The organism is Paraburkholderia sp. BL25I1N1 (genome assembly GCF_003002025.1).
Lineage (GTDB): Bacteria > Pseudomonadota > Gammaproteobacteria > Burkholderiales > Burkholderiaceae > Paraburkholderia.
Genome location: NZ_PVZB01000037.1, coordinates 1 through 57,671, shown reverse-complemented (window position 1 = coordinate 57,671; position 57,671 = coordinate 1). Strand labels below are relative to the sequence as shown.

Below are 57,671 nucleotides of genomic sequence, written 5' to 3'. Positions count from 1 at the left end.
GGTCGAACGGACATGCTAGAAGTAGAGAACCTGAACCAGTACTACGGCGGCAGCCACATTCTGCGCGATGTGAAGCTCACCGTGCCGGATGGCAAACTCACCGTGCTGCTCGGCCGCAACGGCGTGGGCAAGACCACGCTGCTGCGCTGCCTGATGGGCGTCGTGCAAACGAAGAGCGGTTCGATCGCCTGGCGCGGCGCGCCGATCACCAAACTGCCGACTTACTCGCGCGTGGAAAAGGGCCTCGCTTACGTGCCGCAGGGGCGCGATATCTTTCCGCGCTTGACCGTCGAAGAGAATCTGCTGGTGGGGGCCGCCAGCAAGAAGGCGCCCAAGAAGATCCCGGATCGTATCTATGAACTCTTTCCGGTGCTGAAGGATATGCGCAGCCGTCGCGGCGGCGATCTGTCGGGCGGTCAGCAGCAACAGCTCGCGATTGGCCGCGCGTTGATGAGCGATCCGCAATTGCTGATTCTCGACGAACCCACCGAAGGCATTCAGCCGTCGATCATCCAGGATATCGGCCGCACGCTGCGTCAACTGGTCGAGGAAATGGGCATGACGGTACTGCTCGTCGAGCAGTACTACGACTTCGCCAAGGACATCGCCGACCGGTATTGGGTGATGAGCCGTGGCGAGATCATCGCGGGCGGCGAAGGCGCCAATATGGATACGGATGGCGTGCGGGGGTTGATCGCAGTGTGAACGGCGTTGGACGTCGTGCATGCTATTCTCGATGCATCCTGTGTCAGCGCTGTTGAGCGCTGTCTGACGTGCGCAGGCACGCTTTGCTTTTCTTCGTCTGGTCGCACTCCATTCGCATGTCGCTTCACGAAAATCACGTCACACTCGCTACCGCGCAAGACGGCGCGCATTCGCAATGGCGCGCACGTCTGGAACTTGGGTTCGTCAGGGATGGAGAGCGGACCACGCTCAAGCATCGGCTGCATGACGGGCCGTTGCGGGTTCAGCGGCCGCTTTATCCTGAAGGACAAGGCATTTGTCATGCGGTGATCGTGCATCCGCCGGGTGGTGTTGCGGGTGGTGATCGGCTTGCTATTGATGTTGATGTTGGCGCAGATGCGCATGCTGTAATCACCACGCCGGGGGCGACCAAGTGGTACAAGTCCAATGGGCGCGAGGCGCAGCAGCAGATCGCAGTGCGTGTCGGTGAGCGGGCTAAGCTCGATTGGCTGCCGCAGAATAATATTGTTTTTGATCGTGTGAATGCGAAGCTGGATTTTTCGTTGACGCTGGCTCACGATGCCACTGCGATCGGCTGGGATGCGACGCAGCTCGGGCGCCAGGCTGCTGGTGAGCGGTGGTCGGATGGGCGTTTGCGTGCGGTTTCGCGGATTGTTGGGGCTGATGGCGAGTTGCTGTGGTTCGAGCGCGCGAGTTTTGAGGCGAATGATTCGCTACGCGATGCTGCTCAAGGGCTGGCGGGGTTTCCTGCGTATGGGACGCTTTGGGCTGTCGGGGCGGCTTGCGATGATGCGCTTGCTGAGGCGTTGACGGCTGAATTGCCGTTTGATGATTCGGTGCGGATGGCGGCTTCTTGCGTGACTTCTGGAGTGCTCGTCGTGCGGGGGGTTTCGAGGTCGATGGAATTGCTGCAGCGGGCGTTTGTGAAATGCTGGATGCAGTTGCGGCCGGTGGTGCATGGGGTTGGGGGGAGGCCGTTGCGGATTTGGGCGACTTGAGGGGGCTAGCGCGTTGTACGCGAACGTTTCGCGCGTGGGGCCCATCACGTCGTACGTGTCGCTGAGAAAGTCCTGCGACGAGCCGGCCCCTCCGAACTCATGTCCCTTGATCTGCGGCAGGCCGAATTTCGGCATCTTTATTTCTGTCGGCAAAAGCCGTTCCCAAGGCAGGCCGACGCCTGCTCCGCTGTAGTGAAAATCGCGTGGCTGCAGCGCGCGATCCCTGAGCTGGATCCAACCGCCCGAAGCCACAATGAAATCCACTCCCGCACCGGCGGCGGATCCGGTGGAACACCGCCACTGAGTTCGCCTCAGCAACGACATGCTCTACCCTCCTTTCGTTCTCGTCCGTAGCCAACTCAATAAACCGGCAACCAGAAACCCGCCGCCAAGGAGTTCGAGCAAGATCGGACCGAACCAGATCGTGCCGACCTTATCCAGCGTCGCGCTCTGCAATGGTTCATCCTCTGCGTAGCGAACCTGCACGACGTCCCCCACTTTCATATCGAAGATGAGCCCACCCTCGGGATAAGAGAAACGCTCCCCTCTTCGTGTCATAAACGCCACTCTCGGATGACTCCCGCCCGCATTCAGTGCGACCACGCGCCCGGGAACCACAACCGACGACAAAACAAAATGCCGGGTATTCATCGCCGTCAGCGACGCCGCGACGAGAAGCGCTATTCCGATGGCAATGACAGTGAAGGCTCTAAACATCGCGCACCGCGACTACTCCTCGCTATCCCATTGTTCAAGCAACTCCGTGGGAATGGCCTTGACGACATCCACATATCGTTTCCCCACAAACCGTTCCGCGCGCTTCAGCAACACGGGGATCGGACTGCTCGGCTCGTGTTGCTCGAACCAGTATCGAGCTTCCCGGATACGCTCCAAGGCGCCCTCACGACCTGCCGCAGCCACATTGACGCCGAGGCTAACCGGCGCAGCGCAACCGGCCGGCGGCAAAATGTCGTCATGCTCGAAGCAAGTCTCCTCGTTCGACGCTGCCACTGCACCGGTATCGTCGAGCGGCATCGCCTCCACCAATCCGTCAATTGGCGCCGTCGTCACGCGCGGGCGATCTCCCGCCACGCGCCGCAACAACCGCGTGAGCGCAGCGAGGTCCGGTTGGTAGACGCCCAGATACGCCTTGCACCAGGCGTCGATGGACTCCAGGCTCGCGAGCGCGTCATCGAAGCCGCGCAGCATGTCCGGCTGCTGGACGCGCAGATCCTCGAGTTGCCGCGTAACGGATTCGGGCGCGAGCGCATCGCTCGGCCGCGGACGTGCAAACGCGCGCTCGACGTCGCGCATCTGAAGCCGCGTGGCGGTCGAACGCGTCAACGCGATCTCCCGCAGGTCGGACAGCAATCCATCCGAATCCGTCAGCGCCTGCAAAGCGTTCATGCGGATTTCGAGCGCCGCTTCCAGATCGTCGTCTACACCGGGTTGGGGATGGAGCGCGCCGGGAAACGCGGCGAGCCATGCGGCTAACAGCCCCAGCCCTTCCGCCAGTCCCGCCGCTGCCGCGAGCCTCGTGCGGCAGCGCGTGAACAACACCGCGAGACGCATGTCCTTGCTGCGCATCATCAGGCGTCGGCAATCGCGCTCGACCTCGCTCCAGTTCACCGGTTCCGGTATCCCCACGAAGTCGCCGTACTGCGCGTCCACTTTCACGGCCATCTGCGCGGACAGCACGACGAATTCCGGGTCGTATTCGAGGTCGGCCCCGCACGGCGCGGCGGCGTCGACCGGCGACATCCAGTCGTGAGGCAGGGGTGTGACAGCCTTGGCTGCCGACACCTTCGCCGTCGGTTGTCTCTTGCTGCTACTCATCTTGTCCCTTCATTTGCGGCGTGACCCGACGCTTGCCCGCCGCGTCGATACGTTGTTTCGCGAACGTGCCGGCGTAGCGTTCAGGCTCGAAGCGCATGCCGGTAACCGGCTCGCCGCTGAGCGAGCGACTGAGCCATCCTGACCAGCCCAATTGCTGCGGGCCGCCCATCACGGCAGGCGGCGCGCTTTGTGCGCGGATGCGCAACTCCAGCTCCCATTCGCATTCGCGACCGATGAAACTCCGCACCCAATCGGCCAGTTGCGGCAGATCCGCGCCACGAGGCGTGAAGCGCAGGTATTCGTCGATATCGACCGGGCCGATAATGATCCGGAAACGGTGCTGACTATCCGGCACCTGCTCACCGAGCATCGATACGCACATCGGCACCGATGCGGCGCATCAGCGAAAAAAATCCGAAATGCCATGGCTGCGTCTGCAACCGCTCGACCGCATCCGCCGATAGCGCCGTGTCGCGCAGCGTTGACGTGAATAGGGCCCGGTCCATCAAGCCACTCCGCGTGTGCCCATGCGCACGGGCCAGCGCATCAATTGTCCGCGCTGCATTGAGTGAAGCTCGGTCTGCGTGAACGAATTGATAGATACGTGCCGTGCAAGATAGTGCTCGAGAATCAGCCCGAACAGGTAGGGGCTCAAACCGGAAAAGCCAGTTTCATCGACCGTCAACTGACATTCGATGCCGCGACCGAACACCAGCGGGCCGCCGCCGGGCAGCTTCCTCGCGACTGGTCGCGTCTTCACGCCAACGAGGCTTTCCACCTGACGCCGCGGTCCCACGTCGTCGCCGGTGAGGAACAGGCGCAGCATGTCGCGCACACCCTGGCCGCCAGGGCGGTGATCCATATCTTCCAGCGGCAAATAGTTGAAATTCAGTTGCCGGATAAGCCGCCATGCTGTTTCACGCTCGGCAAACGGCGCGCGTGGCGCGCTCGGCGCACGAATCAAGCCGACGCTGGTCGCGGGCACCGAATCAACGGCGTCCAGATCGTTCACGCCGTTGCGCGGCAACAGATTCGGCAAGTCGCGATTGGTCAGCCAGGCGTCGATCGACAGATAGCGCATTCCTTCGTGATAGGGCGCTTCCTGCTGATCGACCAGCGACACGAACACTTCAGTTCCAATGTACGGCGTGCGCGTGCCATAGCGGCGGGCCGAGTCCGATAACAACCGGCGTTCGCGGCGCAGCGAAAAATAGCGCCCGTGGTTGTCTTCGTCATTGTTCAGCGTTTGATACAGCGGCCGGAAGGCGAATTCCGTCGAGTTCTTGCCGACTTGCGCCCAGAGTGCTTCGACCGAATAGACTTCGTAATCGAGCGGCGCGCTGCGCTTCGGAACCAGATGGAATTCCGTGCTGGCCTGATTCAATTCGATGCGCTGCGCTTTGCGCGGAAACAGATTGATCACGGGCGTGCAAAACAGCGCGAAACGCGAGGCGTCGACAAGGCCGATCAGCCGGTCCGGCGACTGATCGAGCAGCACGACAATCTCGACTTCACGGCCTCTCGCCTTGCTCAGCCCTTCGCGCAGTCCGGTCAGCGTGAAAAAATAAAAGCGACTCGGACAGGCGAAATATTCGTGCAGAAGATTGTGACCATGGAATTTCGCCCAGCTAAGCGGCAGCAACCCCTGATCGATGCCAAGCCCCTCGTGTGCGACCGCGCCATGCGTGACCACACAGAACGCGCGCGCCGCGTCGCCGAAACACCCAGGCTCGCCCGTGATCGACGCAACGCCTGCCGCGTGAAGCAGTTCGAACAGATGCGACGCAACCTGCTCATCTCCCGCGAGATAGACCGGCAGTCGGTCCAGTCCGCACAGCTCGGCGATTTTGGCCTCGCCCGTGGCACGCAACCGCAGCCGCAACGCGCCACGCACTTGCGTATGGGGCGGTACATAGCGGTCGAGCATGGGAATGTCCGGCGGAATCCCCGTCAGTTGTGCGTGGGTAATCTCAAGGGGATAGAGTGCGACATCCTGGCCCGTGCGGAATTCGCACACTGTGTCCTCCCCTGCCGACTTGCGGCCCGTGAGCATGCTGCCACGCGGCACACGGAAGCCTTCGACGAGGTTGCCTTCGCTGGGACTCGGATAGAAACGCGCGACCGACATGGACGGCGTGGGCGCTACGTAGGTCGGGTAGATCACCTCCAGCAGACGTCCCGTGAAGCGCGGGAACTCCGCGTCGAGCTTGAGCTGCATGCGCGCCGCCATGAAGCTGAACGACTCGATCAGCCGTTCGACGTACGGATCGGTCATCTCGCCGGCCTGCATGCCGAGCCGGCGTGCGATCTTCGGATGCAGTTGCGCGAACTCGCCAGCCAGTTCGCGTACATACATCAGTTCCTGGTTGTAGTAATCGAGCAGTCGCGGATCCATAACAATGTCCTGTGGTCAACGAGCGGCTGCGTGCAGGCGGCTCGTTTCCAGGTCGAGCGAGCTTTGCACCATGAACTCGAGCGGATAGGGGTCCATGCGGATCATTCCGCGAATCTCGAACGCGAGGTGGTTGTAGCGACTCTGGCTATCGACATCCGTGAGGGGCACGACCTGCACCGTATGTGCAATCAGGCGTGGCTCGAAGTCGCGTATGGCGCCCCGTATCACCTGTTCGATCTTCGCCCATTTGTGCGACGCCATGAACGCGCCTGCGAGCGGCGGCACGCCAAAGTTGATGGTCGATGCGGCCGCGTATGAATGCCGCTTCCGATCGATCAGGTCTTCGATGCTGGTTGCGTTGAGCAGAAACGCAAGATCGCGCTGGATGATGTCGCGCATCTGCGCCCGGCTGACCGCATACTCGCCGGGGGCCTCGGTCTGCCGGTGCGGCGCGTCATCGCGCAGTCGATCGAATAAGGTGGGCAGCAGTTGTGCATCGGCCTGGCGCGGCGCGGACGCCGTTCGGTCCGGTTCATGACGTTGGCGGCTCATCGCTGCACTCCTGCCGCCGCACTGGAGCACGCGGCGCCGTCCACTGCGACGGGACCAAACGAACAGTCAGCCAATTCGAACAGATCAAAATCGGCCACGCTTGTAGTCCACGTCTTACGCCCGGATGCAATGACGGCGGTGCGCCCCGACTCATGCCAAACGGTCTCATGCCCGAGTTGCAGCGTTTCGCGCAGGACAGGAGGCTCGTGGGCGGCGAGCGGGTAACGTGCCGGCATGAAGCCGCGCACCACCGCGCCGTCGATCAGCGACAGCGTGCACGGCGCCCACACGAGGTCGAGTAGTGTCGAGGGCCTTTCGATCCGCCAACTGGCGAGATCCGCCAGCGAAAGCCAGCGATAGCGCCCCGCGGTAATTACCTCACAAGCCGGGCCCAGCCGCGAATCGCTGTCGCCGATCCACTCAAAGCGCTGATTCGAGGTGTGCCCGGGGACCAGCGGAGCGAGATCTAACGCGCGCTCCCGGGCGTCATCCGACGCTTCCTGTTGTCCCTGTGCGGACAGTTTGAGGGCATTGAGCATCCCATGTATCCACGCGGGCGCGTCGCCGAGTACCAACCCCGGCTCCTGCTGCCCGGCCATGACTTTTGCGCGCCAGTGTTCCGCGCGAACCAGATCTCGACAGGCTTGCGCGACGGACGCCTGGGACGGCTCCAGTTGGGCAAAAACCTGGAGTTGCTGGATGGCCCGCGTCCACTGGTAGGTGATACATAGCCACTGGAACAGCATCCAGCGATGCGCGGCCAACGTCGGCTGACTACGAATGTTCGCTTCGACCATTTCGATCTGCGCTGCCGGCGAGCACTGGCGTTCCCGGCTCGCGACATCATGTCGCGGTTGGACGGTCATTCGTTGGACTCGTGGTGAATGTGAGTGTTCAGAGCGGCTAGCGGGCTGTCTATCGCAAGCGTGTGATGGTCCCGCCGCGCGACTGGCGGCGGCGCCATTCCCACGCGGCGCGCCGTCGACGCGCGATATTCGGCTGGTGCGAACAGGCGAAGGATCTCCGGCACTGCGTCCTGTACGGCCAGATCCGTCACGCCGATTTCGTGCAACGCATCGAAGGCTTCCTCGAGCACGTCGATGTCGGATAGCAGAGTGTGGATTGAACTTGAATCATCCTCGGCGTGGGCTCGTTCACCCATCGCCTCTTTGCCCAATCCGGGTATCCCTGTTGCAAACGACCCGACCCATTCCGAGTTGGGCAGGAAGTACGGCGATTCGAGCGCCTGGTAATACTGTTCATTGAGCGTGGCCAGAAGATCGTCCCGATCGGTATGTGTCGACGCGTCCGGCCGCTCGAATGCCGACGCGTCATACGCAGCGTTCGCCGACGAACCCAGCAACTCGAAGATAGCCTCGCTCGACTCCGGTGAGCAGTCGCTGCGATCCGACCCAGCCAGCCCCTGGCGTTGCATACGTGATTGCCCCTGAACCTGCCCCCGCAAACCCATGTGCATCCAGGACGGGTCGCGATGCAGAGCACTCCGATCGGCGGTTGCGCGCGACGGCCTGCCAAGAACTTTGCGGAGGTAAGTATGAAATGTCATTGCGTGACGTCAAGCAGGTCTATGCCGACCGTGAATCCGTTATGCCGAACAAAACGGAATTAACGCATGACAACACGATTGATGTCCACCGCCAATTTCCGCAGCGATGTTTAAAAATTGAGATTTAATTCGAGATAAATTAAACGACATTCCGAAATACAAATACTCCGACATATATCCAGCAACAACATGCCAGATTTTTCCTACGCAGAGGGAATCTTCAACTCAATGCGCGGAAATCTCTCAACGCCAAAACAAATTAAATTCCCACACTAAACACTATTATTTTCAATGGTTTAACCTATATTTTTATCTTAACAACTCACAGAACAGGCTAAGTCTACATTTGTTGCCGATCAAAAAATTCACGTATTACCGAAAAATAAAAATCACCTGCACACATTGACTGATCCAAACTTGAAGTCCGATAATTCAGAAAACTCCATTAAACGGAGACAGGTTCGAAAAGTGCCGAATTACATAACGAAAGCGAAGCGTTTGACCGTATAAGACAATTCTCTTAAATAGCTTCCATTTTCACTTGTGCAGGCTCAATTCCAATCAGTCATCCTAATAAATCACACGCGACTAGTTCATGACGATTTCCCGCCAGGCACTCTTCGGCAAGCTCGGGGCCACACTCTTCCGCAGCATCGAATCCGCTACCGCGTTTTGCAAGCTGCGTGGCAACCCGTATGTGGAGCTTGTCCACTGGCTGCATCAATTGTTCCAATTGCCGGACAGCGACATGCACCGCATTGCTCGGCATGCGGGAATCGAACGTGAAACACTGGAACGCGATCTCGCACGGGCGCTCGCTGCCTTGCCCGCGGGCGCCAGTTCGATCAGCGACATCTCGCACCATATTGAACTGGCCGTCGAGCGAGCATGGGTGCTTGCCACGCTCGATTTCGGCGACCGCCGGATACGCGGCGCGTGGTTGCTTGCGGCACTGCTTGGCACGCCGGAACTGCGTCGGGTATTGCTTTCGGCTTCGCCCGCATTCGCACGCATCCCGGCCGATATGCCACGCGACGAACTGATTGCATGGATCGACGGCTCGCCCGAGTCTTCCGACGCACCGTACGACAACACGGACTTCTCCGCCGCGGTGCCGGGCGAAGCTTCGCAGGCATTGCCCGCAGGTTCGAAGAGCTCGCGAATCGAGCAGTACTGCAGCGACCTGAGCGCGCGAGCTCGCGCAGGTGAAATCGACATCGTGACAGGACGCGAGCAGGAGATTCGCACAATCATCGATATCCTGCTGCGCCGCCGTCAGAACAACCCGCTGCTCACAGGTGAGGCCGGCGTCGGCAAGACCGCTGTCGTCGAAGGGCTCGCACTGGCCATCGCTAACGGCGACGTACCACCCGCGTTGGCCGACGTGCGGCTCATGACGCTCGATGTCGGTGCATTGCTGGCTGGTGCGAGTATGAAAGGGGAATTCGAGTCGCGGCTCAAAGGCGTGCTCGAAGCCGCGTTACGGTCCACGACACCCATCATTCTGTTCGTCGACGAAATCCACACGCTCGTTGGCGCGGGCGGTCAGGCCGGCACCGGCGACGCCGCCAACCTTCTCAAGCCGGCCCTCGCGCGAGGCACAGTGCGCATGATCGGAGCGACGACCTGGTCGGAGTACAAGCGGCACGTCGAGAAAGATCCCGCTCTCACTCGGCGCTTTCAGGTGCTGCAGGTCGCCGAGCCGCGGGAAGCCGCAGCCATCGACATGGTGCGAGGACTGGCCGACACGTTTTCGAAGCACCACGGCGTGATTGTCCGAGACGAAGCGATCCGTGCCGCCGTTACGTTGTCCCACCGTTATATTCCTTCGCGCCAGTTGCCCGACAAGGCGATCAGTCTGCTCGACACCGCATGCGCACGCGTGGCGCTCTCACAGCACGCGCCGCCGCGCGAACTGCAAAGCGTGCGTCAACGACTTCGGGCGGCGCGCGTCGAATGTAGCCTGCTCGAACAGGAGGCGCGTATCGGACTCCAGGCGGCGGAGGCGCTGTGTGCCGCCAGGGCGCGCATCGGTACGCTCTGTACGGAGGAAAGCGCAATCGACGCACATTGGCAGGCCCAGCTCGCAGCCGCACAGGCGTTAGCCAGCGCCCGCAACGCCATCCTTACCCAGCCCGATCCGGATCACGCCGATGTTGTGCCGTCCCTCGCGACACTCGGCCAGCTGAAGCACCGCCTCCGTGACCTTCAGGGTGAGACGCCACTCGTGTTCCCGGAAGTAGACGAAACGATCATCGCGGAAATCGTCTCGGACTGGACCGGCATTCCCGTCGGCCGCATGGTAACGAATGAAGTTGCGGCTGTGCGCACCTTGCCCGAAACACTCGCCGCCCGCGTGATCGGGCAAAGCGATGCCTTGCGTCAGATCGGTGAGCGAGTGCAGACGGCGCGCGCGGGTCTTGGCGATCCACGCAAACCACTCGGCGTGTTTCTGCTGGCGGGGCCGTCCGGCGTCGGCAAGACGGAAACGGCGCTCGCACTGGCCGAAGCCCTGTATGGCGGCGAGCAGAACCTGATCACGATCAACATGAGCGAGTATCAGGAGGCGCACACGGTCTCCGGACTCAAGGGCGCACCGCCCGGATACGTCGGCTACGGTGAAGGCGGCGTGCTGACAGAAGCCGTCCGTCGGCGCCCGTATGCGGTTGTTCTGCTCGACGAGATCGAAAAGGCCCATCACGACGTACATGAAATATTCTTCCAGGTCTTCGACAAAGGCTACATGGAAGACGGCGATGGACGCTACATCGACTTCCGCAATACCACGATCCTTTTGACCAGCAATGTCGGTTCCGAGTTGACAGCGAGCCTATGCGCGGACGCCACACTCGCACCCGATCAGGATGCCCTGTGTGAAGCCTTAGGCCTGGAGTTGCTGAAAGTATTTCCCGCAGCCTTCCTCGGACGCGTGACCGTCGTGCCGTATCGCCCGCTGGTCCACGCCTCGCTCGCCAGCATCGTGCGTCTGCATATGAACCGTGTCGTGCGGCGTATGGCCGACAGTCATGGCATTGCGCTGCATTACAACGAGCAGGTCATCGACTACATCGTCAGCCGCTGCCTCGTGCAGGAGACCGGCGCTCGGGTGTTGATCGGGTTTATCGAACAACACGTTCTGCCGAGACTGTCCGCTCTCTGGCTCGACGCTTTCTCGTCGAAGCGAGTCCTCTCGAGCATCGAAATCCACGTCGGCGACAGCAACGCCGCGCCCGATGCCGCATTCGTCTTTGCATCAGCCAACAAGACGGCGGTCGCCGAGAGCATTTCCCCGGTTTCTGTCGGCGAGACTCATTAACTGTCCGCGAGACTCATTAAACCTGCCGGCCATTTCCCACGCTTACGGAGTCATGCATGTCCGTTTCAAACAGTTCGCAGAAGTTCATCGCGCGCAACCGCGCGCCGCGCGTCCAGATCGAGTATGACGTCGAGATCTATGGTTCCGAGAAAAAGGTGGAACTGCCATTCGTGATGGGCGTGCTCGCCGATCTGTCCGGCAAGCCGGTCGAACCGCTGCCGGCTGTCGCCGATCGCCGCTTCCTCGACATCGATATCGACAACTTCGACGAGCGCATGAAAGCGCTCAAGCCACGCGTCGCATTTGCAGTGCCGAATACGCTCACGGGCGAAGGCCAGCTGATGGTCGACATGGCATTCGAAAGCATGGAGGACTTCTCGCCGGCCGCCGTCGCCAGCAAGGTCGAGCCCTTGCATCGCCTGCTCGACGCGCGCACGCAACTGGCCAATTTGCAGACCTATATGGACGGCAAATCCGGCGCTGAAGCGCTCGTCAACAAGCTGCTGGCTGATCCGGCCTTGCTGAAAGCGCTCGCCGCCGTGCCGAAGCCGAAGGTTATCGATGAGACAGAACACAGCCATACCGACAAGGCGCCGAACTGACCGCCGCTGCTGGCGAAGGCACACCGGCAAGAACGACTCAAGAACCACAGAGACACACCATGACAACACAGCAGGTAAAGGCGACGGCAACCGCAACTGCCACCCATTCACAAACCGACTTTTCGCAGTTGCTCGCGCAGGAGTTTCGCCCCAAGACCGCCGCGGCTCGCGACGCCGTCGAATATGCGGTTCAAACTCTCGCCGAGCAGGCGCTGCAGCAGTCGATCATCATTAGCGACGACGCCTACAAGAGCATCGAAGCGATCATCGCGCAAATCGATCACAAGCTGTCGGAGCAGATCAACCTGATTCTCCACCACAACGATTTCCAGAAGCTGGAATCGGCGTGGCGCGGGCTGCACCATCTGGTGTCGAACACCGAGACGGACGAGCGGCTGAAGATCCGCTTCATGGACGTTTCGAAGGAAGAACTGCGTCGCACGATGAAGCGATACAAGGGTCTCGCATGGGATCAGAGTCCGCTTTTCAAGCAGATTTACGAAGAGGAATATGGCCAACTCGGCGGCGAACCGTACGGCTGCCTCGTCGCTGACTATTACTTCGACCACACACCGTCCGACGTCGACCTGCTCGGCTCGATTGCAAAAATCTCCGCAGCCGCGCATACGCCGTTCATCTCGGGGGCCTCGCCCTCGGTGCTGCAGATGGAATCGTGGCAGGAACTCGCCAACCCGCGCGATCTGACGAAAATCTTCGCGCAAAATCTCGAGTACGCACCGTGGAATTCCCTGCGCAATACGGAAGATGCGCGCTATATCGGGCTCGCAATGCCGCGCTTCCTGTCGCGTCTGCCGTACGGTGCGCAGACGAACCCGGTCGATGAATTCGACTTCGAGGAAGACACCAACGGTCCCGATCACCGCAACTATGCGTGGGCCAACGCGGCGTACGCCATGGGCGTGAACATCAACCGGTCGTTCAAGCTGTATGGCTGGTGCTCGCTGATTCGCGGTGTCGAATCGGGCGGCACGGTCGAGAGCTTGCCGTGCCACACGTTCCCGACCGACGACGGCGGAATCGACATGAAGTGCCCGACGGAAATCGCAATCTCGGACCGTCGCGAGGCGGAACTGTCGAAGAACGGTTTTATTCCGCTCGTGCACCGTAAAAACACCGACCACGCGACCTTCATCGGTGCCCAGTCGGTGCAGAAGCCCGCCGAATACCACGATCCGGACGCGACTGCCAATGCCAATCTGTCGGCGCGTCTACCGTATCTGTTCGCCTGCTCGCGATTCGCGCACTACCTGAAGTGCATTGTGCGCGACAAGATCGGGACGTTCCGCGAGCGTGAGGATATGCAGCGCTGGCTTAACGAATGGATCATGAACTACGTCGACGCGGACCCGGCGAATTCATCGCAGGAAACCAAGGCGCGTCGCCCACTGGCGGCGGCCGAAGTGGTCGTCGAGGATGTCGAAGGCAACCCCGGCTACTACCAGGCGAAGTTCTTCCTGCGCCCGCACTTCCAGCTCGAGGGACTCACGGTGTCGCTGCGTCTCGTTGCCCGGCTGCCTACCGTGAAGGAAGCGGCCTGATCGATCGCAGCCAGAACGCCGCCGGCCGCCGCGTAATCCGGCCGGGGCCCCGTTGGTCATTCCCAATGCATCGGCCATAAACAAAAAGGAAGTCTCTCAGATGTCTTCGCTACGGTTTGATGGGCGTACACACCAGATTGCGCTGGTTGATTCTGGTGGTAATACGACTGGCACCTGGGCTGCGTACAACAACGTCGACAGTCATGCCACGATTCGTCATATTCAGAACGGCGTCTATACAGTCCAGGACAGGGTGATACCTCACCCTCACGCTGCGTCCGCCAATGGCGCCTATGGACTACATGGCATTGTTCGCTTCAACGTGCCCGGTCATCCTGGCATCGGCGTCCATTCGGGACGGGCTAACGCGGCTCATTTGGCGGGTCCGCAACATCCGACCATGGGTTGCATCCGAACGACGGACGACGCAATGAACGCCGTCAGCAATCTGATGAGAACGGACGCGCTGACCACCGTCGAAGTTGTCGGCAACGACAGCATGGGCGCGCACGCCGCGTCCCGGCGCAACCGTCACGCCAGCCTTCATGGGCGTAGTCATGGCTAGGCTTCCAATTCGTGGCGCTATGTCTTGGCCGATCGCATGTCTCGTTGCGGTGCTCGGTTGCCTGTCAATGTCATTGGCCTACGGTAAGGCTTGCACCGAGCATGACGCGGTGGGTGCGGACGCGATGGTCGACAGGATCACCACCTGGAACGCTGCGAGCGTCGCGTTCACGAAGTACGGACAGTGCGATGACGGCGACATCGGCGAGGGGTACTCGGAGGCAATTGCGCGACTACTGGTGGATCGGTGGAATACATTGCCGCGACTTGGTCAATTGATCAAGCGCAATCCATCGCTCAAAGGCTTCGTGCTGCGCCATATCGACAGCACGCTGGATACGGCCGACCTCGACAAAATCAAAGGGCTTTCCACGTCATCCTGTCCGTCGGGCATGGAAACGTTCTGCAAGGCGCTGACCCACGCCGTCTTGCAGACCGAACAGCCAACGAAATGAAGTAATGCGCCCGCCGCACCGTAGCCAACGCCACAGCCATCGCGGTGCGCGCGTGCACGCGTACGTCCGCACGCGGTAAGCGCCTCGTCTGCGTAAAAAAAACGGTAGGCAGCCGAAGCGCCGCCAATACGCGGCGACATCCAGTGGCAAAGAGCATCGCTCATACGACGCGGCAGTCCCGCAACAAAGAGCAGTCTGTTTTTTCACTCACGGAGTTTTTAAATGGCACAGGACATTTTTATCAAGATCAACGGCATCGACGGCGAATCGCAGGATTCGGCGCACAAGAATGAAATCGAAGTGGCGAGCTGGGGCTGGCAAATCCTGCAGCAGTCGAACACGCACATGGGTTCGGGCGGCGGCGCGGGTAGGGCAACTGTCGAAGATCTGGCGTTCGAACACCTGGTCGATCGTGCAAGCCCGAACCTGATGAAGTATTGCCTGACCGGCAAGCACATTGACCAAGCCGTGCTGACCGTGCGCAAGGCAGGCGGCAATCCGCTCGAATACCTGAAGATCACGATGAACGACGTCATCGTTACGCAGGTTCATCCGTCGGGCAGCAATGCTGACAATGGCATCCGTGAACATGTGCGCCTGTCGTTCGCGAAGGTCAAGCAGGAATACGTCGTGCAGAACGCCCAGGGCGGCAGTGGTGGCGCCGTGACGGCAGGCTACGACATCAAACTCAACAAGGAAGCGTAAGCGCTCTTGTCTTGCGAGGTCCGGCGTGCGCGCCGGACCTTATAACGCCCCACTTCCCCTGTTCACTGCCGATGCGCCCGTCCACTCACGTCGTCGCACTTATCTGCGCGCTCGGACTCACCGCATGCGCGAGCAACGATCCCAAAGCCGTTCATGAACCCGTGAAGCTCGAGCTGTCGATAACCGCCTCATCGAGCGTCAATCCCGATGATCAGAAACGCGCCGCGCCGATCGTGGTGCGCATTTACGAATTGAAAAACGCCGACGCGTTCACTGCCGCCGACTTTTTCTCGCTGCAGGACAAGGACAAGACCGTGCTCGCCGACGACCTCGTCGCGCGCGAGCAGTTTCAGCTTCGCCCGGGAGAAAACAGGACTATCCAGCGCAACGCCGATCAGGCCACGACCGCACTAGGTGTCGTCGCGGCCTACCGCGATCTGCCGAACTCCGTGTGGCGCGCCACCTGGACACTGCCGTCATCACCACCGGCCGCGTGGTACCGGATCGCGCCGAAACTGAAGCTGACGATCAATCTCGATACCAGTGCGATCCGGATCACCGACGCACAAAAACAAAACAAGTAATGGACCACACGCATGAGTTGGTATAACAAGGTCACCTGGAGTGAAGGTCTGTTCCTGCGCCCTCAGCTTTTCCAGCAGCAGGAACGCTACCTCGAACATTTCGCTCACAAGCGCGCGGCGCCACTTTCGCCCTTTTTCTTCGGCTTCTCTCACTACGCAATCGACAATGAAGCGCTCGCGCTCGGCAAAGTAATCCTGAAGTCCGCCAACGGCGTATTCGCCGACGGCACGCCCTTCGATTCGCCAGGCAACACGCCGCCGCCCGCACCGCTGACGGTACGCCCGGAGCATCTGGACCAGGTCATCCATCTTGCCGTGTCGATTCGCGTGCCCAACGCGGAAGAAACCAGCTTCGACGAGTCCTCCCATTCGCTCGCCCGCTATGCCGTGTTCGACACGGACTTGCGCGATACGAACTCGATCGGACAGGGTCCGAAAGCCGTTCAACTATCCAACCTGCGGCTGCGACTGGTGCCGCAGAAAGAGATGACCGACGCGTGGATCGGTCTACCGCTGACGCGAGTCAAGACGCTTCGCGCTGACGGTAGCATCGAACTCGACGATACGCTAGTCCCGCCGGTGTCGGGCTATGGCGCCAACGCGCTGCTCACGAGCTGGCTGGCGAAGGTCCACGCCCTCACGCGCCTGCGTGCGGATGCGCTCGCCAAACGGCTGACCGGGAGCGACGGCCAGGCCGGCACGGTTGCGGAGGTCTCGGATTATCTGCTGCTGCAAACGCTCAACCGCTACGAACCGCTGTTGCAACACCTGCGCCGGGTTCCAACCACCTCCCCCGTCGATCTCTACGCGCTCCTGCTCAGCATGGCTGGAGAACTCTCGACCTACGTGCGTCCGCAGACGCGCCGGCCACTCGAGAGCCATCCGCCGTATCAGCACATCGAGCCGCATCTGTGCCTGAAGCCCGTGGTCGACGACACACACTGGCTGCTCAACGCGGTCCTCGTACGCAGTGCGCAAAGCATTCCGTTTACCGACGCGGGATACGGCATGCGCAACGCGGTGGTCGATCCGGCGGAGATTCGCAGTTTCAGTTCGCTGGTCCTCGCCGTGTCGGCCCAGATGCCGCCGGACACGCTGGTCCAGCAATTCGCCATGCAGGCCAAGATGGGACCGTCCGAACGTCTGCCGGATCTGGTGCGCTCGCACCTGCCGGGCATTGCGCTTCAGGCACTGCCCGTGCCGCCGCGGCAGATTCCATTCAACGCTGGCTATGTGTACTACGAACTCGCGCGTACGGGCTCGCTGTGGGAGACCGTTGCGCAGCATGGCGGCATTGCGCTGCATGTGGCGGGTGATTTCCCCGCACTCAGGCTGGAACTGTGGGGCGTGCGCTGATAAGCCGTGACTCACCGGAAAAGAGGAGCGCTTCCGTAGAAGCGCCCGTTCATCATCGCATCAGGGAAACACAGTGAATCCAGACCGAGGACTGCCTTCTTTCGGTACAGCGTTCGCGCCCGACGGCCGCGCTACGTCCGCCGGCATGGAGAAAAAAGCTGGCGACTCCGCGTCCGGCGCGAGGCCCGAACTGCCGGCCACGTTGCTCGCCAGCATCCCCGCCGGTGAACCGCAGGCCACCCGCCTGCAGGCCGTGAAGGACGCGATCAATCCGCTGTTGGAGGCGGCGCGCCCGTTGCTGCGCGCGCTTGCCGACATGCCCAACAATCTGGATCTGACGGCCATCGATCAGCTTCACCTGCTGCTCAAACAGGAAGTGCGCATCTTCCAGCGACTGTGCGAGCAAGCGAATATCAGGCGTGATCACATGATCGGCGCGCGTTACTGTCTGGCCACGGCGCTCGACGAGGCCGCCGGAAAGACCGTTTGGGGTCAACGCGAAACCGGCGTCGAATGGCTTCGCAAAGGCTTAGCCACCGAATTCCACGAGGACCGTCAAGGCGGCGACAAGGTCTATCTGCTGATCGGACGGCTGATGAGCGAGCCGCGCGAGCATCTCGACCTGCTCGAAGTCGTCTATCGGATTCTGAGCCTCGGCTTCATGGGCCGCTATCGCCATGAAGCCGACGGCGCCCGCAAGCATGATGCCGTGCGCCAACGGCTCTACAACGAGATCCAGACGCAGCGGGGGGGCGTGCCGATCGCGCTGTCGCCGCGAGTGCAATCCGACGCCCGTGGACGGCGCCTGTCCGTCTACGACTTTCCGGTCTGGATTACGTTTGCCGTACTCGGGTTGGTCCTGCTCGGACTATTCGGCTGGTTCAAATACCATCTGCTCAACCACAGCGCGGATGTCGAAAAGCAGATTATCGATATCGGCCATCTGACACCGCCGCCGGCCCCACGGCTGCCGCATCTCAAGGAACTGTTGAAGGACGAGATCGCGGCCGGCACAGTCAGCGTCGATGAAGACACACGCCACAGTTCGGTGACATTCCGCGGTGACTCGATGTTCGCGCCAGGCGGCGCCAACGTCAACGCGTCGATGGGGCCGCTGATCGCGAAGATCGCGAGCGAAATCGGCAAGGTGCCCGGTAAGGTCTCCGTCACCGGCCACACCGACAACCTGCCGATCAGAAGCCGCCAGTTCGCATCGAACGATGCGCTCTCCGAAGAACGCGCAACCCAGGTCATGCAGATGTTGCAAGCATCGGGTGTGGCTGCGGCGCGCCTTGAGGCGATCGGCGGCGGCGAGGCGAATCCCATTGGCGACAACGCAACGGCACAAGGCCGTGCGCAGAACCGCCGCGTAGAAATCACGGTCACGCCGTGATCAATAACATGCCCATCGAGACTCAAGGATGAAGAAGTTGTCGTTTCTGGTATCGCGCTGGTTCCTCGCGTTCCTCGCGCTGTTGGTCCTCGGACTGGTGATCTGGTTTTTGGGGCCGTTCGTCGCGTTCGGCGGCCTCAAGCCTCTTGTTAGCGTCGGCATGCGCGTCCTCGTGATCGCGCTGCTGCTCGTGAGCGCACTGCTTTGGCTCAAGGGCTGGTCGACCGGCGTGGTGTTCGGAGCGCTGCTGTGCCTGCTGGTCTGGTACGCAGGGCCGCTGTTGAGCTTCGGGCGTGCCGCGCCGCTGACATCTATCGCGGCGCGCGTGATCGCGATTGCCGTCGTGCTGGCGTTTTTTGCCGCGTTCGGTCTGTACTGGCTCTGGCAGAAAATGCGCAGCGACGAAGCGTTCCTAAAAAAGGCGCTGACGTTCGGCGGCAAGAAGGAGGAGCCGCCGGCCGCTGGCAGACTCAAAGAGGTCGAAGCTCGCATCAACGCCGCGCTCGCGCGGCTGAAGTCCATGCGCACGGGCGCGAGAGGCGTGGGACGGCTCTTCCAGGGCACGCGTTATCTGTACGAGCTGCCCTGGTTCATCGCGCTCGGCTCGACCTCCTCCGGCAAGACGAGTGCATTGCTGAACGCCGGGCTGGCGTTTCCGATTGGCGGAGCGACGCCGCGAACGGCCGGCGCATCCGTCGGCACGAAGAACATCGACTGGTGGATGTCGAACGATGCCGTTCTGATCGATACCGCCGGCTACTACACGCGACATGGCGCATCGACCCAGTCATTGCCCGCGCTCGCGGACAAACGCGCGCAGAGCAAAGACAACAACGCTGGCCGCGACATGGCCGCAACCCAGGGAGCAGACGCCGCGGTGGGCGATGCCGACTGGCGTCGGCGTGTCGACGAAGACGAATGGCATGGCTTTCTCGACCTGCTTCGCCGTCACCGCCCGCGCGCGCCGATCAACGGCGCCGTGCTCGCAATAAGCCTCGACATACTGACGGCCTCCGACCCCACGGTGCGCGCGACCGAAGCCGACCTGCTGCGCGAACGGCTGGCCGATTTGCGCACCCGGCTGGGTATCCGCTTTCCGGTGTACCTGATGATTACGCAAATGGACCGCTTGTCCGGGTTCGCCGATTATTTCGGATCGCTGACCGAGGAACATCGCGCGCAAATGTGGGGATTCACGCTCCCGGTCAGTGGCCAATCGGCCCGGAGCAACCTCGCCGTTGCCTGCAACGGAGAACTCAGGCAGCTTGTCACGCGTCTCGCCGGCGGCGTGAACACACGGCTGGAAGACGAGTACGACATCGAGCGCCGCCGGCGGCTCGCGGCGCTGCCGGAAGCCTTCGCCGCGCTCAGCGCTCCGCTTGCCGATCTGCTGGGGCAACTGTTCATCGATTCGCGTTATGACGATACGCAAAATCACACGATGCTGCGAGGCGTCTATTTCACGAGTGCGTTGCAGGCAGGGCAAACAGTCACTGCTGAACCGCTCACGGTCGTGCAGCGTCTGATGGCGGGGCGCAGTCGCCTGTTCTCGGCGGACGCGGCGCGGCCCGCCGCGAACCATAGCTACTTTTTGCACGATCTGTTCACGAAGGTCGTCTTTCCCGAAGCGCATCTGGTGCGTCCCAATCTGCGCTGGGAGTACCGTTTCCGCCTGTTACGGCTGCTCGGGCATACGCTCGGCCTCGTATTGTTCGTCTGGCTCGCAATGGGCATGCGTGTGAGCTTCGGCAACAACACCGACTATCTGGATGCGATCGCGCGCAAGACCCAGGCACTCGCGGCCAAGGTCACGCAGCTTTACCGCGAGCCCAAACCGGAAGCCGTGCCGGACACGTTGAGCGAGGCGCGCTACCTGCCGACCTGGACAGGACTGGATCTGTCGGACCCTGACAGCCGCTTTCGCTATGGCCTCTACAGCGCGCCGGGTGTCGTCGAGGCGAGCCGCGACACGTATCGTGCGCTCGAGGACAATCTGCTGCTGCCGTCCATTGTTCATCGTCTGGAAGACGTCGTTGCTCAGTCGATGGCGAACAAGGATGCCAAAGCAACCTACGACGCGTTGCGCGTCTACTTGATGCTGTATGACAAGGCCAGGTTCAACTCGACCGACATCAGGGCCTGGGTACTCGACGACTGGGCAAAAAATGACAGCGCGTCGATCTTCGGCGGACGGGCTTCGATGATCGAACACGTCGAGCAGTTATTTTCCGGTGAGCGTATCGTTCAGTCGCCGCTGATCCGCAACGACGGCATGATCCAGCAAGCCCGCGCATTTCTCGACGGCAGCAATGCCACGCAGCGGCTCTACGAGCGCGCGAAGGCGGACGTGCAGAAGGAGGCGCCCGACGAGTTCGCGCTGCTTCGCGCGGTCGGACCGCAGGCCGGCACGGTGTTCACGCGTGCCAGCGGCGCGCCGCTCTCGCGCGGCGTGCCGGGCCTCTTCACATTCGACGGCTACCGGAACCTGTTCGACAAGCGGCTGCCGGAGTTCGTCCAGGCAGCACGCGACGATGACGCCTGGGTCATGGGACGTTCGTATCTCGGCGAGGCTCAAAAAAAAACGGCTGAAATCGTGAGCACGGTAATGAGCGCCGACGATCCGCTGACGGAAGCCATTCGCCGGCTCTATCTGACCGAATACGCGCAGCAGTGGGACGCTTTCCTCGGCGATATCCGCACGGTCGCCGGTACGAGCCTCGCCTTCAATCTGCAGGTGCTGCGCCAGTTCGCAGCACCCGATTCGCCGCTGGCGCGCCTTGCTCGCGCATCCGTGCATGAAACGACGCTCACCCAGTCGATCGCGGCCGCCAATGGTTCTCTGCTGCAGAAAACGTCCGACCAGTTCAGTCAGAAAGCGGATAAGGCGCTGGGCATCCGCGCGGAGGAACGCGTCGAGCGCGAACTGGTGGACGGCCATTTCGCCGCGCTGCGCGAGATGGTCACAGGCAGCGCCGACACTTCGGCCGCCGATGCGCCGGCAACCGCCCAGGCCGGCAAGACAGGTCTCGACGGCGTAACGAGCCTGCTCAACGATTACTACACCACACTGACGGTGGCGGATAACGCGATCGCAAATAACAGCATGCCGCCCGCCAGCGATGCCGCGGCGAAACTGAAAATGGCAGCCAACACCATGCCGGCGCCATTTCGCGAGGTGTTGCTCGGCCTCTCGGTACAGGGCTCGCGCGAAGTCAATCTGGGCATCGGCCAACTGCTTTCGCGGCAGATGCAGGCCGTGGTCAGCGATACCTGCCGAATGACCGTGGAGGGCAACTATCCTTTTGCGCCAGACAGTCCGCGCGACGTGAGTGTCGACGACTTCACACGCGTATTCGCACAGGGCGGCGTGATCGACGACTTCTTCACGAAGAACCTCGCACCGTTCGTCGATACCTCGGCGAAGCCGTGGCGCTACAGAACGCTACCGGGCGCCACGGAGCCCGTACAGGGCCCCGACCTCGAACCATTCCGGCATGCGAGGCAAATCCGCGACGTGTTCTTCGGCGACCAGGGCAAGCAACTTCTTTGGAAAACCGAAATCCGCGTGCCCGAACTCGATCCGACCGTGACGACACTGGCGATCGACATAGATGGTCAAAGCATGTTGTATCAGCACGGGCCCGTCGCACCATTTGCGGTGAGCTGGCCCGGGCCGCGCGGCGGGGTGCACGCCGAAATGACCGCGAGTCCGCGCATTCGCCCCGAAACTTCGACGATCGCGGCGGACGGCCCCTGGGCGCTCATGCGACTGTTGCGCAAGGGGCAGATCGTCCAAACGGCTACGCCCGGGCGCACGCGCGTCGAATTCGATTTCGACGGACGCAAGGCGGTGCTCGATATCACCGGTGCGGGGAGCGTCGCCAACCCGCTGACCAGCGATGTGCTCACCGCGTTCCGTTGCCCGAACTCAATGTCCATGTTCAGCCTGCCTGACAGCGGGCCGCCGCCGGGCTTGCCCTCGGCGACGCCGGTTCCCGCTGCGGCGGATGGCGGTCGCATTCCTCGTTGATATCTACGCGAGCCGTCGGCACACCCAGGAATACGCCCGGCCAGTCATGCATATTCGCAAAGCCAAGCCGAAGGCCATTCGAAACGCGCAGGTCGCACGCAACGCATTCACGTCATTCATCCAGTCGTCCGGCGCAGCTCAACGAGGAGAAGGACCCGGTGCGTTTCGTGTGTCTCGCGCCGGAGTCAGTCACCCGCGCAAAACCAGCAACGCACCAATCCGGCGCATTGCAATGCATCAAGTCTGTGCATCGCGATTGCGCACGCCTTGCCAGCCCAAGCCCGACCGCTTTGGCATGCACCTTGCTCTGCTCCTTCCCACGATACTGCCGCGTCCCGACGGCAGCCGACCGCTCGTCGCCACCACCGCTCACAGAACATGACCCGATCGACTCTTCGCCCCGCGCGTCGCGCCTGGCTCGCCGCACTGTTGCTCTCGCCCGTCCTCGCCGTCACCGCGCCCGCCGCTCTCGCGGACACGCTCGATAACATCGCCAAAGCCGGTGTGCTCAAAGTCGCCGTGCCGGAAGACTATCCGCCGTTCGGTTCGGTCGGCGCGGACATGAAGCCGCAGGGCTACGACATCGACACCGCCGCCCTGCTCGCGAAGTCGATGAACGTGAAGCTCGAACTCGTGCCGGTCAATAGCGCCAACCGCATTCCGTATCTGCAAACGGGCAAGGTCGACCTGGTGATCTCGTCGCTCGGCAAGACGCCGGATCGCGAGAAGGTGATCGACTTCTCGACCGCCTATGCGCCGTACTACCAGGGCGTGTTCGGTCCCGCTGACATCAAGGTCAGCGGCCCCACCGATCTGACCGGCAAGACGGTCGGCGCGACCCGCGGCGCGCTCGAGGAAATCGGTCTTACGCAAATGGCGCCGAACGCGACCATCAAGCGCTTCGAGGACAACAACGCGACCATCGCCGCGTTTCTGTCGGGCCAGGTGCAGTTGATCGCCGCGGGCAACATCGTCGCGGCCGCGATCCTCGCGAAGAATCCGCCGCGCCGCCCGGAGCCAAAGTTCGTCATCAAGAATTCGCCGTGCTTCGTCGGTATGAACAAGAACGAACCACGCCTGCAGCAGAAAGTGAACGCCGCCATCGCGCAGGCGAAGCAGGACGGCACGCTCAACACGATGTCGAAGAAGTGGTTCAGCGCGCCGCTGCCGGCCGATCTGTAAGCGCGCCGTTAGCCGAACTTGATACCGTGACCGGCTTATCCGGCATTGCACTCGTCATGGACGCATCCCGTGCGGCGCACGCGATCCCGGCCATGACACGCAGCGCCTATCATTGTCGCGGCCGGTCCCGCTCCGGATCGTCGCAACGAACGTCACAACCCTACGCACTCATTCGATGAAGCTGACACCTCGCGAGAAGGACAAGCTGCTGATCTTCACCGCCGCGCTGCTTGCCGAACGGCGCCGCGCGCGCGGCCTCAAACTGAACTATCCGGAAGCGATCGCCTTCATCACCGCCGCGCTGATGGAAGCGGCCCGCGACGGCAAGACCGTCGCCGAAGTGATGCACTACGGCACCACGCTGCTCACCCGCAACGACGTCATGGAAGGCGTGGCGGAGATGATTCCCGACATTCAGGTCGAAGCCACGTTCCCCGACGGCACCAAACTCGTCACCGTTCATCACCCGATCCCCTGATCACTGCAATCACATAAGGCAGGCTAGATGATTCCCGGCGAACTCCTCATCGACGACGGCGAACACGAACTGAACGCGGGCCGCGCCACCGTCACGGTGGTCGTGTCGAATACCGGCGACCGTCCGGTGCAGATCGGCTCGCATTATCACTTCTACGAAGTGAACGAGGCGCTCTCGTTCGATCGGGACGTCGCGCGCGGCTTCCGGCTGAACATCGCGGCGGGCACCGCCGTGCGCTTCGAGCCCGGCCAGGAACGCACCGTCGAGCTGGTCGAACTGGCGGGCGATCGCGTCGTCTACGGCTTCAACGGCAAGGTGATGGGCAAGCTGTGAGGCCGCTCGGCCTCTTTGCACGCGCCCAGATCACCCTGTTCATTTCCGGACCCACACCATGACCTTACGCATTGGCCGCCGCGCATACGCGGAAATGTTCGGCCCCACCGCCGGCGACCGCGTGCGCCTCGCCGACACCGAATTGCTGATCGAAGTCGAGCGCGACTTCACCACCTACGGCGAAGAAGTGAAATTCGGCGGCGGCAAAGTGATTCGCGACGGCATGGGCCAGTCGCAGCGCGTGCATGCCGAGGTGGTCGATACCGTCGTCACGAACGCGGTGATTCTCGATCACTGGGGCATCGTCAAAGCTGACATCGGCATCAAGGACGGTCGCATCGCCGCAATCGGCAAAGCGGGCAATCCCGACATCCAGCCGAACGTGACGATTGCGATCGGCGCCTCCACCGAAGTGATCGCGGGCGAAGGCCTGATCGTGACGGCCGGCGGCATCGACACGCATATTCACTTCATCAGCCCGCAGCAGATCGAAGAGGCGCTCGCGAGCGGCGTGACCACGATGCTCGGTGGCGGCACCGGTCCGGCCACGGGCACCAACGCGACCACTTGCACGCCGGGTCCGTGGCATCTCGAACGCATGCTGCAAGCGGCGGACGGTTATCCGATGAATCTCGGCTTTCTCGGCAAGGGCAATGTGAGTCTGCCGCAGCCGGCACTGGAGCAGATCGCCGCGGGTGCGATCGGTTTGAAGCTGCACGAGGACTGGGGCACGACGCCGGCCGCGATCGACAACTGCCTCTCAGTCGCCGACGATACCGACACGCAGGTCGCGATTCACACGGATACGCTGAACGAAGCGGGTTTCGTCGAAGCGACCGTGGCCGCGTTCAAGGGCCGCACGATTCACACGTATCACACGGAAGGCGCGGGCGGTGGCCACGCACCGGACATCATCAAGGTATGCGGCGAAGCGAACGTGCTACCCTCTTCGACCAATCCGACGCGCCCGTACACCGTCAACACGCTCGAAGAGCATCTCGACATGCTGATGGTGTGCCACCACCTGGACCCGTCGATTGCGGAAGACATCGCGTTCGCCGAATCGCGCATTCGCCGCGAGACCATTGCCGCCGAAGACATCCTGCACGACCTCGGCGCGCTGTCGATGCTGTCGTCGGACTCGCAGGCCATGGGACGTGTGGGCGAAGTGATCATCCGCACGTGGCAGACGGCGCACAAAATGAAGGTGCAACGCGGCGCGCTGCCTGAAGACAACGCGCGCCACGACAACTTCCGTGCGAAGCGCTACGTCGCCAAGTACACGATCAACCCGGCGATCACGCACGGCATCGCGCATGAAGTCGGCTCGATCGAGCCGGGAAAGTGGGCCGACCTGGTGTTCTGGGAGCCTGCATTTTTCGGCATCAAGCCGTCGCTGATCCTCAAGGGCGGGATGATCGCCATGGCGCAAATGGGCGACCCCAACGCGTCGATTCCAACGCCGCAGCCGGTGCACTATCGCGAGATGTTCGCCACACGCGGCGGCGCCCTGGGACGCACGTCGCTGACTTTCGTCTCGCAGATGGCCGCCGATGCGGGCGTCGGCGAACGCTACGGCCTGAACAAGCGTATCGTTGCGGTCAGGAACTGCCGCAACATTTCGAAGGCAGACATGATCCACAATGCGTGGCGTCCGGCGATCAGTGTCGATCCGGAAACCTATCAGGTGATTGCCGACGGTCAGTTGCTGACCTGCGAACCGGCCACCGTGCTGCCGATGGCGCAACGCTACTTCCTGTTCTAGCCCATGCGCACCATCGACAAACTCATCGCGCCGCATCTGAAGCTCGCGCCCGTGCTGGTCAAGCGCGCGCCGACGCTGACGCTGGCGTTCGACGATCGCCGCAAGAGCCGGCTCGCCGCCACGCTGGATAACGGCGAAGAAGTCGCGCTGCTGTTGCCGCGCGGCACCGTGCTGCGCGACGGCGACGTACTGGTCGCCGACGACGGCGGCCTCGTACGCGTCGTCGCCGCACCGGAAACGGTGCTCTACGTGCGCGCGAAAGACGCGTTGACTTTGACTCGCGCCGCTTATCACCTCGGCAACCGCCACACGCCAGTGGAGGTCGGCGCCGATTACCTGAAGCTCGAATACGATCCGGTGCTGGCCGACATGCTCAAGCGCATCGGCGCGAGCGTCGATCAGGTTTCGATGCCGTTCCAGCCGGAGTCCGGCGCGTACGGTGGCGGCCATAAGCATGGTCATGACGAAACCTTCGCCGAAGACTATGCGCTGGCGCAACAGGTGTTCGGCGAGCATCATGGACATGAGCATGGTCACGACCATGAGCATAGCCACGCGGCGCACGGTCATTCGCATTCGCACGATCATGACCACGGCCGTGAGCATGCGCACGACCACGACCACGACCACGATCACGATCACGGTGATCACGTCCACGACGAATCGTGCGGCCATGGGCATCACCCCCATCATGCGCATCGCTGAACTGACGGCGCTGCTGCATCTTGCGTCGCCGGCGCTGCCGATCGGCGCATTCAGCTATTCGCAGGGTCTGGAAGCCGCCATCGAAGCGCAACTGATCACCGACGCCGACTCCGCCGGCGACTGGATCGCCAGCGGCTTGACCGACGTGCTCGCGCACGGCGAACTGCCGTTCCTCGCGCATCAGATGGAACGCTGGCGCACGCATGACGCTTCGGCCCTCGCGCAGGCCAACAGCGAATTCCTGGCGAGCCGCGAATCCGCGGAACTGCGCCGGGAAACGGAGCAGATGGGCTGGTCGTTGCGGCAGTTGTGCGTATCGCTCGAATGGGGCGACGCCGAGCGGCGCACGACGCTTGCCTCGCTAACGCCGCTCGCTCAACCCACCGCGTTCGCCTTCGCCGCCTACGCGCACGACGCCGCCGTCGATGCCGCGCTCGCCGCCTACGCCTTCAGCTGGGTGGAAAACCAGGCCGCCGCCGCGTTGAAGGCCGTGCCGTTGGGACAGCTCGCCGGTCAACGCATCATCGTCGCGCTGCGCGAGCCGATCGATGCCGCCGTCACGCGCGCCATGACCACGTCGCCCGAGAACATCAACACTTTCGCGCCGCAACTCGGCATTCTTTCGGCGCGTCACGAGTCGCAGTATTCGCGGCTCTTTCGCTCATAAAACGATCCATCATGAACGCACTTCATCAGCCCGCCCACTCGTCCGTCCGCACGAAAAAACTGCCGCCGCTGCGCGTGGGCGTCGGCGGCCCGGTCGGCTCGGGCAAGACCACGCTCCTCGAAATGCTCTGCAAGGCGATGCGCGAACAGTATGACCTCGTCGCCATCACCAACGACATCTATACGAAAGAAGATCAGCGTCTGCTGACCGTGGCGGGCGCGTTGCCGGCCGAACGGATCATGGGCGTCGAGACGGGCGGCTGTCCGCACACGGCGATTCGCGAGGATGCCTCGATCAATCTGGAAGCGGTCGACCGCATGCTGACGCGTTTTCCCGATGCGGATATCGTGTTCATCGAATCGGGCGGCGACAACCTCGCCGCGACGTTCAGTCCGGAACTGTCGGATTTGACGATCTACGTGATCGATGTGGCCGGCGGCGAAAAGATTCCGCGTAAAGGCGGCCCCGGCATTACGAAGTCCGATCTGCTGGTGATCAACAAAACGGACCTCGCGCCGATGGTCGGCGCGAACCTCGAGGTGATGGCGTCGGACGCGAAGAAGATGCGCGGCGAACGGCCCTTCGTGATGTGCAATCTGAAGGCGCTCGACGGGTTGGAGGTGGTGGTGAGGTTTATTGAAGAGAAGGGGTTGTTGAAGGTTTGAGGCGGGCGAGCGAGCACGACACGGTTCGCCTCTCCCCTCATTCTTCCGGCAACAACGCCATCAACACATCCACGGTACGCGCCGTCGCGCCACGATGGCGCGCGGCGAATGCCGACGCTGCGCCGCCCATGGCCAGCCTTCTGGCCTTATCACCAAACAACTCGCGCAACGCCCGCCCAAGATCCGCAGGATCCTTAACCTGCACCGCGGCGCCCGCCGCCACCGCATCCGCGGTGGCCTGCGTGAAATTGAACACATGCGGTCCGATCAGCACCGGCACACCGACCGCGCACGCCTCGATCAGATTCTGCCCACCCAACGGCAACAAACTACCGCCGATGAACGCCAGATCCGACGCGGCATAGTAAGCACCCAACTCACCCATCGAATCGCCCAGCAGCACGTTCACGCCCGCAGGCAACGGCGGCACTGCACCACTCGTTGCCGCCGACGCCACCTTGGCATCCGGCGCCCACACCGACCGTCGCGCAATCCGCAGCCCGGCCTTCTCGACCAGCCCGACCACTTCGTTGAAACGTTGCGGATGACGCGGCACCAGAATCAGCAGTGCGTTATCAATGCCTAGCGCCGCGAACGCCTGCAGCACCAGCTCCTCTTCACCCTCGCGCGTACTCGCCGCGACCCACACCGGACGCGCGCCGATCGCCGCGCGCCACGCATGCCCGCGCGCCGCCAGTTCTGGCGGCGTGCTCATGTCGAATTTCAGATTGCCGAGCACGGCCACGTTGCGCGCGCCGAGCGCGGTCAGCCGCTCGGCATCCGATGGACTCTGGGCCAGCACACGCGCAAAGCCGCCGAACACGTCCTTGGTCGCGCTGCCGAACTTCGCCGCGCGCTTATACGAGCGCGCCGACATCCGCGCATTAGTCAACACCAGCGGCACGTCCGCGCGACGGCACTCGTCGATCAGCGTGGGCCACACTTCGGTTTCCATCACCAGACCGAGCGAAGGCCGCCATGCCCGCAAAAACCGCTGCACGGCGTGCGGCATGTCGTACGGCAGATAGCTGCGCAAGACCCGGTCGCCGAAAATCTCCTCGCCGGTGGCGCGCCCGCTGGGCGTCATGTGCGTCAACAGAATGCGCGCGTCGGGACGCGCCTTGATCAGCGCGTCGATCAGCGGTTGCGCGGCGCGCGTCTCGCCCACCGACACCGCGTGCACCCAGATTAGCGGCGCAGTGTCTTCGGGCAACCGGCCGCGCGAATAACCAAAGCGCTCACCGATATGCTCGCGATAGCCGCGCTCCTTGCGCGAGCGGATCAACAGGCGCAACACAGCCAGCGGCGCGATGATCCACCAGAGCGCGCGATAGATCGCCCTCAGCATCGGCGCTCCGCCTGCCTGAGGCGAGCCAATCCATCGAGCGAACCCGGCAAATGGGACGCGGCGCTCAAACCAGCGCCCTGCCCTTCAGGCGCTCGAGAATTCCGAGTGGCGCGCATTCCGGCTGCGCCATCGCCTTGACTGGCAGAAAGAAAGTCTGCTCCAGCATGAACTGGCCGGACATCACCGCGTGCGAAGTCTGATCCGAGAAACACACCCAGACGCTGCCGGGCGGAAACGGCATGGTCTCCTGCGGGCTCGACTTCTGATAGTCGAGATCGGCCTTCATGCCGTCGTGCAGATGCAGCATCAAATGGTCGTACTCGCTGCGCGGCGATTTGGTCACGTGCAGCAGGTTCAGCAGCCATGCGGCGCCCGGCATTTGCGGCTTGATGCGCGGCAGGAAACGTTTGGCCATGTCCTCGAACGGTTCGCCGACGCGCCACACTCGCGGCGCGCCGTGCGGATTGACGTTGGTGAACACGCGCAGAATACGCTCGCCGTAGTTCGGCCGGGAGGGAAAAGCGTCCACATGCAGACGGCTATCGTCTTTGCGCCATGACGTCTCGCGCGTTTCCACCTGATGCAGCCGCAGGCTGGTCGGCGCCACGCGCAACCTGCCGTTGTATTCGGGAAAGAGTCCGTCGACCAGCGTGCGCGCATTGGTCTGATAACGCGCGATCAACGCACGCACGGCGGATTGCGTGACGGCGTCGCCGGCCACGCCGTGCAGCGCGCCGCCATTGGGTTCGAGGCTGATGTTCTTGCGGTTCGGATCGGCGAGCGCGGGATCGAGCAGCGCCTGTTCGCCGCCTTCGATCGCGAAGCGCAGATTCGGGAAATACAGCACTTTGCCGCGTTCGACGCCGGCAAGCAGCGTCTCGCGCGGCACGGACAGGTTGCGCCCGTGCCAGTCGGCGTTCGCTACTTCGATGATCTGGGTTTCGTTCATGGTCGCCCTTGAAAACGGTTGGAGCGCAAGGCGGAGCGCCCCGGACGGGTCATAGCAGGCCGAAGCCCGCGAGTGCCGACTTCACCTGTTGCAGCGTGGGCGGCTGTCCGGCCGTGCCGAGATTGACGACGTTCGGCGACCAGTAGCCGCCAGTACGCCACGCAGTGGCGAAATTGTACAACTCGACCGTCGGTCGCTTCAGCGCCGCGGCGATGTGAACCAGACCTGTGTCAACACCGACGGTGGCGGCCGCGCCTTCGATCAGGCCGACCACCGCGGGCAACGAGAGCCTGGGCGGCACGATGGCCGCGGCGCCGAACTCTTTCGCCAGACGCTCGCTGGTCGCGCGCTCCTCTTCGCTGCCCCACGGCAGCACGATCGACGCGCCGCGCCGCACGAGAGACTGCCCCAACTCGATCCATGCCGTGTCGGGCCACTGCTTGTCGGCGCGCGAAGTGGCGTGCACGAACACGACGTACGGAACCGGCAAGTTCAGATTCGCCTCCGACAGGGCCAGCGCCGCGCGCCCGGTGTCGATGCCGAAGTCGATGTCGTCGGTGGGCTGCGGCGGCGGGTCGTTCAGCGCGGCTGCGACCAGTTGGCGCGTACGCTCGACCACGTGGGTGCGCGGTTCGATCGGCACGCGCTTGTCGTAGAAGAACCGCACCGGCCATTCGAAGCCCGCGCCATCGGTGCGGTTCGCGAGACCGACCAGCGTGCCGCGCGCCATGCTCGCGACCCACGCGGTCTTGATGAGCCCCTGGCAGTCGATCACGAGGTCGTAGTGTTCGGCGGCGAGCGCGCGGCGAAATGCGCCGATCTCGCGCCAGTTGTCGACCGACAGAATGCGCTTGCGCCAGCGCCGCAGCGACACGGGAATCGCCCGGTGCACGCCGCTCACGAGTTGCACGAGCCCGACGAAGCTTTCTTCGACGAGCCAGTCGATCTGGGCCTCGGGATGGCGGCGTCGGATATCGGCGATCACCGGCATGTTGTGAACGACGTCGCCCAGCGACGACACCCTCACGATCAGTATCTTTTGCACGCTCAAGAGTGGGAAAACCGGCTATCCGGCCCGAAGATGCGTTGAGAGAGCCCCAAGGGGCATGAGAAAACCTGAAACACACGGCCGTTTCTCATGAGGACGGCAATTCTAGCGCGTTGCATGCACACCGCATGAAAAAACGCGGCGCGGTAAGAGAAACCCGCGCCGCGTTCGACGGCCACCGCGGTTCGAACCGAACCTCGGCGCCGCTCATGCGTTTAGAACGGCAGCTTCGCGTCCGGCTTTTCCGCCATGATCACGCGGCGGAAGTCTTCCTGGATGCGCCTGAGCGCCGCGTCGTTATCGGCTTCGAAGCGCATCACCACGACCGGCGTGGTGTTCGACGAGCGAGCGAGACCGAAACCGTCCGGATACTCGACGCGCAGGCCGTCGATCTTCACGACGTCGTCCGCGCCGGTGAATTGTGCGTTTTTCTGCAGACGCGCGATGAGTTCGAAGTTTTCGCCTTCTTCGAGCTTCAGTTGCAGTTCCGGCGTGGAGTTCGAGTTCGGCAGCGAGTTCAGCAGCTTGCTCGGGTCTTCTACCCGCGTGAGGATTTCGAGCAGACGCGCTCCCGTGTACAGGCCGTCGTCGAAACCGTACCAGCGGTCCTTGAAGAACACGTGGCCGCTCATTTCGCCGGCCAGCGGGGCGCCGGTTTCGCGCAGCTTCGCTTTGACCAGCGAGTGGCCGGTCTTCCACATGAGCGGCTCGCCGCCCTTGTCCTTGACCCACTTGGCGAGATTGCGCGTGCACTTAACGTCGTAAATGATCTGTGCACCCTTGTTGCGCGACAGCACTTCTTCGGCGAACAGCATGAGCTGACGGTCCGGATAGATGATCTGGCCGTCTTTGGTGACCACGCCGAGGCGGTCGCCGTCGCCGTCGAACGCGAAGCCGATTTCGGCGTCCGTTTCCTTCAGCGCGCGGATCACGTCCTGCAGGTTTTCCGGGTGAGCCGGGTCCGGGTGATGGTTCGGGAAGTTGCCGTCGATTTCGGTGAACAGTTCGACCAGTTCACAGCCGAGCTTCTTGAACAATTTGGGCGCAAGGCCGCCGGCCACGCCGTTGCCGGTATCGACCACGATCTTCATGGGACGCGCGAGCTTGATGTCGCTCGTGATGCGATCCAGATAGGCGTCGGCGATGTCGTACTCGGTGTACGTGCCGCTGCCTGCGGAGAAGTTCTCGTCGACGATGCGCTGATGCAGCGCGAGAATCTGCTCGCCATAAATCGCCGCGCCGCGCAGGACCATCTTGAAGCCGTTGTAGTCCGGCGGGTTGTGGCTACCCGTCACGACGATGCACGAATCGACGCGGCGCTCGCCGCCGTCGAGCTGCAACGGCACGCTGGCCGCGAAGTAGCCGACCGGTGTGGGCACCATGCCCACATTGACCACATCGACGCCGGCTTCACGCAGGCCGTCCGACAAAGCCTGGACCAACTCGGGACCCGACAGGCGCCCGTCACGCGCGACCACGACGGCGTCGCCGCCCTGGGCCCGCACTTCGCTGCCGAACGCGCGGCCGATCGAACGTGCTGCATCGGCGTCGAGCGTCTTGCCGATTACACCGCGAATGTCATACGCCTTGAAAATAGATTTGGAGATCATGTTGGCTCACTTGCGTGCAATGGAGAAATTTGACCGGCGCACCGCCGATGAATCGGTAAAACACAGCGATGCGCCCTTGCCGGAAGCGATCCGGTTCCAACTTATAATTGCGCCTTTCGGACCAGCCTTATAGCACCATTCTAATGCTTAGACGCCCTCCAAATGTAAAGTTGCCGCGACCGTCGGCGGGTTGGGCAAACGCGCGCACTGTGCCGCACGGGTCATGCGCGCCGCGCGTGCTCGCGGTGCCGCGGGCATGGTCGGCACGCTCAGCGCAAGCGGACTGGCGAGCGGCCAGCGGATGCTGACGCTCAAGCGCTTCGCCAATCCGGACGTCACGCGCGCCTTCACGAATATCGTCTGGCTCGGGCTGGAGCGGCTCACGCAGATCGGCGTGGCGATCGTGATCAGCGGCATGCTGGCGCGCTACTTCGGGCCGGACACGTTCGGCAAATGGCAATACGCGAACACGCTGCTGCTGGTGCTCTCGCCCATTACCTGGGTATGCGGCGCGGAGATTCTGGTGCCTACCATCGTCAATCGCCCGCCGGCGCAGCTCGGCACGGTGCTCGGCAGCGCCTTCGCGCTGCGCATTTCCGTGTCGGTGGCCGCTTTGCTGCTGACCTGGCTCGGCATCGCCTTGCATTTCTTCGAACCGCTGGTCGGCGCCATGCTCGCCGGCCTTGCCGTCACCATGCTGTTTCGCGAACCATTCGTCGGCGTGGTCAACGCGTGGCTGCAGAGCATGACCTATAGCAAGCCGCAATTGCTCACCAGCATGAGCACCGCGGTGCTGAAGGCCGCGCTGGTCTATCTGCTGGTGCGCGCCGCGGCCGCGCCCGCGCGCTTCGGCTGGCTGTGGGCGCTCGAATCGGCCGCCATCGGCGCGGTCCTACTGGTCTATTACGTGCGCCGGCATGGCGGCAAGCTCGGCTGGCGTCTCGACCGTTCGCTCTTCAGGCACTTCGCGAGCGCCGGCACGGTGTTCTGGCTCGGCCTGATCGGTATGTACCTGTTCCTGAAACTGGACCGGCTCATGCTCGAACGGACAATTTCCTTCGCCGATCTCGGGCGCTATTCCGCCGCCCAGCAGTTGAACGAAAACTGGATCACGCTCGCGCTGATGCTCGCGCAGACCATAGCGCCCGCCTTCGTCTACCGCGTGCAGGAAGCCGCCCAATTGCGCCGCAATATGTGGCGGCTCACGGCCATGACCGCCGTGCTGATGGTGAGTGGCGCGATCGTGCTGGATCTGCTGGCCGGGCTGATCATCCGCCGCGTGTTCGGGCCGCAGTTCGAAGGCGCGATCGAGATCTTCCGCTGGGCCGTGTGGCTGTCGGTACCCGCCGGCATCGAGGCGATCGGCAATCTCATCGTGTTGAAATATCAGGCCAAGTTCGTCCTGCTCGCCAAGTGGCTGCTGGCGCTGGCCGTTGCGTTCGTGGTCAATCTGCTGGCCATTCCGCGCTTTGGCGCCTATGGCGCGCTCATGGGCCTCGCCGCCGGATACCTGGCTGCCGCCTCGGTTAATCTTTATTACATTCGTTTCAAATTGCGCCCATGACGAACTCACCCGCCACCGCGCAAATGACCCTCGACGATGTCGCGGTGCTGATTCCCGCTTATAACGGCCAGGCCGATGTCGACCTCACGCTGGCGTCGTTCAGTGAAAGCGCGCCGGTGCACGTGCTGATCGTCGACGACGGCAGCACGCCGCCGATCGTCGCGCCGGCCATCGCCAATATGACGATCGAAGTGTTGCGCATGGCGCAGAACGGCGGGATCGAACGCGCGTTGCAAACCGGCATCGACGCGCTTGCCCAGCGCGGCTTTCGCTACGCGGCGCGCATCGATGCGGGCGACCGCAGCGTGCCGCAGCGGCTCGCCAAACAGCGCAGGTTCATGGAATCGCATCCGCGCGTGGCAGGGCTCGGCATGTGGACGCAAGTCGTCACGCGCGAAGGCAAGCCGCTCTTCATGCTGACGCCGCCTGCCGAACCGAACGCGATCCGCCGCCTGCGCTTCTTCCGCTCATGCCTTGCGCATCCTTCGATGATGCTGCGCATCGACGCCGTGCGCGCAGTCGGCAACTACCGCGCCGAGTACCGTTCCGCCGAAGATCTCGATCTGTTCGCACGTCTGATGGAGCGTTACGACTGCGCGAACCTGCCCGAGCTCGGGCTCTACTACGAACTGAACGAAGGCGGCATCAGCGCGACCAAACGGCGCCGCCAGGTGAGTTCGACGCTGCGCCTGCAATTGCGCTACTTCAACGCCGCCAATCTGTACGACTGGCTGGGCCTCGCCAAAAATCTGCTGCATCTGGTGACACCCTACAGCGCACTGCAGCGGATCAAGCGCAGCCTGCTCACACCGCGCGCGAGCCATTAAATCATTCACCATCCCATTCACCGCCGAGCTCGTTCCCGCATGAAGCCTGCCTTGAAGTCGACGCCCGCGTTGCGCATTACACTCGTCTGTAACACCGCCTGGGCAATCTATACCTATCGGCAAGGGCTGATCCGTATGCTGGTGGGACGCGGCGTCGACGTGACGATCGTCGCGCCGCGCGACCGCACGTTCGAACTGCTCACCGCCATGGGCTGCCGCTGCATCGACTTGCCGGTCGCCTCGAAAAGCACCAGTCCACGCGACGACCTGCGCACGCTGTACGCGCTCTACCGGCACTACCGGTCGATCCGTCCGCACGTGGTGTTCCACTACACGATCAAGCCGAATATCTACGGTTCGATCGCCGCGAAGCTGGCGGGCGTGCAGTCGGTTGCGGTCACAACGGGACTAGGCTACGTGTTCATCCAGCATAGCCGCGCCGCTCAGGTGGCCAAAAAGCTGTATCGTTTTGCGTTCCGTTTCCCGCGCGAAATATGGTTTTTGAATCGCGACGATCAAGCGGCGTTTGTCGAACAGAATTTGTTAGTGCATCCTGAGCGTGCGCGGCTCTTGCATGGCGAAGGCGTCGACCTCGTGCAGTTCGCCTTTACGCCGCTGCCCGAGCGCACCGATTACCGCTTCGTGCTGATCGGGCGGCTGCTGTGGGACAAGGGCGTGGGTGAATATGTCGAAGCCGCGCGGCGCTTGCGTGAACGTTACCCGCACGCGCGGTTCCAGTTGCTCGGCCCGGTCGGCGTCGACAATCCCAGCGCGATCACGCGCGAGGAAGTGGCGGCGTGGGAGCGGGAAGGCATCATCGAGTATCTTGGCGAGGCGCACGACGTGCGGCCTTTGATCGCCGAGGCGGATTGCGTGGTCCTGCCGTCGTATCGCGAAGGCGTGCCGCGTACGCTGATGGAAGCCTCGGCGATAGGCCGGCCGATCGTCGCCACCGACGTGCCCGGCTGCCGCGAGGTGGTGGCGGACGGCGTCAACGGATTGCTGTGCGAAGTGCGCAATGCAGAAAGCCTTGCGGCCGCGCTGGCACGCATGCTCGACATGAGCAGCGCGGAGCGGCGGGCTATGGCTGAACGCGGCCGGAAGAAAGTCGCGGAAGAATTCGACGAACGGGTGGTCGTCGAAACGTATAAGGACCTGGTGCAGAAAATGACGGGCGTTTTACTTTAACGGAGCAACAGCATGACCACGAAGGGCACGATTCTGGTAACGGGCGGCGCGGGTTTTATCGGCTCGCACACCTGTGTCGAACTGTTGAATGGCGGTTACGACGTCGTGGTAATCGACAATCTCGTGAACAGCAACCGCGAATCGCTGCGGCGCGTGGAAAAGATCACCGGCAAGGCGGTGACCTTCTACGAAGCCGATGCACGCGACGAAGCTGCGCTCAACCGTATTTTCGACGCGCATCCGATTACGGGCGCGATTCATTTTGCCGCGCTGAAGGCGGTGGGCGAGTCCGTGGCCAAGCCGATCGAGTACTACAGCAACAACGTAGGCAGCCTGCTGACCTTGCTCGGAGTGATGCGCGACCGTAACGTCAAGCAGTTCGTGTTCAGTTCGTCGGCGACGGTGTACGGCGTGCCGAAGAGCTCGCCGATCGACGAGTCGTTCCCGCTGTCGGCCACCAATCCCTACGGCCAGTCGAAGCTGATCGCCGAGCAGGTGTTGCGCGATCTGGAACTGGCCGATCCGTCCTGGCGCATTGCCACGCTGCGTTACTTCAATCCGGTCGGCGCGCACGAGAGCGGCCTGATCGGCGAAGATCCCGCCGGCATTCCGAACAACCTGATGCCGTATGTCGCGCAAGTGGCGGTCGGCAAGCTCGAGAAGCTGCGCGTGTTCGGCGGCGACTACGAGACGCCTGACGGCACCGGCGTGCGCGACTATATCCACGTTGTCGATCTGGCGCGCGGACATCTGGCCGCGCTCGATGCGCTAGTCAAGCGCGATGCGAGTTTCGTCGTGAACCTCGGCACCGGTCAGGGCTACAGCGTGATCGACGTGGTCAAGGCGTTCGAGAAGGCCGCCGGCCGACCGGTGCCATATGAAATCGTGGCACGCCGCCCCGGCGACGTCGCCTCGTGTTTCGCCGATCCGGCGGCCGCCGAGAAGATCATTGGCTGGCGCGCGCAGTTCGGTATCGAGCGCATGTGCGCGGATCACTGGCGCTGGCAATCGACGAATCCGCAAGGGTTCGCGTGAGCTGAGCGAAAGTCCACGGCGCGACGACGGGTGCGGTACTCGGGCTCAACGCGTTCGCGGTGGCGTTCATCGGCGGGCTGTCGAGCGGTTTGGGTATGGTGGTCGGCGGCGCGATTCTCGACACCGCCAAGACCTGGAGGGAAGTCACTGAGGCGAGCACCGGTTTCCGCGGATAGCCCGTTTATCGAACTCACAGACTCGCGAGACCGCGATCGAGCTCCTCCGCCACGAACTGCACGTTAGGTTCGACGATCAGATCGGCGTGGCCGCAGGGGACTTCCGTCACCACCAGCCCGGCTCGCGCGATGCGCCGCCAAAGTAGCACTGAGTCGCCGTGTCCATTCTGCGCAACCGCTCCGCGGACATAAATGATCGGGCTCGCGCCGTAGGGCTTGGGCCGATAGGCCGCCATCGCAACCCGCGTCGTTTCGCGCATACGCCGCAGCAGCGGCGGCATCGCAGGGCTATAGCTTTGGGGTCGCCGCGCCATAAGTCCCACGCGCATCCGCAGGTGATCCATCACGCTCGCGAAGCGGTCGTTCAGATAGCCGGGAAGCCGCGCCACGGGAAGCGTGCGCACGGCTCGCCAGTGTGAACGGGCAGAGTTCGCACGCTGCCGCACACGCGCCATCCAAGGCAGGTAATGTTGGTCCACGTGGGTGTCGAGCATGAAAAGCAAGTCGATCCGCTCGCCGGCGCGCCGCAACTGTTGCGCGACCTCGAACGCCAACAGGCCCCCGAATGAATAGCCCGCCAATGCGTACGGCCCTTTTGGTTGCACCGTGCGCATCTGTTCAATGTAGCTCGACGCCATGTCTTCGACGCGCAACTGTGCCGGCTGCTCACCGTCGAGCCCGCGCGCCAGAAGGCCATATACCGGGCGCGGATTATTCAGCGCGCCGATCAGCGCAAGGCATTCCATCACTGAGCCGCTCGCGCTGTGCATGAGGAAAAGCGGCAGGCCGGTGCCGGCCCGCACCGGCACGAGCGTCGGCGAAGACGGCGGTAGCGCGTCCTCGCAAATGAGCGCAGCGAGCCGCGCAATGGTCGGCGCAATCATTAGCATGTTGAACGGGATCGCGCGCCCGGTCGACTGGCGGACTTCGGCGAGCAGACGCGTTGCCAGCAGCGAATGACCGCCGAGATCGAAAAAGTTGTCATCGCGACCGATCGGTGCGACGCCGAACAGCTTCTCCCATTGCGCCTGCAAATGCGCCTCAAGTTGCTCGCGACTTTCCCCCGCAGGCGGCAATTCACGCGTGGTCAGATTCAGCGCCGGATGACGCCGGATCGCCTCGAGGCACTCGGGATTGCGCAATGCTGCCGCATTGCCGATCGGCAGGCCATTGACCGCGTTGCGCGCAGCGACTTCGGAAAGCTTGCCGTTGTGAGTTGCGGGCAACGCATCGACTGCGATGATGCGGTCCGGCACGTGCGCGGGCGACGCGCGGCGCGCAAGGTCGCGGCGCACGCGGGCGGCAAGCGAGCCATTCAACACGGCGCCGTCGGTCAGCACCAGCAGCAGCACGACGCGCGGCTCGAAATCGTCGGGGATCGCTTGATTGCTGGACGTATCTCGCACTCGCTGCTCGACAACCAAGGCCTCGCGGATCTCAGGAATATCGTTCAAAACCCGGTAGATCTCAGCTGGACCGACATTGATGCCGCGCACGTTCAGCACGCCGTCGGAGCGGCCATGCATCCGTACGCCGCCGGCCGGCGAAAACGAGATCAGATCGCCGTGCGTCCAGACACCCGGATTACCGGCGAAATAAGCCATGTGAAAGGCCGTCCCGTCGGTGTCGCCGAAAAACCCGAGAGGACGCGATGGAAACGGATTGACACAAACGAGCTGGCCAACGCCATCGGTGCGCGCCCCGTGCTCCCACGCCTGGACGTCTAGCGCAAGGCTCTTGCATTGGGCCTCGCCGGCGTAGACAGGCAGATTCGGATTGCCGAGCACAAAGCAGCCTAGAATGTCCGTGCCGCCCGAGATGGACTGCAGTTGCAGCGCCTTCACGTGAGCGCGCACCCATTCGAATTGCGCGTCGAACAGTACGGCTCCGGTCGATAACATCGCGCGCAACGCGCCGAGGTCGAACTGTTTACCGCATTCCAGACCCGCTTCCTCGCACATTTTCAGGTAAGCGGGACTCGTGCCGAACACGGTAACGCGTTCTTCGGCTACGAGGCGCCATAGCGTCTCGACCGTCGAGATCGGACCATCGTATGTCACGATCTCGACGCCGGAAGCCAATGCAGACAGTTGCCAGTTCCACATCATCCAGGCACAACTTGTGTGGAAATACAGTCGGTCGCCTGGCCGCAGGTCCGTATGCAGACGATGCTCCTTCAGGTGCTCGAGCAGCGTGCCCCCCGCACCATGAACGATGCACTTCGGCTTGCCGGTGGTTCCAGACGAAAACATGATGAACAGCGGATGATTGAATGGGAACCGCCGCCACTCGAAGCGGTCGGCATCGCCAGCGTCGATCAGTTCGGTGAGAGAATGGACCGGCTGCGCCACCGTACTCGGCAAAGTCCCTTCGTCGAGACACACGACATTTTGCAGCGATGGCAGTGCAGCGGCGAGATCCGAAATTTTGCTTGCAACCGACGCTCCAGTGTCAAACGTCCGCGCGGCGGTGTGCGCGATCAGCATGCGTGGCGCGAGCGGCATGAAGCGATCGCAGATCGCGTCGACGCCCATCTCCGGCGCCGCAGTCGACAAAGTGGCGCCGAGGGCCACGACGGCCAATGCGGCAATGATCGCATCCGCGTCGTTGCGCAGGACGCCGACCACGCGGTCACCCTCAGCTAGTCCCAACTCCGACAGCGCCTGCGCAAGGCGCGCCACACGCTCGCGCAGTTCCGCGCGATTGAGACGGATACGGCGACCATCGGCGTGGCACGCAGTCAATGCGGGTGCGTCGGCCTGCGACGCTGACAGCGCCAGCAGATTGTCCGCGTAATTCAACCGCATCCGAGGAAAGAAGCTCGCGTGTTCACAGTCGTCGCCCAGACAAACCGGCTCCACGTCACCCGACCATTCGAGTCCGGAAGACCACTGAACGAAGCAACGCCAGAAAGTCCGGAACTCTCGCACGGAGAAATCGTGGAGCGCTTCGTCATCGCAAAAGGAGCAGCCTGTGTGGGTCCGCAGGAAAGTGCTGAACGCGGTTATCTGCGATGCATCTACTTGCTCAACCGTATTCGCGTAAACAGGTGTGTGCACCGTCAAGCCGTCAAGCGCAAACGATCGGTTAGGTAGGTCGACTCGATTCATGGAGGCTCCACTTATGTCATGCGACGCCGCTTGCCAACGACCACGCATCGGAGGCGACACGCGCACCGACTGCAGCTCTGCGTTTCCTGATCGCGACCCTGATGGGGACTTCGGAGACAGTCAACCTCGCATTTCGGCTGCACACATTAGCTGATCGATTTAGCGTATTCCGTACGAAATCGAACACTCGCCTGCAGACTTTGATCGCACACTTCATACAATGAAATTTTCGTTACGGTCCGACTGTAGTCTGACAAGGAACCTGCTACGCAGTGCGCTGACTTGCCACGGTCATCCCAGCAAGCCCGGCCGTCTGCGCGTAAGCCGCTTTCATCATACACATCGAGGCGGCGGTCGAGGCGCGCAGCAACCGAGGTTTATGTGCTGTACCGAACGGAGTAGCGGCATTCGTACAGATACTCTACGGCTACAGATACTCGATCAACCACGGAACAGACGCGTATTTATCGCGTTGATCGACATCATGGATCAATACGGAATTGCTGAGCGGCGGCCTGCCGGGTGAACTGGTTTATCTGTCGAATCCGGCTGCGGCCGTCACAATCGGAATACTGATAACGATCAACATTTTCGTAGTGCCAGCGGTCGCCGTCTGATGTATCGCGACACCGACTGACATATCTTTCTGAGTCGGCCAAGACATCGGCAATTTACGACTTGTCCGCGCACGGACGCCAAATTGCATAGCTATACTTTCTACTGAAATAATTAGGATTTAAGTTGCCGGGGAATGCGACGCTACGCATGCTGGTGGCGCGCGTCCCCGATTTTCATTAAATAGTTTCTATTCATTTCTCTTGAGTCGGCCTCATTAATTTTCTGTAATTTCTATAGCAATTTAATTGCTATATCCCTGCAGTCCGATCGCGAGTCGTCAGCCGCATTCGTCTGTCGGCATATTTTGCCTCAACGATTGAAACAACCGGCACGACTTGCACTGCCGAAACACTGATGTATTCGTCAACGAACTTCGAACCGGGGGCAGCAATGGCTTTAGTCGGCAAGGTATCGGAATCAGTGTCAAAGGACGTCAATCCTTTCGATACCCGCTACGAAAGTCGTTCGCACGCCGATCATCCTGAATTGGGCGCCCGCGGCTTTTCAGCTTCGCATATGGACAGCCCGGCGGAATTGAATCGCGCCGACGAGTCGTATGCTGCGGACGTGTCGGCGGATGCCGCTGCAGGCCCCGTGCCTCGCCGTGTGTTGCCGGCTGCCAATGACCCGGACATTCCCTCAAGAAAAGGCGACTTCACAAAACGTGTTTTCGACATTTTCGGCGCATCGGCGCTGCTCCTTGCGCTGCTGCCGATTTTTCTAGTTATAGGTTGCTTCGTGCTGAGCGACGGCGGTTCGGCTTTCTTCGGCCATCCGCGTGTTGGACGAGGCGGACGAACATTTCGTTGCCTGAAATTCCGCTCCATGGTGCCGAAGGCCGATGTCGTTCTCGCCGAACTCCTTGCCACCAACGCCGCCGCGCGCGAGGAATGGAATCGCGATTTCAAGCTTAAGAACGACGTACGCATTACCGCAGTCGGCCGGATTCTACGCAAGACGAGCCTTGATGAACTGCCTCAACTCTGGAATGTTCTTCGGGGCGACATGAGTCTCGTCGGCCCTCGCCCCATCGTCTCGAAGGAGCTGGAACGGTATGGCCCCGACGCCCACTATTACCTGTCGGTCAGGCCCGGCGTGACGGGATTGTGGCAGGTTAGCGGCCGGAACAACGTTGACTATGCAACGAGAGTGGCGCTGGATGTCTCGTACGTGAAGGAACGCTCGACACTGCTCGACATCAGCATTCTGCTGAGAACATTTAAAGTGGTCTTCGAAGGAAGCGGGGCGTATTGAACAGCACTCGGTCAGGTGCATAGCCAGGTACCGGTACGAAACGCTTATGAACATTGTTCACGCCGTCCAATCGGCCTCTACAGGTACGCTCGCGTTGGCTCGCATGAGCCTAGAGCGTCTCGGCGGTGAAGCTCACGAGATTTACCTTGAATCCTCGCGGCGTGGCGAAACCGCCGCCATTCCAACTTTTCTGTCCCCGAACGTCCAGTTGCGGCAATTTCACATGAAAAGCCGAGCGGTGAACGTTTGTGCCAGCTGACAGCGGCTTGTCGATGCTTGCATCGGCCGGCATACAGGAACGATATCTGATGAAACAGTTAGCGGAGCGGTCCGACGTGCGCCAGGAAGATACCCCCGTTCAGTCTGCGTCCCCAGTCGGCGCCAGTTCGACGCGCCAATCTCGATGGCAGGGGCCCTCTGCCGGGTTTGCAATCAATGGCAAGTTCGCGTCTCAACGCATAACAGGCGTGCAACGTGTCGGCTATGAACTGGCGATGGCGTTCCAACGTCTGTTTCCTGACGAAACCGACCTGCCCTTGCTGATTCCTGCGAACGCACGAAGCGACGCTGTCTTGCCGAAAGCAAAGAAGATCGGCCGGTGGTTGAAGGGTTCGCTGTGGGAGCAATTGCTGCTGCCATTCGCCATTCGCGGCCGAACGCTGCTCAGCCTTTGCAATATGGGCCCTCTGTTCGTTCGTCGACAGGTCGTCATGATGCATGACGTTGCAATCTACGATCTGCCGGAAAATTACTCGTGGAAGTACAGGCTCTGGTATCGCGTCGCGTTCTCTCTGCTCAAACGCAACGCCAGCCACATTGTGACGGTGTCGGAGTTCTCCAAGATACGCATCATGAAGCGCCTTGGCGTCGACGCGTCGCGCATTTCGGTGGTCTTGAACGGTGTGGACCACTTTGAAAAGATCGCACCGGACCCGGCAATTTTGTCGCGGTTGAATCTGCAGAACGATGGTTACGTACTCGCCGTCGGAAATCTTTCGGTGGGAAAGAACCTTCCGCGCATCGTTGCCGCGATGGAGCGCCTGAGCGATCGCCATGATCTCAAGTTCGTCGTGGTTGGCGGATGCGATTTGCGGGTCTTCAGCTCACAGGCGAAAGTGGGTTACGACTTGTCGAAAAATATCATCCCCGCAGGCTTCGTATCGGACGGCGAATTAAGAGCGCTGTATGAGAACGCAGCCTGCTTCCTGTTTCCTTCGTTGTACGAGGGCTTCGGACTGCCGCCGCTTGAAGCGATGTCTTGTGGATGTCCTGTCATCGTGTCGCGTGAAGCATCGCTTCCCGAGGTATGCGGCGATGCTGCGATGTACTGCGACGCGTATTCGGTCGACGACATCGTCGACAAGGTAACGCAGATGATGGATGACGCCGCGGTGCGCGAAACGTGGCGTGAACGCGGAAGACACCATGCACGTGGTTTCCGGTGGGAGCGGTCCGCACATCAATTGCTCGATGTTCTGGAGCGCGAATTCGCGGGCGGGGCGGCTCGCCCGGCTCACGCGCAATCCGCGCCATCGCGCGTTTAGCGTGGATCGCAGCAGCGTGCGTATGGCGCCCGCTAGTATGCGAGATTCTTCGAGTGTGCTGTTCAGGTGTAATGCGACAGAACCTTTCCACGCCCTTATCGAAGGAGATTCGCAACATGAACACGCCCGCCTCCACGATCGCCCTTGCCGCCACGCTACGAGATCACTTCACGCGGGTCGTCCTGCCGATCTGGCGTGGGCCGGGCTTCAATAGCACGATGCATCTGCCCTACGAGGCCGTCAACGCTGACGTGGGCCACCTTCCGATGCCGGTTGAACGCTATCGCGCCATGGCGTGCGCGCGGCAGTTGTTTGTCTTCTCGCAGGCCGGCGAAGCAGCTCATGCCCATGTGCTGTTCGAATCTCTGTTGCACTACTTCCAGGACAAGGAGCGCGGCGGCTGGTTCTATAGCGTCGACGGGCAAGGTATGCCACTCGATACGACGAAAGATCTCTATACGCACGCATTCCTGGTTTTCGCGTGCGCTGAATATGCCGCAAGGTTCGACAATCGCGACGCACTCGACGTCGTCCACAGTACCTCGGGGCTGATCGAAATGCGCTTCGCCGCGCAACATGGATTGTTCAACGCCGCGCTCGATGCGGATTTTTCAACCGTGACCGGCACGCCGGTGCAAAACCCGTTGATGCATCTCACCGAAGCCTGGCTCGCCGCACGCGATATAACCCATGACAGTGCGTTCGATTCCGCGTTGCGCAACCTGGCCGACGCCATCGAACGCACGTTCGTGCATGCGCCGACCGGTTGCATTGCCGAACTGCCGTTAGGTATCGATGACAACCGTCTGGAGCCCGGCCACCAGTTCGAATGGTTCTGGCTAATCAGGCAAGCGGGCGAGCTACTGAACGGATCGGGACTCGACGACGCGCTCACGCGCGCGTTTGAGTTTGCGCAGCAGCATGGCGTGGATCCGGTCACAGGCGGCGTGTGCGCGTCGCTCGACGAAGCCGGCCGGATAAAGGACGCCACACAGCGGATCTGGGCGCAAAGCGAATATCTGCGTGCACTCGCGACCCGCGATGACGACGCAGCGCGCACCGTGCTGCCGGGGCAGATGGAACGTTTCCGCCAGCGGTTTCTGCATGCGCAAGGCTGGTTCGAGTGCAAGACCGCCGCGGGCGACGTGTCGCGCGACGACATGCCGTCGACAACACCCTATCATCTCGCCACCGCTTACGCGGCGCTGCCCATTCAGGCTTCCCGCGCTCGCACTACCGCCGCGGCTTGATTGCCGCCTGCGAAGGACGAGGTCCGCGCAATCGAATTCGTTCGGTCTGCGGCCCTGAACTCGTTCGTTGCATGCCGGCATTCCGATCAATCTGAACTGAAGACGGAACCGGCAGCCGGCAAATTGAGTCCGCACCGTGCCGGCTTTTTGAATTTCAGCTGAACCAACCAATGTGTCAGGTGCCCACACTATTCGGCTTTTCAGAGCGGGGCTTGGGTCGCCAGGGTAACAGGGAAATCCGCGCGAGAATATTGCCTCGACGGGCGGAGTGCAAGTCATGCTGCAGTGCCTGCTGGAGTTCGGGACGACGGACCGTCGCCGTTCCCAATTTAGCCACGACGATGCCGGCCGCGACATTGGAAAGCACGACCGCTTCGTCCAGCGGCATGCCGGCGCCGAGCGCGGCACTCAGCGTGGCAACGACAGTGTCCCCGGCCCCGGTCACATCGAACACTTCGCGCGCGCGCGTCGGCAAATGCAAAGGGGCGTGGCCGCGAGCAATCAAGGTCATGCCTTTCTCGCTGCGTGTGACGAGCGCCGCTTCGAATTCAAAGGCATCACAGAGGGCGGCACCCTTGTGCTCGATCGTTGCATCACTGTCGCAACGCCCAACGACAGCCTCGAATTCGGACAGGTTCGGCGTAATGATGGTGGCGCCGCGATAACGCTCGAAATCCGTTCCTTTCGGATCGACGATGACGGGCTTTCCAGCGCGGCGAGCGGCGGAGATCAGATTCTTTGAATCGTGCAGTGAGCCTTTGGCGTAGTCGGATAAGACCACGGCATCGATTTCGTGCAACTGGCGCTCAAAGCTGAAGATCAACTCATCTCCATTGCGCTCGGGAAAGTGGTCCTCAAAGTCCGCTCTGATCATCTGCTGGTGGCGGGAGAGAATGCGGAGCTTCGTGATCGTCTTGCTGCCCGCGACGCGTTGGAGATCGCAGTCAACCCCGCCTTCGCGCAGCAACTCTTCAATCCGGTCGGCGTGCGCATCCTGCCCGGCCAGGCCAAGAAGACGAACGCGAGCTCCAAGTGCCGCCGCGTTCAGCGCAACGTTTCCCGCCCCACCCACACGCGTCTCTTCAGCCTGCACGTGGACGACGGGAACGGGCGCCTCCGGCGAGATCCGCGAGGTCGAACCATGCCAGTACCAATCGAGCATGACGTCGCCAACGACCATCAATTGAGCGCAATCGAAATCAGGAGGCGAAAGCTTCACCGGCGGGTTTCTTGTCATGGCGGCCTAAATTGATCGAATAAACTTCACTCAGAACGTCGACGACAGAAGCGACGCTTATTTTTTCCATCACGTACTTAGCATTTCTGGGATATTCAAATCCGAGGCTCAGGAAACTGCCTCCATCTCGCTTCGACACAGCAAGGACTCCGCGCTCCTTGCTGACAGGACCCCATCGAAACGGATTGGTGGGGCCATGCAGACTGATCATCGGCGTATCCAGCATCGCGGACAAATGCATGATTCCGGTGTTCACACAGACTATGCATTCTGCTCGCCTGACTATTCCGACCACTTCAGTCAGGCTTACCTTGGCTGCCACGCTCACGACCGTCTGGCTGCCGATCAGCTCGACCAATCGTTGAGCCCGTGTGGCATCTTCGGGGCCGCCCGTTATGACAATGGCGTACCCGTTATCAATCAACATATGTGCCAGATCGCGCCAGCACTCCATCGGCCATTCGCGCATGGCGAAATTCGTTCCAGAGGCCCACGGGTGAAAGACAACATATTTGCCGTCAACGACGAACGGCAAACTGGGAGGGCGAATAGCTTTGGTGATCTTCGGGTATTCCGTCGACTCGATGCCTAGAGGACGCAATAGCCTTCTGAAATTTTCCAGTTCATGAAGGCTGTCGCAATGCTCTACGCTGGCGTCATAAGCATAATGGCGGAATTGATTCCTGGTCTTGAAACCGATCGTAAATTTCGACTTCGTAAAAGCTGCCAATATGGCCGAAATTCTCGGCCACTGCGAAGTATCGATTAAGACATCGACCTCGTATTTCTTGATTTCCTTGAGCGCATTCAACGGGCTGGTCAAAGGGACGACGACAATGTCGTCGAGCCCGTCGAACAGATCATAGATGCGCGCGTTGCTTCGCGACGCAAATACCACCACTCTGGACATCTTCTTGACTTTCTTCAACTCAGAAATAATGATCGACGACAAGATTGAGTCACCGATTGCAGCGAAGGCAAAAATGCCCGCCGTCGTGCATTCAGTCGGTAGACGCCGCTTTTTGCGAAGCGCCCCTAACAGGTACAGGAGAGTGCCGCCGACAATAAGGTCGACGCGCTTCAGAAGGTTCTGGCCGCGCTCATTTTTCATTTCAAGTCCGGCAACATCGAGTTGAACGTCGAACTGGCACCAGAGCGGTTGCGCACCTGCGCCGGCCCGGGCGCCTGGGCCAATAGCCCGCGCATGCCGCCGCGCGCGTCTCGCAACATGTCTTCACGTTGTCGCACTGTTCGAGCAATGTCGCCAATTCCGCCTCGGTCGTCTGCTGGATGATTTGACAGCCAGTGCGCTGGATCAGGTCGTCCAGGCTGCCCCACGTGTCGCTGAACCGTTGTTCGCTTATCCCGTCAATCATGCATTGACGGTGGAATCCCGTTAGCTGGTTGTGACTTTCGACAGGCACCGTGTTCGGCTTACCGCCGCTGCCTTCCGAACGCCTCGCGTCGGTCCAGCCAACGGGTCCGACGATACCTTTGAGAGGCTCACACTCCGGAGCACAAGGTCACTCATTACAGTCAGCGGCATCGAGCGCCGAAAGTCTGCAATGGCCGATGAAGCAACTGCATGATCCGTGCTGGAACGTGCGGTGTCTGTGCGGCGCCGAACGTTGGAACGTCCGACTGAATGTGGGCGCCCATTCCGAAAAGGGTTTGTCGTCAAAACGACTCGCGTAGGAAGGTCGATCGACAGACCCAGTACTGCTTATATTTCCGGTGCATACGATGCGATTGTTCCGCGGCGGACACGTTGGTCGCGCGAGCACACTGATCTGCCTTTTGCCGCCGATGACCGCGACACCACTTGAACCCGCATCGATCAAAGGTCTGCACGGTCGGGAGATTGCCACTTCAGCGTTTCTGCAGGCCTTCGTGGTCGATGCCGGGCAAAACTTCATAACGCCTATTAATGCAACTGTAATCGATCCTGCCACACCACTATTTCCGAAAAAAATAGTTTGCCCGCCTGTTGGCCATCCCCCCCGCCTCAACCGAATTGGTGTATCTGAACGTGCGCTAAACCACAGACTCCGAATTGGCAAAGGAGGTATTCCTATCGCACTTGCCCAAAGTCGCGACGGACGCGACGAAGCTGTCGCTCCATCGAGAAGCTTACTACCCCGAATCCTGGAAATGACGCCTTTGAACACGGATATTTTCAGTTTCAGATCATCTCGTGCAGGCTGCTGGCATTGATCGCCATTGCGACGTTCGCGGCCTCTACTATTTCTTGCGGCGCCTGATCGGCCAATCCGTTAGAACTTTGGACCATACACGACTTCACCAAAGTCGTTGATCAACTGAGCGAGCAGTTCGATTCATACCCGTCGACGCTCCGCGTCGTCTGATCTATGAGCCGGTCACGCAGTCCACCCGCACCATCCATGAGACGGGCGAAGTATCACGCTACAGAACAATCTTCAGTGGAGATTTAAAGCAAGGGACTTCGCGCAACTTGCTCCTTGAAACACCTGGCGAGTTCGCCGGAAAGCGGGGCCTTGAAGCTGGGCAGCTTTGAGATCCAATAATGTGTCGCAGCGAGAACTCATTCTCGATCATGTTGGGGTGAACTATTCATGAGCCGATCTACGCCGCAAATTGGAATCGAGGTAAACGAGCATCGTATTCCATTCAATACGCCCGCCATGGCGGGTAATGAACTGAAGTACGTCGCAGAAGCTCACTTCAGTAAAAAGCTCGCCGGCGACGGCTCCTTCACGCGGCGCTGCAACGAGTGGTTGCAGGAAAGAAGCGGTGCCTGCAAGGCATTGCTGACTCACTCCTGCACAGCCGCGCTTGAAATGGCGGTTCTGTTGCTGGACATCCAGCCCGGCGACGAAATCATCATGCCGTCATACACGTTCGTCTCGACGGCGAACGCATTCGTCCTGCGCGGTGGCGTGCCTGTCTTCGTGGATGTCCGTGAGGACACCATGAATCTCGACGAGCGATTGATCGAAGCAGCGATCACGCCACGAACTCGCGCGATCGTCCCGGTGCACTACGCCGGCGTGGCATGCGAAATGGACACTATCTTATCCATCGCCGAACGCCACGGACTCAAAGTCGTCGAAGACGCGGCGCAGGGCGTCATGGCAACCTATAAGGGCCGCGGTCTCGGCTCCATTGGCCACCTCGGCGCTTACAGCTTTCACGAAACAAAAAATATCATTTCGGGCGAGGGTGGCGCTTTGCTGGTGAATGATCCCGCCCTCACGAGGCGCGCGGAAATAATCCGCGAGAAAGGCACTGATCGCACCCGCTTTCTCCGCGGAGAAGTCGACAAATACACCTGGCAGGAAGTCGGCTCTTCATTCTTACCGAGCGAGCTGATCGCGGCTTATTTGTGGGCCCAACTGGAAGGCGCTGAAAATATTACGCAGGCACGCCTCGCGCAATGGGAGCGATATCATGCGCTTCTCGAGCCATACGAGAACAAAGGCGCGCTTCGTCGTCCGATCGTGCCGGAGGAATGCCAGCATAACGGGCATATGTACTACGTTCTGGTCGAAGATGAACACGCGCGCCAGCGCCTACTCGATGAATATAAAAGGCAGGAAATAGGCTCGGTATTTCACTATGTTCCGCTTCATTCATCTCCTGGCGGCCAACGTTACGGCAAACCTGGCGGCCCGTTGGACGTTACCAACAACCAGTCAAAACGCCTGATCCGCCTTCCCCTGTGGGTCGGCCTGACGGAGACGCAACAGATGCGCGTGGTCGACATCTTCGGCGCGCTGGTGAAATAGGTCCGGCCGATTCAGGACGGGCATGCGCGAATCGCATCCGGGCGCGTTGCCGAGAAATCTTCGGCAGCGGTCCGGACTTCGTTTATGTCTGCTTGCCGCACCGGAAGGTGCGGCAAGCAGCACTCCAATGCAATAGACCCGATGCCGCAAGCCGCGCTATGCAACAGCTTGCAATGGCTCAGATGCGGCTGGGCAATTGTGGCCGCGCGCCGTCGGAGTAACGACGCGCTGCCAACCGGTCCCTGAACGAGGTCAATGTTCGGCGACCTGCAGTGAGAAGCCCGCTCTGAGTCCTTTGAACACGCTCGATCTGGCCGCTGGCGAAAACCTCACGCATTTGACCGTCAACGTCACGATCGCATAAGCAATCGCAATGGCACGGTGCGCAGGTGCGAGGTGCTTGCGGCTGAAATAAACGCGATTGCGCGCTGTATAGAACAGACTGAAGGGACTTTCGTTGCCGCCGGTGGACACCGCCACCTTGTGACCGACGCTCGACGTCGGTACGTACAACAGGCCAATATCGGCGCTTTTCATGCGCCAGACGAAATCACTGTCGTCGTAATAGACGAAGTATTTCTCATCCATCATGCCGATCGTCTGGAAGATGCTTTTGTGCAGCAGCATAAAGCAGGTCGGCGCGTACTCTGTAAACATTTCTTCGTCGAACTGCCCGCGATCTTCCTTCCGATCGCCTACGTGCGGTGTAGTGGCGGTAAGCGGCGAGAATCTTCCGCCTGCGCACCATATGCGGTTGGTGCCGTGATAGATGATCTTGGGTACCGAGGCCAGCGCGCCTGCCTCCTCCGTGTGCCGCACAAGTCCCGCGAGCACGTCGGGATCCGGAAAGTCGGTGTCGTTGTTGGCCAGCAGAACGTACTCGCATCCGTCCGCAAGCGCCATTTCTATGCCCTGGTTGTTGCCGCGAGCGACGCCGACATTGTCGTTATTGAACACGATATCGGCGTGAATGTCGTTGAGGGCCGCAAGCTCGCGCGATATCGCACACCCCGTATCCTTTTCGCTGTTGTCGATTACGTACAACTTGAAATTCGCATCGCGCTGGGCGGCGAGACTCTTGAAAAAATCGGGAAGCACGGAATCGGAGCGATACAGTACGGTGACAATCCCGATCAGCGGCGAACCATATCTCGTTGACATATTGCGTCCTTCGAATGAGTTGCGGAGGCGACCGTCGCGGCGCCTCCGTCATGGCGTGAGCGCATTACCGACAATGTCATGCGGCGCGTTCGCAGCCCTTGTATAAACCCTTCTCCCGCATTTCGGCGATGCTCTTCTCGTAGGTATCCGCCATCACCTCTTGCTGGTCGACCCACCCAGCAAACCGCGCGATACCTTCGCTAAACGACACCTTCGGCTCGAATCCGAGCATGTCCCTTGCCTTGGTCAAATCGGCATAAACATGGCGGACATCGCCCAGGCGGAATGCGCCTGTTACGCTGACGCCGACATCGCTGGCATAAACCTCGCACAAGGTCCTGGCGACATCCATGACCGAAGTGCGCACGCCCGAGCCAATGCCGAATACGTTGTCCGCGGCGTTAGCGTGTGTGAGCGCTGCGTAGGTCGCATCCACTACGTCATCGATATAGACGAAGTCACGGCTTTCCAGTCCGTCCTCGAAAATATTGATTGGATTGCCGTTTTTGATGCGCGTCGAAAAAATCGAGAGAATGCCCGTATAAGGGTTGGATAACGACTGACCCGGGCCGTAGACATTCTGATAACGCAACGCCGACGCGTCGATGCCGATGGAACGGCAGGTCGTCATCACCATCTGCTCCTGAGTCTGCTTGGTAATGCCATACAGCGAGGTCGGATGTATTTTCGATTCTTCATCGGTCGGCACGCATTCCATCGCTTCGCCGCTGATCGGGCAGAGATGCTCGAACTGGCCTTCGAGCATGTCTTTTTCCTTGCGCGGACCGGGATACAGAATGCCGGCGGCCGGAGAACGATACTTGCCTTCGCCGTATATCGCGCGCGACGAAGCAACGACCACTTTGCGCACGGAATTGCGGCTATTCTTCACCAGTATGTCCAGAATCAGGGCAGTGCCATGCACGTTCACGTCGACATAGCGGTCGACCTCGTACATCGACTGGCCCGTACCCGTCTCGGCCGCGAGATGAACGATCGCGTCCTGGCCCTGCATGACGCGTTCGAGCATGGCCCGATCGGTCACCGACCCCTTCACGAAGTGCACGTTTTCCGGCAACGACGCGAAAATCGCAGACGTGACGCTGGGATTCTCTCCATGAATCTGCGGGGAGAGGTTATCGAGGACCGTGACTTCCGCATTGTTGGCGCAGAGCTTGCGCGCCAGACTCGAGCCGATAAAGCCGGCGCCACCCGTAATCAGGACTTTCATTGTTTCTCCCTCTCCCAACATCTGGTTTCGAAGTTGTAGCGCTTGATGATTTGCGCCGGATTGCCAGCGACCACGCAATAGTCGGGAACGTCGCGAGTCACTACCGAATGCGCGCCGACCACGACGTGCCGGCCGATCTTCACGTTGGGCAGAATGACGGCGCTGAATCCAATAAATGCGCCCTGCCCGATCACTACGTAATTACCTCGCGTGCAAATACGCTCGCCAATGCGGATGGTATTGTTGACGTCCTCATACGGATGCTCGACGTCGACAATGGCGACGTTCCCGGTAATAGTCGCGCCGTCGCCGATCTCGATCGAGGAGCCGCATACGATGTGCACGTTCTGCTCGATATTGACGCGGCTTCCGATCGTGAGCCGCGGTGGCGCAGCCGCGTCTGTCACGACAAGCTCGATACGCGCGCCCGGTCGAATTAGCACACGCTCACCGATCGACGCGAAATGCACGTTGGCGAGCAGCATGGGACGAAAGATCGTCGTTTTCGCGCCGACGGACTCGAACACATGCGCATACCACAGGCGTGTCTTGAGTCGGTGCCAAGCTAAGGACGCCCGGTTGGCTAAGTCGAGCAGCCGCACTTTCCTGGCGGCCAGCCGCCCGCTCTCCTGCACGTGCGTATTCATGCGTCGACCGGTTGCCGTCCCGCCATCTGCTTGAGTCCCGTATAGACCGTGCGCAACGTACGGGGCCAGCGGCGCATGGCATATAAAGCCAACTGTTTCCTACCGATTCGTGCCGCGCGCCAGCTTGATTCGATGCAGTCCTCGAAACTATCCTCTTGACCATGCTCCAGAAAGAAGATGGCCGAGGTCAGATAGAACTTTGCGCGCCCCTTGTTCACAGCGTCGCTCGCCATGCCGAGATCGGCCGCGAGTTGACAGGTCTGGATCACGTCGTTCAGGCATTCCCTATGGCGCGCGGGATTGTTGATGCGCACGGAAGTCAAACCCGTCCGGTTGACGCGGTATAGCCCAAGCTCTTCGTCGAGATAGCAGCCTTGCGAACCCATCAGGATCTGCAACAGATGGGCTACGTCAGCCACCGACTTGAGACCGATGTCGACCGGATGGCGGCGGCGCAAGTGCGCCCGGTACATTTCCGAGCTGTGAAAAAAGAACGGTCCGTTCTTGATGAGATACTCGGCGTCGAACGTTGCCGGTTTATCTTCCGACAGCGGATACGTCACAGTCTCCAACGTATCCTGGTCGACTGGGCGCATCTTGTGCACGACCAGACCGCATTCCGGATGAGCCCGTAAGAAATCGAGCTGACGCTGCAGTTTGCCGGGAAACATGACATCATCGCCGTCGATATTGGCGATGTATTCGCCTCTTGCAAGAGCAACCGTATCTGAGAAGTTACCCGAAAAGCCGACGTTTTTTTCGTGCAGAATCACCTTAATCACATCGGGATAGCGCAGCCGGAACGATTCGATGACTTCGAGGGAATTGTCGGGTGAATTATCGTCACCCACGATCACTTCGAACGGCACATCGAGTTGCTGGTCGAGCACGCTCTGAATACACGCGCCAATGTATTCGGCTTGCCGATAACTCAGCACAATGACTGACAACACAGGCGCAGCTTGTTCGTGGACCGGATTCAGAAGAGTTGTATCCATGCTGTTTTCTCAGTTGAGGGCCAGTCGTCCCGCCAGGTGGCGTGCCTTGCGTTGAACGATCGGCGAAACCGCGACGGTCAGGGCGACCATGGCAAGCCATGTGCCCGACAGAACAAAGAAGAGGCCAATACGCGAGGACGTGGTCAGATCCGCATGACTCACCAATAAGCCGACAGGTACCACGGCGGCGACCCGCACGGCGACTCCGCGATACCAGCTTGCGTTGATTCCAGCCATAAACTTCCGATGTACGATTGCTACCCAGCCGAACAGGAGCAGCACATTCATCCCAAGCCACGCGTAGGCAGCGCCGATTGCGCCCAGATGAATGCCGCCGTACACGACCGCCGGCGCGAAGAGAATGAGGAAGCCGATGTTGCCTTTCAGATGCAAAGACAAATCCCCCTTTGCGTACTGCACGAAGAACGCGAGCGAGGCCAAAGCCGAACAGGCGTTTCCGACTGCGTAGCATTGCATTGTTCGCAAAGCGTCAGGCGTTACCGGGGCGCCGGCGGACCACAATCGAAGCACTGCCTCGGGCGCGAACGCAAACACGGCTGCAACTGGAATGACCGCCAATGACGTCACCTCGGTGGCGAGCGCGTACATCTGACGAATCCGCTCGCCGCCGCCGAAGTTCTCAGCGTTCAATCGTGGAATGAAGGCTTGCTGAATGGGGTTTGCCAGTAACACAATGCCGCTCGCAAGCAGCGTGGCCATACTGAACACGGCAAAATCCGCCAGCGGCAGCACCTTTGAAAGCACGATCTTGTCGAGTTGTGCAGTGCACGCCCAGATCAGCGCAGACAAGGCAATCGATAGCGACAACTTCGCGCGCGACGACAGCACCTTCCATGAAAAACGCATCGACAACAACGGTATATCGATCGTGCGGCCGAGCAGAATACGCATGGCGATCGCTTCCCCGACAATGGCAAGGAGTTGCCAGACGAAGAACAATTCGACGCGTGGCCAGATCATGATGACCGGCACAACCAGCACATTGCGTATCACGGCAAAAGTAACGCCGATGACATTGAGCGCGACCTGCCGATCGATACCGACCACGCCGCCTCGATACAACGCGGAAAGCCAGCGCGCGACAGCGGTCAGCATCATCAACACGAACGCCGTGCGGATCTGGCTCGGCGGCAATGTCGAGGCGTTCAGCCACCGCTCGGCAAAATACGGCGCCGCGAAGAGCGATAAGACGAACAGGACTGTGCTTGTGCAAAGGATCAGTTTTTCCAGTGATTCCAGCAGTAGTCCCACTTCGGCTTTCGAACCCGTACCGGCGCGCAGGCTGCCTAACTCGCGGCATAACGTCGGTGAAAGTCCGAAGTCGAGAACGAGCACCCATGCGAGCAGCACGGCGTTGATGGCAATCAGCCCATACGCTTCCACTCCGAGATGACGCACGTAGATCGGCACCATGACAATGCCGAGCGATACGGTCACCATTTGGCCAACGAAATTTGCGAGCAGGCTTCGTCTCAACATCGCGGTTTGGTCCGCCGGTAAATTAGGTAAGGACTGCGGGCGCCGCTAAAGGAATCGCGAACATCGCGTTGATTTCCTCGCGAACTTGTCTCAAAGCGAGCGCGTAATTTGCCAAGCGACCGAAAGATTGCCCATCGTTCCAGCCGGCCGTCAGCGCACTGGCGATTCAGATTAGCCACATACGTATCGGCGATTTGAAACTCAATCCCGCCAATTCGACTTATTGGCAGGCTTCTTGATGCGGTCTGAGGGTATATTGCGAGTATCGGAGAAGCCCGCTCTACCGAAGCGCAGACCGCGCGGATGAACAATTGAACACAGCCGGCAAGCGATAGACTCCCTGCGGCCCATGCTTGAAGCGTACCTGTCCAGTTTCAAATTAAATGTGCGGCGGCGCACGTTCAAAGCTTTGCGTATCGGCTATCGCACGAAGTTAGCAAGCCGCTTCACACCGCTCCAGCACCGGTCCTGTTAGCGGCTTGGCCATGCCACCTGATCCTTCGGAAGATTGAGCAGATACTGGCCATACGCGTTCTTGGCGAGCGGCTTGGCGAGTTCGAGCAGTTTCTCCTCGTCGATCCAATGTCGGCGGAACGCAATCTCCTCCGGGCATGCCACCACCAGACCCTGACGCTTTTGCAGCGTTTCGATAAACGTAGCCGCTTCGATCAGCGAATCATGTGTGCCGGTATCGAGCCACGCGAAACCACGGCCCATGATCTCGACATTGAGCGCGGCGTTGGCGAGATAACGCGAGTTGACGTCCGTGATTTCGAGCTCGCCACGCGACGACGGCCTGATGTCCGCCGCAATGTCGCAGACCTGCCTGTCGTAGAAGTACAGACCCGTGACCGCGTAGTTCGAACGCGGCTTGACCGGCTTTTCTTCAATCGACAGCGCGCGGAACTGCCTGTCGAATTCGACCACGCCATAACGCTCAGGATCGTGCACGTGGTACGCGAAGACCGTGGCGCCATCGGCTTTCTCGTTGGCGCGCTCAAGCTGCTTCGCGAGATCGTGGCCGTAGAAAATGTTGTCGCCGAGAATCAGCGCCGACGGATCGTTGCCCACGAAATCCCGGCCGATGATGAACGCCTGCGCAAGCCCATCCGGCGAAGGCTGAACCGCGTACTGGATATTCATGCCCCACTGGCTGCCGTCACCCAGCATCGCTTCGAAGCGCGGCGTGTCCTGCGG

At 61.2% G+C, this 57,671-nt stretch carries 48 protein-coding genes and 2 pseudogenes; 29 read left to right on the top strand and 21 right to left on the bottom strand.

Annotated elements, in window-relative coordinates; genetic code table 11:
* The first annotated feature begins 12 nt into the window (after positions 1-12).
* Positions 13-705, top strand: a complete 693-nt coding sequence (gene urtE / locus B0G73_RS36415; RefSeq protein WP_106285900.1) for an urea ABC transporter ATP-binding subunit UrtE — start codon at positions 13-15, stop codon at positions 703-705.
* 116 nt (positions 706-821) lie between these two features.
* Entirely contained in the window at positions 822-1,703 is an 882-nt protein-coding gene (locus tag B0G73_RS36410; RefSeq protein WP_106285906.1) for an urease accessory protein UreD, read from the top strand.
* 327 nt (positions 1,704-2,030) lie between these two features.
* On the opposite strand, the gene B0G73_RS36405 is transcribed toward B0G73_RS36410, so the two are convergent.
* The 8 genes and pseudogenes from B0G73_RS36405 to B0G73_RS36375 form a co-directional block, all read right to left on the bottom strand.
* Positions 2,031-2,420, bottom strand: coding sequence for a DUF3592 domain-containing protein (locus tag B0G73_RS36405; RefSeq protein WP_106285899.1), 390 nt, complete (start codon positions 2,418-2,420; stop codon positions 2,031-2,033).
* A gap of 12 nt (positions 2,421-2,432) precedes the next feature.
* On the bottom strand, positions 2,433-3,539 hold the full coding sequence (locus B0G73_RS36400; RefSeq protein ID WP_106285898.1) for an ImpA family type VI secretion system protein: 1,107 nt from the start codon (positions 3,537-3,539) through the stop codon (positions 2,433-2,435).
* Positions 3,532-3,933, bottom strand: a pseudogene (locus B0G73_RS36395) (type VI secretion system baseplate subunit TssG); the annotation flags it as partial. The gene B0G73_RS36400 and the pseudogene B0G73_RS36395, both read right to left, overlap by 8 nt.
* Entirely contained in the window at positions 3,899-4,045 is a 147-nt protein-coding gene (locus B0G73_RS40830) for a hypothetical protein (protein WP_181196739.1), read from the bottom strand. The gene B0G73_RS40830 and the pseudogene B0G73_RS36395, both read right to left, overlap by 35 nt.
* A complete protein-coding gene (tssF, locus tag B0G73_RS36390; RefSeq protein ID WP_106285896.1) occupies positions 4,045-5,934 on the bottom strand; it encodes a type VI secretion system baseplate subunit TssF in 1,890 nt (629 codons plus the stop codon). The genes B0G73_RS40830 and tssF overlap by 1 nt, the downstream gene beginning before the upstream one ends.
* A gap of 15 nt (positions 5,935-5,949) precedes the next feature.
* Positions 5,950-6,486 (bottom strand): type VI secretion system baseplate subunit TssE, encoded by a 537-nt coding sequence (tssE, locus tag B0G73_RS36385; RefSeq protein WP_106285895.1) that lies wholly within the window; start codon positions 6,484-6,486, stop codon positions 5,950-5,952.
* A complete protein-coding gene (locus tag B0G73_RS36380; RefSeq protein WP_258194138.1) occupies positions 6,483-7,283 on the bottom strand; it encodes a type VI secretion system accessory protein TagJ in 801 nt (266 codons plus the stop codon). The genes tssE and B0G73_RS36380 overlap by 4 nt, the downstream gene beginning before the upstream one ends.
* 65 nt (positions 7,284-7,348) lie before the next feature.
* The gene (locus B0G73_RS36375) at positions 7,349-7,921 is read right to left on the bottom strand and encodes a TagK domain-containing protein (protein ID WP_181196738.1); all 573 of its coding nucleotides are present in this window, start codon (positions 7,919-7,921) and stop codon (positions 7,349-7,351) included.
* A 727-nt stretch (positions 7,922-8,648) separates the two neighbouring features.
* Between B0G73_RS36375 and tssH the strand changes: the two genes are divergently transcribed.
* From tssH to ureG, 17 genes are all read left to right on the top strand, one after another.
* On the top strand, positions 8,649-11,369 hold the full coding sequence (tssH, locus tag B0G73_RS36370; RefSeq protein WP_106285892.1) for a type VI secretion system ATPase TssH: 2,721 nt from the start codon (positions 8,649-8,651) through the stop codon (positions 11,367-11,369).
* Between the two features lie 56 nt (positions 11,370-11,425).
* Positions 11,426-11,971, top strand: a complete 546-nt coding sequence (gene tssB / locus B0G73_RS36365) for a type VI secretion system contractile sheath small subunit (protein WP_106285891.1) — start codon at positions 11,426-11,428, stop codon at positions 11,969-11,971.
* A gap of 59 nt (positions 11,972-12,030) precedes the next feature.
* Positions 12,031-13,530 carry a type VI secretion system contractile sheath large subunit gene (gene tssC, locus B0G73_RS36360; protein ID WP_106285890.1) on the top strand — a complete coding sequence of 500 codons (1,500 nt, stop codon included), beginning with the start codon at positions 12,031-12,033 and terminating at the stop codon, positions 13,528-13,530.
* 52 nt (positions 13,531-13,582) lie between these two features.
* On the top strand, positions 13,583-14,095 hold the full coding sequence (locus B0G73_RS40295; RefSeq protein ID WP_146144279.1) for a L,D-transpeptidase: 513 nt from the start codon (positions 13,583-13,585) through the stop codon (positions 14,093-14,095).
* Positions 14,076-14,549, top strand: a complete 474-nt coding sequence (locus B0G73_RS36355) for a hypothetical protein (RefSeq protein WP_258194137.1) — start codon at positions 14,076-14,078, stop codon at positions 14,547-14,549. Before B0G73_RS40295 ends, B0G73_RS36355 begins: the two co-directional genes overlap by 20 nt.
* Before the next feature lie 222 nt (positions 14,550-14,771).
* Positions 14,772-15,254 carry a type VI secretion system tube protein Hcp gene (locus B0G73_RS36350; protein ID WP_106285888.1) on the top strand — a complete coding sequence of 161 codons (483 nt, stop codon included), beginning with the start codon at positions 14,772-14,774 and terminating at the stop codon, positions 15,252-15,254.
* Between the two features lie 71 nt (positions 15,255-15,325).
* Positions 15,326-15,838 carry a type VI secretion system lipoprotein TssJ gene (gene tssJ, locus B0G73_RS36345; protein WP_106285887.1) on the top strand — a complete coding sequence of 171 codons (513 nt, stop codon included), beginning with the start codon at positions 15,326-15,328 and terminating at the stop codon, positions 15,836-15,838.
* Between the two features lie 12 nt (positions 15,839-15,850).
* The gene (gene tssK / locus B0G73_RS36340) at positions 15,851-17,194 is read left to right on the top strand and encodes a type VI secretion system baseplate subunit TssK (RefSeq protein WP_106285886.1); all 1,344 of its coding nucleotides are present in this window, start codon (positions 15,851-15,853) and stop codon (positions 17,192-17,194) included.
* 145 nt (positions 17,195-17,339) lie between these two features.
* Positions 17,340-18,587, top strand: a complete 1,248-nt coding sequence (gene tssL, locus B0G73_RS36335) for a type VI secretion system protein TssL, long form (protein WP_106285885.1) — start codon at positions 17,340-17,342, stop codon at positions 18,585-18,587.
* Between the two features lie 28 nt (positions 18,588-18,615).
* Positions 18,616-22,617: a type VI secretion system membrane subunit TssM gene (tssM, locus tag B0G73_RS36330; protein ID WP_106285884.1), complete on the top strand. Its 4,002-nt coding sequence runs from the start codon at positions 18,616-18,618 to the stop codon at positions 22,615-22,617.
* Positions 22,618-22,995: 378 nt separating this feature from the next.
* The gene (locus B0G73_RS36325) at positions 22,996-23,799 is read left to right on the top strand and encodes a transporter substrate-binding domain-containing protein (RefSeq protein ID WP_106285883.1); all 804 of its coding nucleotides are present in this window, start codon (positions 22,996-22,998) and stop codon (positions 23,797-23,799) included.
* 175 nt (positions 23,800-23,974) lie between these two features.
* Complete coding sequence (gene ureA, locus B0G73_RS36320) at positions 23,975-24,277, top strand: urease subunit gamma (protein WP_106285882.1); 303 nt, start codon at positions 23,975-23,977, stop codon at positions 24,275-24,277.
* A 27-nt stretch (positions 24,278-24,304) separates the two neighbouring features.
* The gene (locus B0G73_RS36315; RefSeq protein WP_106285881.1) at positions 24,305-24,610 is read left to right on the top strand and encodes an urease subunit beta; all 306 of its coding nucleotides are present in this window, start codon (positions 24,305-24,307) and stop codon (positions 24,608-24,610) included.
* Between the two features lie 58 nt (positions 24,611-24,668).
* Complete coding sequence (ureC, locus tag B0G73_RS36310; RefSeq protein WP_106285880.1) at positions 24,669-26,375, top strand: urease subunit alpha; 1,707 nt, start codon at positions 24,669-24,671, stop codon at positions 26,373-26,375.
* A gap of 3 nt (positions 26,376-26,378) precedes the next feature.
* Positions 26,379-27,080 (top strand): urease accessory protein UreE, encoded by a 702-nt coding sequence (gene ureE / locus B0G73_RS36305; protein WP_106285879.1) that lies wholly within the window; start codon positions 26,379-26,381, stop codon positions 27,078-27,080.
* Positions 27,067-27,747, top strand: coding sequence for an urease accessory protein UreF (locus B0G73_RS36300; protein ID WP_106285905.1), 681 nt, complete (start codon positions 27,067-27,069; stop codon positions 27,745-27,747). The genes ureE and B0G73_RS36300 overlap by 14 nt, the downstream gene beginning before the upstream one ends.
* Positions 27,748-27,758: 11 nt before the next feature.
* Positions 27,759-28,412 carry an urease accessory protein UreG gene (gene ureG / locus B0G73_RS36295; RefSeq protein ID WP_106285878.1) on the top strand — a complete coding sequence of 218 codons (654 nt, stop codon included), beginning with the start codon at positions 27,759-27,761 and terminating at the stop codon, positions 28,410-28,412.
* 37 nt (positions 28,413-28,449) lie between these two features.
* Here ureG and waaA read toward each other — a convergent pair whose 3' ends face one another.
* The 4 genes from waaA to B0G73_RS36275 form a co-directional block, all read right to left on the bottom strand.
* Positions 28,450-29,760 carry a lipid IV(A) 3-deoxy-D-manno-octulosonic acid transferase gene (waaA, locus tag B0G73_RS36290; RefSeq protein WP_106285877.1) on the bottom strand — a complete coding sequence of 437 codons (1,311 nt, stop codon included), beginning with the start codon at positions 29,758-29,760 and terminating at the stop codon, positions 28,450-28,452.
* A gap of 64 nt (positions 29,761-29,824) precedes the next feature.
* Positions 29,825-30,709: a Kdo hydroxylase family protein gene (locus B0G73_RS36285; protein ID WP_106285876.1), complete on the bottom strand. Its 885-nt coding sequence runs from the start codon at positions 30,707-30,709 to the stop codon at positions 29,825-29,827.
* Positions 30,710-30,758: 49 nt separating this feature from the next.
* A complete protein-coding gene (gene waaC / locus B0G73_RS36280) occupies positions 30,759-31,760 on the bottom strand; it encodes a lipopolysaccharide heptosyltransferase I (RefSeq protein ID WP_106285875.1) in 1,002 nt (333 codons plus the stop codon).
* Between the two features lie 212 nt (positions 31,761-31,972).
* Positions 31,973-33,367 (bottom strand): phosphomannomutase/phosphoglucomutase, encoded by a 1,395-nt coding sequence (locus B0G73_RS36275; protein WP_106285874.1) that lies wholly within the window; start codon positions 33,365-33,367, stop codon positions 31,973-31,975.
* Between the two features lie 301 nt (positions 33,368-33,668).
* Here B0G73_RS36275 and B0G73_RS36270 point away from each other — a divergent pair, with 301 nt between their 5' ends.
* The 5 genes and pseudogenes from B0G73_RS36270 to B0G73_RS41635 form a co-directional block, all read left to right on the top strand.
* The gene (locus B0G73_RS36270; protein ID WP_106285904.1) at positions 33,669-34,931 is read left to right on the top strand and encodes an oligosaccharide flippase family protein; all 1,263 of its coding nucleotides are present in this window, start codon (positions 33,669-33,671) and stop codon (positions 34,929-34,931) included.
* Positions 34,928-35,758 (top strand): glycosyltransferase, encoded by an 831-nt coding sequence (locus B0G73_RS36265; RefSeq protein WP_106285873.1) that lies wholly within the window; start codon positions 34,928-34,930, stop codon positions 35,756-35,758. Before B0G73_RS36270 ends, B0G73_RS36265 begins: the two co-directional genes overlap by 4 nt.
* 39 nt (positions 35,759-35,797) lie before the next feature.
* Positions 35,798-36,946, top strand: a complete 1,149-nt coding sequence (locus tag B0G73_RS36260) for a glycosyltransferase family 4 protein (RefSeq protein ID WP_106285872.1) — start codon at positions 35,798-35,800, stop codon at positions 36,944-36,946.
* A gap of 12 nt (positions 36,947-36,958) precedes the next feature.
* Entirely contained in the window at positions 36,959-37,981 is a 1,023-nt protein-coding gene (galE, locus tag B0G73_RS36255) for a UDP-glucose 4-epimerase GalE (RefSeq protein WP_012431967.1), read from the top strand.
* Positions 37,982-37,998: 17 nt separating this feature from the next.
* A pseudogene (locus B0G73_RS41635) lies at positions 37,999-38,115 on the top strand (branched-chain amino acid ABC transporter permease); the annotation flags it as partial.
* Between the two features lie 56 nt (positions 38,116-38,171).
* Here B0G73_RS41635 and B0G73_RS36245 read toward each other — a convergent pair.
* Positions 38,172-41,267, bottom strand: a complete 3,096-nt coding sequence (locus B0G73_RS36245) for an acetoacetate--CoA ligase (RefSeq protein WP_106285871.1) — start codon at positions 41,265-41,267, stop codon at positions 38,172-38,174.
* 1,008 nt (positions 41,268-42,275) lie between these two features.
* On the opposite strand from B0G73_RS36245, the gene B0G73_RS36240 reads away from it, so the two are divergent.
* From B0G73_RS36240 to B0G73_RS36225, 4 genes are all read left to right on the top strand, one after another.
* Positions 42,276-43,139: a sugar transferase gene (locus B0G73_RS36240; protein ID WP_106285870.1), complete on the top strand. Its 864-nt coding sequence runs from the start codon at positions 42,276-42,278 to the stop codon at positions 43,137-43,139.
* A gap of 46 nt (positions 43,140-43,185) precedes the next feature.
* Positions 43,186-43,398, top strand: coding sequence for a hypothetical protein (locus B0G73_RS40290; RefSeq protein ID WP_146144278.1), 213 nt, complete (start codon positions 43,186-43,188; stop codon positions 43,396-43,398).
* Positions 43,399-43,447: 49 nt separating this feature from the next.
* Entirely contained in the window at positions 43,448-44,683 is a 1,236-nt protein-coding gene (locus B0G73_RS36230; RefSeq protein WP_106285868.1) for a glycosyltransferase family 1 protein, read from the top strand.
* 116 nt (positions 44,684-44,799) lie between these two features.
* The gene (locus tag B0G73_RS36225) at positions 44,800-45,933 is read left to right on the top strand and encodes an AGE family epimerase/isomerase (protein WP_106285867.1); all 1,134 of its coding nucleotides are present in this window, start codon (positions 44,800-44,802) and stop codon (positions 45,931-45,933) included.
* Between the two features lie 175 nt (positions 45,934-46,108).
* Here B0G73_RS36225 and rfaE1 read toward each other — a convergent pair whose 3' ends face one another.
* Positions 46,109-47,170, bottom strand: a complete 1,062-nt coding sequence (gene rfaE1 / locus B0G73_RS36220; RefSeq protein WP_106285866.1) for a D-glycero-beta-D-manno-heptose-7-phosphate kinase — start codon at positions 47,168-47,170, stop codon at positions 46,109-46,111.
* Positions 47,133-48,281 (bottom strand): glycosyltransferase family 9 protein, encoded by a 1,149-nt coding sequence (locus B0G73_RS36215; protein WP_106285865.1) that lies wholly within the window; start codon positions 48,279-48,281, stop codon positions 47,133-47,135. Before B0G73_RS36215 ends, rfaE1 begins: the two co-directional genes overlap by 38 nt.
* 1,483 nt (positions 48,282-49,764) lie before the next feature.
* Here B0G73_RS36215 and rffA point away from each other — a divergent pair.
* Positions 49,765-50,937: a dTDP-4-amino-4,6-dideoxygalactose transaminase gene (gene rffA / locus B0G73_RS36210; protein ID WP_106285864.1), complete on the top strand. Its 1,173-nt coding sequence runs from the start codon at positions 49,765-49,767 to the stop codon at positions 50,935-50,937.
* Positions 50,938-51,189: 252 nt separating this feature from the next.
* Here the strand turns inward: rffA and B0G73_RS36205 are convergent, their stop codons facing one another.
* The 6 genes from B0G73_RS36205 to rfbA all read right to left on the bottom strand — a co-directional run.
* Positions 51,190-52,098 (bottom strand): glycosyltransferase family 2 protein, encoded by a 909-nt coding sequence (locus B0G73_RS36205; RefSeq protein WP_106285863.1) that lies wholly within the window; start codon positions 52,096-52,098, stop codon positions 51,190-51,192.
* Positions 52,099-52,174: 76 nt separating this feature from the next.
* Positions 52,175-53,329 carry an NAD-dependent epimerase/dehydratase family protein gene (locus B0G73_RS36200; RefSeq protein WP_106285862.1) on the bottom strand — a complete coding sequence of 385 codons (1,155 nt, stop codon included), beginning with the start codon at positions 53,327-53,329 and terminating at the stop codon, positions 52,175-52,177.
* A complete protein-coding gene (locus B0G73_RS36195) occupies positions 53,326-53,976 on the bottom strand; it encodes an acyltransferase (protein ID WP_106285861.1) in 651 nt (216 codons plus the stop codon). Before B0G73_RS36195 ends, B0G73_RS36200 begins: the two co-directional genes overlap by 4 nt.
* Positions 53,973-54,974, bottom strand: coding sequence for a glycosyltransferase family A protein (locus B0G73_RS36190; protein WP_106285860.1), 1,002 nt, complete (start codon positions 54,972-54,974; stop codon positions 53,973-53,975). The genes B0G73_RS36195 and B0G73_RS36190 overlap by 4 nt, the downstream gene beginning before the upstream one ends.
* Positions 54,975-54,983: 9 nt before the next feature.
* Positions 54,984-56,042, bottom strand: coding sequence for an oligosaccharide flippase family protein (locus B0G73_RS36185; protein WP_308706162.1), 1,059 nt, complete (start codon positions 56,040-56,042; stop codon positions 54,984-54,986).
* Positions 56,043-56,945: 903 nt separating this feature from the next.
* The coding region (rfbA, locus tag B0G73_RS36180; RefSeq protein ID WP_106285858.1) for a glucose-1-phosphate thymidylyltransferase RfbA at positions 56,946-57,671 on the bottom strand (726 nt) is incomplete at its 5' end.

Coding starts and splice junctions, on each gene's coding strand:
- urtE (WP_106285900.1), top strand. CDS start 13: ATGCTAGAAGTAGAGAACCTGAACCAGTACTACGGCGGCAGCCACATT.
- B0G73_RS36410 (WP_106285906.1), top strand. CDS start 822: ATGTCGCTTCACGAAAATCACGTCACACTCGCTACCGCGCAAGACGGC.
- B0G73_RS36405 (WP_106285899.1), bottom strand. CDS start 2,420: ATGTTTAGAGCCTTCACTGTCATTGCCATCGGAATAGCGCTTCTCGTC.
- B0G73_RS36400 (WP_106285898.1), bottom strand. CDS start 3,539: ATGAGTAGCAGCAAGAGACAACCGACGGCGAAGGTGTCGGCAGCCAAG.
- B0G73_RS40830 (WP_181196739.1), bottom strand. CDS start 4,045: ATGGACCGGGCCCTATTCACGTCAACGCTGCGCGACACGGCGCTATCG.
- tssF (WP_106285896.1), bottom strand. CDS start 5,934: ATGGATCCGCGACTGCTCGATTACTACAACCAGGAACTGATGTATGTA.
- tssE (WP_106285895.1), bottom strand. CDS start 6,486: ATGAGCCGCCAACGTCATGAACCGGACCGAACGGCGTCCGCGCCGCGC.
- B0G73_RS36380 (WP_258194138.1), bottom strand. CDS start 7,283: ATGGTCGAAGCGAACATTCGTAGTCAGCCGACGTTGGCCGCGCATCGC.
- B0G73_RS36375 (WP_181196738.1), bottom strand. CDS start 7,921: ATGCAACGCCAGGGGCTGGCTGGGTCGGATCGCAGCGACTGCTCACCG.
- tssH (WP_106285892.1), top strand. CDS start 8,649: ATGACGATTTCCCGCCAGGCACTCTTCGGCAAGCTCGGGGCCACACTC.
- tssB (WP_106285891.1), top strand. CDS start 11,426: ATGTCCGTTTCAAACAGTTCGCAGAAGTTCATCGCGCGCAACCGCGCG.
- tssC (WP_106285890.1), top strand. CDS start 12,031: ATGACAACACAGCAGGTAAAGGCGACGGCAACCGCAACTGCCACCCAT.
- B0G73_RS36355 (WP_258194137.1), top strand. CDS start 14,076: ATGGGCGTAGTCATGGCTAGGCTTCCAATTCGTGGCGCTATGTCTTGG.
- B0G73_RS36350 (WP_106285888.1), top strand. CDS start 14,772: ATGGCACAGGACATTTTTATCAAGATCAACGGCATCGACGGCGAATCG.
- tssJ (WP_106285887.1), top strand. CDS start 15,326: ATGCGCCCGTCCACTCACGTCGTCGCACTTATCTGCGCGCTCGGACTC.
- tssK (WP_106285886.1), top strand. CDS start 15,851: ATGAGTTGGTATAACAAGGTCACCTGGAGTGAAGGTCTGTTCCTGCGC.
- tssL (WP_106285885.1), top strand. CDS start 17,340: ATGGAGAAAAAAGCTGGCGACTCCGCGTCCGGCGCGAGGCCCGAACTG.
- tssM (WP_106285884.1), top strand. CDS start 18,616: ATGAAGAAGTTGTCGTTTCTGGTATCGCGCTGGTTCCTCGCGTTCCTC.
- B0G73_RS36325 (WP_106285883.1), top strand. CDS start 22,996: ATGACCCGATCGACTCTTCGCCCCGCGCGTCGCGCCTGGCTCGCCGCA.
- ureA (WP_106285882.1), top strand. CDS start 23,975: ATGAAGCTGACACCTCGCGAGAAGGACAAGCTGCTGATCTTCACCGCC.
- B0G73_RS36315 (WP_106285881.1), top strand. CDS start 24,305: ATGATTCCCGGCGAACTCCTCATCGACGACGGCGAACACGAACTGAAC.
- ureC (WP_106285880.1), top strand. CDS start 24,669: ATGACCTTACGCATTGGCCGCCGCGCATACGCGGAAATGTTCGGCCCC.
- ureE (WP_106285879.1), top strand. CDS start 26,379: ATGCGCACCATCGACAAACTCATCGCGCCGCATCTGAAGCTCGCGCCC.
- B0G73_RS36300 (WP_106285905.1), top strand. CDS start 27,067: ATGCGCATCGCTGAACTGACGGCGCTGCTGCATCTTGCGTCGCCGGCG.
- ureG (WP_106285878.1), top strand. CDS start 27,759: ATGAACGCACTTCATCAGCCCGCCCACTCGTCCGTCCGCACGAAAAAA.
- waaA (WP_106285877.1), bottom strand. CDS start 29,760: ATGCTGAGGGCGATCTATCGCGCGCTCTGGTGGATCATCGCGCCGCTG.
- B0G73_RS36285 (WP_106285876.1), bottom strand. CDS start 30,709: ATGAACGAAACCCAGATCATCGAAGTAGCGAACGCCGACTGGCACGGG.
- B0G73_RS36275 (WP_106285874.1), bottom strand. CDS start 33,367: ATGATCTCCAAATCTATTTTCAAGGCGTATGACATTCGCGGTGTAATC.
- B0G73_RS36270 (WP_106285904.1), top strand. CDS start 33,669: ATGCTGACGCTCAAGCGCTTCGCCAATCCGGACGTCACGCGCGCCTTC.
- B0G73_RS36265 (WP_106285873.1), top strand. CDS start 34,928: ATGACGAACTCACCCGCCACCGCGCAAATGACCCTCGACGATGTCGCG.
- B0G73_RS36260 (WP_106285872.1), top strand. CDS start 35,798: ATGAAGCCTGCCTTGAAGTCGACGCCCGCGTTGCGCATTACACTCGTC.
- galE (WP_012431967.1), top strand. CDS start 36,959: ATGACCACGAAGGGCACGATTCTGGTAACGGGCGGCGCGGGTTTTATC.
- B0G73_RS36245 (WP_106285871.1), bottom strand. CDS start 41,267: ATGAATCGAGTCGACCTACCTAACCGATCGTTTGCGCTTGACGGCTTG.
- B0G73_RS36240 (WP_106285870.1), top strand. CDS start 42,276: ATGGCTTTAGTCGGCAAGGTATCGGAATCAGTGTCAAAGGACGTCAAT.
- B0G73_RS40290 (WP_146144278.1), top strand. CDS start 43,186: ATGAACATTGTTCACGCCGTCCAATCGGCCTCTACAGGTACGCTCGCG.
- B0G73_RS36230 (WP_106285868.1), top strand. CDS start 43,448: ATGAAACAGTTAGCGGAGCGGTCCGACGTGCGCCAGGAAGATACCCCC.
- B0G73_RS36225 (WP_106285867.1), top strand. CDS start 44,800: ATGAACACGCCCGCCTCCACGATCGCCCTTGCCGCCACGCTACGAGAT.
- rfaE1 (WP_106285866.1), bottom strand. CDS start 47,170: ATGACAAGAAACCCGCCGGTGAAGCTTTCGCCTCCTGATTTCGATTGC.
- B0G73_RS36215 (WP_106285865.1), bottom strand. CDS start 48,281: ATGAAAAATGAGCGCGGCCAGAACCTTCTGAAGCGCGTCGACCTTATT.
- rffA (WP_106285864.1), top strand. CDS start 49,765: ATGAGCCGATCTACGCCGCAAATTGGAATCGAGGTAAACGAGCATCGT.
- B0G73_RS36205 (WP_106285863.1), bottom strand. CDS start 52,098: ATGTCAACGAGATATGGTTCGCCGCTGATCGGGATTGTCACCGTACTG.
- B0G73_RS36200 (WP_106285862.1), bottom strand. CDS start 53,329: ATGAAAGTCCTGATTACGGGTGGCGCCGGCTTTATCGGCTCGAGTCTG.
- B0G73_RS36195 (WP_106285861.1), bottom strand. CDS start 53,976: ATGAATACGCACGTGCAGGAGAGCGGGCGGCTGGCCGCCAGGAAAGTG.
- B0G73_RS36190 (WP_106285860.1), bottom strand. CDS start 54,974: ATGGATACAACTCTTCTGAATCCGGTCCACGAACAAGCTGCGCCTGTG.